This is a genomic window from Caballeronia sp. AZ1_KS37 (assembly GCF_023631165.1).
GTDB classification, from domain to species: Bacteria; Pseudomonadota; Gammaproteobacteria; order Burkholderiales; family Burkholderiaceae; genus Caballeronia; species Caballeronia zhejiangensis.
The window spans coordinates 341,685-399,355 of the sequence record NZ_JALQDP010000043.1; the positions used below are offsets into that span (position 1 = coordinate 341,685).

The window sequence follows — 57,671 nt, forward strand, 5'->3', positions numbered from 1 at the left end:
TGCCGGCAAGCGCGTTAAGTGCTATTTCCTGATCGAGCGAGACAGCGCCGCGCTGCACGAGCACCACATGCACGCGCTCATCGTTCTGGATGAGAACGAGTACCGCCGGGCGCCGACGAACGCGGTCCAACGACGCGATACGCGCCGCAGCAGAGTACAGCTTGCCGCCCTTGCGCTGAGCAGACTCGAGTTCGCAGAACCCGACGATGGTCTCGTCATTCGCCTTGTATTCAATGTAGTGCGTCGCACCGGACTCCTCGACGTAGTGTCGGCGTTCGGCGCGAGCGCCCTTGGCGGAATAAGCGCGCCAATCCAGCCCGAATACGAGCTTCGCGCCCTTTTCTCCCGGTATGGATTCGAAGTGCATACGGATGCTTACCTCGCGCTCACATCGACGGGACGACGGTTGCTGTCAGCATGATCACCTGGAACGTGCGGCCCTTATTCCAGGCACCTGACAGACCACCGATGCCGTTGTTATTGCTTCCGTCATAGCGATTGCTCACCGCGCCATAGAGCACAACGGTCTGTCCATCCGAGAGTGCAATGGTCTGGTCATCCTTGTTGCCGAGAATGTCGGGCAACTGGATCTGCTGCAGCGTGTCGCCAGAACCGGTGCTGATGGTCGTGAAGGGACCGTTCAGCTTCGAGCTATCGCTCCAGTACGAGAGAATGATTTGGTTGTGGTCGTTGACCGACGGCAGGATGTTCACGAAGTCACCGACCGTGACAGATCCTGGCTGCAGACCCGGCACGCCGGCGGTTCCGCCGGTGAGCGAGCCAATACTTGGCGTCGTTGCCGCAAGGTAGCCCTTCGTCTCGAATGAACCGATAGAAACCGGCAGACCGTTTAGCGTCAGCTTCGTCTGCGTGTTGTCCTGAACCGTCTTGCCGAAGGTGTTGAGGCCGCTGATGATCGCGTTGGTACCTTCCATGGGCGAACCCGGCTTCAAGACGGAGAGGCCAACGGTGCCGCCAATTGCAGTCGCCAACGAAGTAGGCGAAGCGACCGTGACGGAATAGCGTTTCAGTCCGTCCGAGATGCGATTGAAAACGATGTCCGCGCTGACGCCGGCTTGCGACGAATTGCTCAGGTCGACCTGCAGTGTTCGCACGCGCAACGCGACCTGACGCGTCGAGATTGCGTTCTCCCGCGCAAGCAATGCACCCATGCGATCGACGGCTTCTTTGGTGTCGCGAACCATCACCAAGCGGCTGTGCGGATTGACCACCACCTCACCGAGCGGCGACTTCAGCTTTTCCAGCTCGGACTGAATGATTGCAATCTGGTCGAAGGTGCCATCGCGGCCCGTCGAGGTGACCGACGAGAAGGAACCCGTGTTGCCCGACGTGCCGCCTGTCGTTCCACCGGACGATTGGTTGCCCGTGGACGTATCCGTGCCCTTCGACATCGTCGACTTGATCGAGACCTTGCCCGGGATCGCCGCGATCGTGAACGTCTTGGTGACAAACCGGCTGATGGAAATCGTGCTGCCGTCGAACGTCCAGTCGAGGCCGAGGTTCTCGGTCACGCCGCGCAGATACTCACCGACCTTGCAGTTACACGCCTGCGCATAGACCGGCTCGACATTCGACTTCGCGATCGCTTGCGGCTGCATCGGGGCGCTTTGCCCGTTTCCGCCGTTGGTCTTCGGAATCAGCGCGTCGCGCGGAATGAACACATCCGGGCTCAGATGCACCGGGTAACCGGTAGCGGTCGAGACAAGCGTGGCGATCTTCGACAGCGGGAGATTGCCGGGGAAGACAACCGATTTCTCGCGGAAGATCGCGGGCAATGTCGCTTCATAAGCGACTGGCACCAACCGGTCGCCGAGGAACGCGGTCGGCACTTCCTCAACGAGCGACATCGACTCGGGGCCGTTGCCCATCGCGCGCGTCGCTTCCGCATTGGTCGCGTCATAGGCGTGATTCACGTCGGATTGCGAGACCGCGCAGCCGGTCAACGATGCTGCCACAAGAATGGCTATGGCAGATTTGATTTTCGTGAGGCGCATGGCGATTACTCTTGGCAGTTGGCTGCGCGTGCGACGACGCGGATTACGTTATTGGTGTGCTTGCAAACCCGCGTGGGCGTGCGCATGTGATTGGTCGCCTGCATCACTTGCGTGAGCACCGACTTGAAGTCGCCCGAGAACGTCGCGTTGAACTCGAGCGGCAAGTCGTCGTCGATCTTCCAGGCGAGCTGCCAGCCCTGCTGCTGAAGCCAGCGATCGAGCGCATTGCGCAGGTTGATGTCCTGCGGCGTGATCGAGAAAGACAGAACGCCACTAGGCACCGTCGCGCCACTTTGCGACGGTACGACGACCGGGGCGACGTCCATCGAGCCAACCGGCGACGGCGCGCCAACACCGGGAAGCGCGACGGGCGCGGCACCACCGACAACGGCGTTGAGCGCGGCCGGAGATGCAGCTGCAGATGGAGCGACCGAGGCAGAACGAACGACAGGAGCAGCGGGCGACGCCATTGCAATTCGAGCCACTGGGGCTTTCGCGGCGGGTGCCGAAAGGAGTTGCCAGCCGTCCCCGGGCGGCGGTGCGAGGCGCGATTGATCGGGCTCGGCCGCCGCAAGACCCGGCACAGTCGTGAGTGCAAGACACGCGAACAAGCGAGCCACCATGCGCGCGGTGCGATGCGTTTGAAGAGAAAAAGTAGGCGTCATGTCGGTCAATTCGCGCGTTGCAGGCGGCGGTAAATGTTGTTGGCGTAGATGAGCTGCTTGTTCGAGGAAACCGCGTTGTAGGCACCGACCGCTTTCCATGTCGGACCGAACTGCTTGATGTTCGAAGCCAGGATCCATGTCCCCACGTATGCGTTCACGCAGGCGTCGAAAAGGTGTTGACGGGTGATGCCGAAGCGACCCAGTTTAGGAAGCCAGGACGAGTTGATTTGCATCAAGCCAATGTCCTCGCTTCCATCGGTATTGCGATTCGTCACATATGGGCGCATTCCGGACTCCTGCTGTGCGATCGCACGGACCACTTGAACGCTGACGCGGTGGTAACGCGCGGCATCGTCAAGACAATCGGCACGCACATGCAGGGGGAGGCTCGCGCAGAGAAGCGGCAACAAGAGGGATAGTCGGTTCATGACGCGGGCCGATCAAAGAACCGCACATCGTGTTTGCGCAGCACGTTCACGACGTTTCCGTCCGCGTTGACGATGAACTGCTCGGCAGTGCCGTTGAACTTGTAGTAGCGGCCCTTCTGCTCGCCCGAGCCCATGTGCGCCACGTCAGCGACGGTCACCTTGCCGACCGTGTCTGCGAACTTGAAGAACGTGGAGCCGTTTTGGTCGAACACGCTCTGAAGCGCAGCCTTGTTGGCGGCGTCGAATTCATAGACCGTTCCCGCGACGCGGGCGACTTCGACCTTGTCGGTCTCGTTGGAGATCGTGAAGCGCTCCGCGCGGTTGAACGTCACCACGCCCGTCGCGTCGTCCCACTTCGGGCGCAGCGATTTGCCGTCTTGACCAGTTACCTTCAGCTCCGCAGCGGGCCTCACCGAGAACTTGATCTGAATGTGGCTGTCGTCGCCATCGCGGATCGCTAGTGCTCCGAACTTGGCAGCAAGCACGGACCCAGATGCTGCCGGCGCGTCAGCGGCGACCCTCTTCGCGATGTCTGCGATGGGGTCTGCCCCAGAAGCTGCGCTCGACGCGGCAGCCGGAGCAGCAGCGACCTGCGATACCGGCGCGACATAGTTGACAGCCACCGACTGCGGAGCCGAGCGGCGAAGTGTTACATGGTGAGAGTTGAAATCGACGTCGGCATACAGGTCGGAGGTAGCCACGAGGCGATCGAGCGACTGCATCCAGTTCTCGCCATCGCGTGTGCCGAAGCTCGTCGAGGCCGTCAGGTCAATGTCCTTTTGTGCCGATCCCGTCCAGCCCTGCGGCACTAACGCTTTGACCAGTTGCGCGAGCGGCAGCGTGGCGTTCAACGACCGGGTACTTTCGAGGCTGTTGCGCGGTCCGATCAGCGCAAGGCGACCGGAGAAGCCCGAGAAACCGGACGGCGTGTCGCTGCGCGCCTTGTCGCCGATGAAGCGGTTTGCCTTCTTCCAGTATGCGGTGGCGCTCGAGCCGCCCGCCGAGTAGCGGATCACCTCGGGCGTGCCCGGCACGACTATGTACGGTCCCTGGTTATGCCCACCGTCCACGCGCAGCGACTGACCGGCACGTGGCTGGAAGTAGGTGTCGCTGCCATCGTTGAAGACGAGCGCCGGTCGCTCAAGCACATTGCCCGCGATCTCATAGTCAAAGTCGAGCGGGTCTGTGCCAGCGGCCGCCGCGTTCAGCGTGACCGCGGCAAGCGCGAGAGTAAGAAGAGAGAGCGTGTGCTTCATAGACCGCGTTCGATTTGAGAGAGGTGCTTCACGAAGCGCGCGAGGTATTCGCGGCCCGGTGCGGGATTGGCGCTGTGGTAGTACGCAACGGCCTTTACGGCCGAGTGCGTGAGGCGGTAGTTCTCGTTGAGGATGTCTTCGGCGACGCGGATGTTTGTCGCCGGTGCGAGCGCATCCCAAGCACTCTTGAAGCGCTTACTGTGGTATCCCCAGTTCACCTGCATCAGGCCAATGTCGAAGTCCGAACGGCCGTTACTGATGAGATAGCGAATGGCGCGGTAAGCGTCCTCACGCGTGCGAAAGAAGAAGCCGCGACCGGCAACGTTCAGCGTCCACGGCCAAGCACGACCGTTGTAGGCCGACTCATTGAGCGCAATGCCAGCGAGAATCTTTGGGTCGACCGAAGTGTGCATTGCGTCGAACGGCGCCTGCGCGGATGCGCACGACCAGCCGCCACGACGCTCGGTAATGCTCGCTTGGGCGTCATCGGTAAGGGTCGCGGGATGAAGCCAGCCGGCCTTCACGAACAGGCTTTCGACGCTGACAGGTGATCCGTCGATGTTGATCGCGACACTGCCAGCCGCGGTCTCGACCGTTTGGCCCTCAAAGCGGTTAGCCCACGCCAGAAACGGCTTCAGCCCGCATGCGTACACCGGCTCGCCCGGCAACTCGACGATTGCGCGTTTCATGCCGTCGTCGATTACGATGCGCGTCGGGCTGATGATCGAATCAATAGTCGCCGCGTGTGCGCCGAACGCGATCACCGACAGGCATGCAGCCGCCAACGCCTTAGTCATGGTACGGCTCCATGACGATGTCCTGCGTTACCTGCACCAGAAACTTCTGGCCCGGTTCAACAGTGATGGTCGGCGGGATATTCTGGTTGCGCTGCATGACGGTCTGGGCCGTCGCCGCCGCGACCTGCCCCGCCGTGTCGCCATAAGTGGTGACGCCGTTCGGCGTCGCTGTCGTCGCCGTCTGCGAACTGCTGTCGAACGCCTTCAGCAAGATCGCCGTAATGAAGCCCGCGCCGAAGATTTTCAGGAAGTGGTTGTTCACATCACCCGAGAACCCGGCGTAGCCGTTCTGGTCGGCACCTTGCATACCGTTGAGCGGCACGCTCTTGCCGTTGGGCAGGCGCAGACTCGTCGAAGCGACCAGCAAACGCTCCTGCCCGACTTTAACGTCCGCGCTGTACATGCCATTGATGAACGCGCCCTTTGGGATCATCAAGCAGTCACCGCGCAGGCTGTCATACACGTCCTCGTCCACCATCAGCGCCACGCGGCCTGGCTTGTCTGAATTCAGCCCCTCGACCGTCTTGACGTGGATGACGTGCGGCGGCGTCAAGGTGCAACCCGTCGACCGGCCATTGAAGGTTGTCCGTTCGATGCCGCCGCGCGAACCCGCATCGCGCAGAAAGGCGCGGTCGCGATCTTCCGGTGCTTGGCCCTGCTTCGCCAAGGCGATCGCCATCGCGTCGGGGGTGTTGGCTCCCGCAGCGTTCCGAGCAGCTCGTACCTCGTCCAACGAAGGGACGCCAGCGGGCAGTACGCCGGTCGCCGAGTTCGACGAACGCGACGCGCCTGCCTGTTTGAAGATGGAGGACGTATAGATCGCGTCTTGTGCGGCTTGCCGGGAAAGCTCGCGCGTGTCCGTGCCCGAGCCTTTAACTTCTTCTTGGAAATCAGCGCCCGTGAGCATCGGTTTGACGGCGGGCTTCGGAGCCGCTGCTTCAGACGCTGCGCGAGCGGCAGCCTCCGACGCCGCTGCTTCGCGCTGCTGACGGATCATCTGATCGATGTCGTTGTTGTTTGCTGCAGTGGGCGCTTCCGTACTCGACTTAAGCGCAGTCGCTTTCTTAATGCGCGCGTCTTCCTCAGCCTTGTTCGTCGCCTGCAGCTGATAGTAAAAGCCAAGGCCTCCGATGACGACAGCAGCCAGGATGCCGATGCTCATGATCGCATTGCGTGGCGTCTTGCCTTTGACGAGAGCTTCTTGCTCCGCGCTGGGCGTAGCCGAGTCCGGTTTCTTCGCCACGATCAGAACACTCCGAACAGGCGGCGGCGGCCGCGGGTCACTGTGACCTCGTCTTTGCCCGAGCGAAGAACGATCTCGTCGGCCAGACGCTGGAGAACAAGGAAGTCCCCGCGGCGGATAAAGTTCGCAACGACGCGATCGCCATGATCGAGAATGAACGGAACCGGCCACTCCTGGGCTTTGGCTGGCATGCGCATCCAGACCGCATGGCCGTCGTCAAAGACGGTCTCCGGCGTGAACTCGGCGCGGCCATCTACGCTGTAGTCCCAGTTCAGTTTGTCCGGCGCCACACTGATGCTTCCTGAATCGGCACCGCCGCGCGCACCGTTCGCTGTCGCGTCGTCGCGTGCGCTGACGCGGGCCATTGGCGCGCGCGGGTATTGGAAGCGCACGGTCTGATAGAACATGCCGCCCGCCGGCGAGGCGATGAGCGTGAAGTCGTACTCGCGCAGGTTTGTCGTCAGGTGCAGCGTGTTGACGAGGTCAGCCTTGTGCGGCTTGATGAACACGTGATTCATCTTGTCGTCGTCAATCTCCCACTGGACGCTATCTCCCATCGCGGGGTCAGCAATCAGCTTCTCGCCCTTCTCCAGTTCGATCGTCGTGAGCTTCAACGGCGCGGTCAGCACGCGGTAGATCTGGTCGCGGCTGTACGGGAAGACGCCGATGCGCGCATCGCCCGGCATCGTCAAAGGATCAGCACCGCCGTTGAACGGATTAATCGGGCTCATCGGGTCGCCTGCGACCATCGCGGCATTGAAAGCCGAGTCGCTTGCAGCTTTCTTCGCTACAGCGGGTTGAGCAAGGAACGCTGCGCACGCAGCGAGAACGCACATGCCGATGACCGGCCGTTTATGGATAATGGTTGCGGTCATGCTTATGCGGTCCGCTCGAGGCGGAAGAACGGAATGAAGATGCCGAAGGGGTTTGTCGTCAGCGCCTGCTCAGCAGTGGGCGCGACGATTTGATAGCGCAGCGTGAGCGCGTATGACTTCACATCCGGCTTACCCGTGGCGCCAGCTTGCGACGTCGTCGTTGTGAATTCGACGAGTACCGTCGAGTCCTCGAGCAACGCGATGTTTCGCACGTCTACTTCGCGGATCAGTTTCGGGTTTGCCGTGATCTGCTGGAACGGTGTGTCGGCTTTCAGCCAGTCGCGGAACTGACCGGCTGCCGCGCCGATCATCTGCCCCTTGACCGAGTTGATGTTGGCGGTCATGCGCGAAGTCTCGAGGCGGTCCGACAGCACCGGCTCGATCGTGAACCAGCGAACGGCCATGTCCTTGACCGTCGTTCTCACAGCTTGCGAGTCCGGCTTGTACGCGACAAGCTCGGTCACGATCGGGTGACCGCCGGTATCGGCTGAGACGCCCACAACGCGAGTAACCGATGGCGGAGGTTGCCGCGTCCAAACCGCGCCGACGGCAATCACGGCAAGACCGAAGGAGATGAGCATCCAGCGGTTAGCTTCGAGCTTTAGCTTCGTGCTTGTCTCGAAGATAACTTGGCTCGGATCTTCTTCCGCGTACATGCCAGGAGCCGTAGACAGCGCGGCCCGACGCTTGTTTTTAAAAAGACGCATGGCAACCCTTTATCAATGGTCACCATTGGAACAGCACGAGCGTCCTCTGTTTTTGCGAAAGACGGCCAATTTTGCGCGCCATTTGGTCTAGCGCACAATTGACCGCAGAAAAACTGGCGCCTTCCATCTGGCGCCCTATTTCATAATACGAAAAGCGTGCCGAATAAGAGGGGTGTGAATATTCGGCACGTTTTGTAACAGAGGTTTTTACTTTTCGATTCAACGCGTTAGGTAAATGCTCGGACGCAATGGGACGCTCTCCGGAGAGCGTCTCTCATCGTCCACATACGCGCTTAAGCCCTTGTCTTAGCGAACCAAGAACCTCCCGTGCCAGCGCGCGCGTCGAGGGCGGCTGAGGTAAATGCTCATCGCCCTCACGCGGGTTACGGGATGCGGCCGACGCGACGGAAGGCATCCGTTGCTCAAGAATTGCCGATACCACCTCGCGCGCTTGGCTGAACGGGCTCGAACTCTTACGGCCTGCGGCGTCGATCCTTACCATGCCGAACTCCTCGACCGACCAGATGTCGCCCTTAGCCCCGGAGAAAGATCTCCCTGCCAAGGCTCGGACTCGTTCCGTCGCCAGTTCCTCCTTGGCACGCTCATCCCTGTTGAGGGCGGCCGCGTTTTCATGGCAAGGAACGAATAATCAATCGGCCGATGCAGCAACGCTTGTAGATAGGCGAAGGTATTCGAAACCTTAGGCGATTGCAGTTGTTTTCGCGCGTGTCTTACGACGTTCGAGAGGAAGTGTCCGCGCTCCCGCGCCCGCTTCATCAGCGCACAGACTCCGAACGGACTTAGCAGCTGTCCCTCTACTAGCCAGCGAAGGTCAGCCGGCGACGAGACCGAATTTTTGCTTTCGATCTGTGCAAATTCGCCTTGTTGTCTCGTTGAAAAAGATTATATAGGTTCGCTGTTTACGGCTCGCAGCGGTGCAACGTTTGCTTCGCGGCGCTCAGCCTGTTTGATCGCCTGCGGCATCTCCTCACGATAGAGACCGAGAACCGACAATCCGTACGGTGTGAACCCGATCGTGCTGATGGAGGTCATCGAGGCCTCTGTTTGCGAACAATGATGGCTGCGCCCTTCTCGATACACGGTCGCACACTTGATCCGCGTTTGCCTTACGTAACTGAGAACGCCGAAGGGTTGGCGATTCACCGCCGTGAATAATCGGCGCGAAGAAGTGGCTACGCGCAAAATGCGGAAGGGCGTGCGCACCGTACTGATCGATGCAATATGACCACGATAGAGGTAGCCCAGATTGACCTCGGCGGCCATCGAACTAGTGATCGTCGCGCTGGCGAATTAGGACGGCAAGGGGAAACTGCGCAGCGTTGGCATGGGCCGCCGAAAGGCTGAAGAAAGCCTGGCGCCTGCCTGAGGCCGATGCGTGTTCGCTCCTTGCTGCGGCGATGCTTGCACCACGAACCTGAAGGTCGGCGAACTTTTAGTTTTGCAAGTCAACCGAAGTTGTCTGGGTACATCTGCACGAGCACGATCTTTGAAGCTGCAGTTGCACATGCCGTACTGCGTTGCATACGGGGTATTTTGCGACTTTAGCCGCTCACACATCCATTTCGGGAACCGGGCCGCCTTGTTAAGAGGCGAAATATTCAGCATGGCGGTTTCTCGAGTCATGCCGCCTATCGTTGCCTTCGAACGGAGACGGTACCGACTGTGCGTTTGAACCGAAGATTCATGACCGCCACCTGAACGAGCGCTGCGATCTCGCTGGCACCCGTCAGTAGCTCTTCGGCCTCGTCCAGCTTGACCTTGAATTCCAGGACCATTGCACCTTGGTCTCGGCGTACCGCCAGTTCCACTCCCTGTTCGGGCCGTACCTGCAGCAGATTCGCTACGATCTCATCAATTGTCCTTCGACGAGGTGCGCTCAACATTTTGTTTGCCCGTGCAGCCATCTCCCGTTCGCCGATTGCCTTGCGAATCTTAACGAGCGTATCACCGAGGTCGTATGTGATGCGCTTCAATTCGAAAAGTTGCAGCACCTCAAAAGGCAGCTTCGAGATCGCGATCGCTTTCGAAAGACGGGTCCGCTCCCACGTTGGGCACGAGGCCACAGCAGTGACGATCGACGTCCATCGCCCCGCCTCAATTCCTCGCTTGTACTCAGTAGCAAGTGCCAAAGGCGAGATTGGGGAGACGATTCTTTGGGGTCGGCGCACTTGTCTACCGTCGAGACGATCGACAATTTCGGACCACGACAACCCGAGAGGGTCGATCTCCATCGCACGCTGACAAAGCACGTCAGGCCCGTGCTTCCGTAAAAGTCCGACCAAGTGGCGAGCCGTCTCGGGCCACACGCCCGCCGTTTCGAACAGCGCCAAGATCGGCGGCGGCAGTTTCGAAACAGTGATGGCACGACTCAATGCTTCGGCGGTCACTTTCGGCGTAAACCGCGCGAAGGCAGCAACCGCTTGTCGGCGCGTTTTCCACGAAGTACCAAGGCCCGACTGATAGAGACCGGCCAAGGCAAGCGGGTCGCGAGATATGGGAGTTCCAGCAAGTGCAATCATTATTTCCTGTCCCGTTACTGCGACGATTATCTGATGTAATCAGTGCGCGCAAAGGGGTGAAAGGCGCCAGTTTCACGCGTCATTTCACGCGTTTCTTGTCGGACATCACGTCATACTTTTGCATCAAACGATCTTTTGCGCGACCGAATGGCAACGGACGTGTCAGTAGCTTGCTTGCTGGCCGTGGCGAACCGGTCCTCTCAGGCCGTCGCGCTCCCAAACCCGTCCGCGAGGCGCAGCGTGTTGACTCGGAAGGATTCGCGGTGCGCAGATCGTCGGCAGCGCAACGCGCTGTCTACTCGAACGCGACCAACGATCGCACAGCACACACGAAAGACTTAAAGCTCTTTCGAAATATGTGACGCTCATGCCCGCAGCAGCAGGCTTCTCCAATAAAGTAAACTTGCGACGCCGCGTGTTTCCCACTATGCTATCGAAAATTCAACACCTATCGTTTTTTTCTCATCCGAGTGTTGAATACAACAACGGGAGCAGTAGATGACCATGGCCGTCCGGGCACGCCCTGATAAGACCTCGTCGACGATGCAACTTCAAGTCAAGCATGCGCCTAGGCGGATTCCGCTGACCGGGATCAAGGACATCGCTCAGAGCGCCAGCGATATGCTGGTTGATGTTCGGGAGAGCATGCTCGCTCCGCATCCTCGGAAAAATCCGCCGGTGTTCACTACTGCTCAGGTTGGTGACCTTTGCCGCGTCGATCGACAGCGTATGCATTATCTGGCTCGTACCGAGACGGATCTTCCTCAAGGCACTCTGCGGCATAGTCGCAGTCGCGAGTTCACACTCGAGGAAACAAGGGTTTGGATAAACCGAATTGCCCCTTTTGCCAAACGTCCCGTCGGCGTGAAGGCAAAAACGATCGCCATTGGAAATTTCAAAGGTGGCGTTAGTAAGACGACCACGGCAATGACGTTGGCCCAAGGCCTGACGCTTTTCGGCCGGCGAGTACTTCTCGTTGACCTTGACCCACAAGCGTCGTTATCTGCTCTGCACGGAATACTGGCGGACAGCGAGGTTGCAGATGAGCATACCGTTCTTCCTTTGATTTACGGCGAGACAGACAGTCTTGAGTACGCGGTGCAGTCAACGTACTGGGATGGAATCGACTTGATCCCGGCGAGTGCTGCGTTATTCGGAGCGGAATTCTTCCTGCCGTTCAAACAGTCGAAGGAAAAGAACTTCCAATTCTGGAATGTTTTGAATAGTGGTCTTAAGTCGCTGCTTGACAAATACGACGTTGTCATCATCGATACGCCCCCTGCCTTGTCCTATCTGACTATCAATGCTTTTATGGCTGCCGACGGCCTGATTGTGCCGACGCCCCCAAGCGCACTCGACTACGCATCATCAACACAGTTTTGGAGCCTGTTCTCCGATTTGTCGCAAAGCATGCAGGAAGTCGCGCCGCAACTCGACAAGAGCTTCGACTTCATCAATGTGCTACTTGCAAAAGTAGACCAAAGCCAAGCAGCGACACCAATTGTTCGAGATTGGATCAACAAAACCTACGAAAGCCTGGTACTTCCTGTCGAGATACCTACGACTGCCGTAACTCAATCAGCGGCAGCGGAATTTGGCACGGTCTACGACATCTCGAAGTACCAAGGGAGTCTAAAAACGTACCAGCGAGCTAGGGAGGCTTATGACCGTCTTGCTGAAATCGTGGACCAACAGATTGTCACGCTCTGGCTTGCTGAATCGGAGGCCAAATGAGTATCAAGGATCGGCTTGCAGCGAAGGCAGCGGGAATTGGCTCCAATCCGCGCTCGCCGCGGCCTGAGCCCGAAATCCCGAGCAGACCGAAGACTGCACCCGGACAGTTGATGGCCTCTCTTCCTCTACTAGCCGAGAAGGAGAGGGAGCTTGAGGTGCTACGCGCGCGAATAGAAGAGCTGGAAGCCGGTGCTACGGGTGGCTCCAGCGACGAAATTGCGCGTCTAAAAAAAGAGCTTGCCGATGCTCAACAATCTGGGGCGGCGATCGACATTCGTCTACGCGACTTACACGAGGTGCCAGGTCGGCGACGACATATGCCGGCGGAGAAATATGCCGAGCTTCGGGAAAACTTGCGGCACAACAAGCTCATTCATCCAATTGTGGTTCTTCCGCGGCCGGAGGGTGGGTTTGAAATTCTGTCAGGTCATCACCGGACAGACGCGCTGCGAGAACTAGGTCGCGAGTCTGTCCGATGTGTAGTTGTCGACGCGACCACAGAGGAAGCTGACGAAGGTGCGTTCTTTGCGAATCTTATGCAGTCGGATCTTACCGACTATGAGAAGTATGTCGGTCTAAAGCGGTTTCAACAAACACACGCAGACTTGAAACAGGCAGAGATCGCCGGCCGAATTGGGATCAGTCAATCGTACGTGAGCCTCTTGCTTTCATACGATCGCCTACCCAATGCAGCACGCGCAGTTCTTGAAGCGAACGTGGGCATCGTAGGTGCGACCGCGGCGGCTGAACTTGCCAGTCTCTCCGAGCTTGGGAAGAGCGAGCGTGTAGTGGAAGCCGTTCTCCAAGTTTCCGTCGGAAAGCTCGATCAAGCACAAGCAGTACGCTTTGCAAGAGATGGGGACAGAACGAAGGTTGAGAAGCCCTTGGCTACGACGTTCAAAGTGAAGTCGGGCAAAAGCACGTGGTGCGACGTACGTCGCGCAAAGAACGTTATGCGGATTGAGTTCCAGTCCGAGGAAGTCGCGCAGTCAGTTCAAGATGCCATCAAACGAACGCTGGAAGATCTTGCAAGCGTCTCAAGGAGCGAACTGCGGGACGAAAAAAGCTAAGCCACTGATTTTTAAAGATATGAGAGTCTAATTGACCAGAACTTAAAAATTTAGTTTTACCGCACCATAACAAAAGCCCCCGGCGGGAACCGAGGGCTTTTGAAGGTTTGGCTGCGAGAGCCTAACCGCACACTCACCGGCGGGAACCGGAAAGTGGTCACTACGCACAGACCTGAGTGTAGCGAAACGCGATCAGCAGTCAAGCAAATTAAATCCATTTTTTAATGGACCGCTCGACATGTCTATCGCGCAACGCTTCGTTGCTGGCGAGGGTGAAACACACCCCGAAGATTCGGCCGCACTCACTGCTTTTCGCTGCGACTCGACCAATCTGCCCTGGATCATCTTTCGGGCAGCTTTTCGAGCCGCGCACATTGAACAGATTCCGCCGCGCGCTCGCGCCGTCCTCTCCGCCCTCGCGCGGACGGTAGACGCAGCCCAGCCCTTCGCCGCCATCTTCGCGCGCCGTGAGTTGCTCATAGGCCGCGCGCTTCAATCCATGCGGACTTTCTATCGCAGTCTCGACGATCTCGAGGCCGCCGGACTCATCGAACGTCGCCCACAGAACCGCTATGTTGAAGCTGGATTGTTCGGTCGCGCCTACCTGCATCTAACCGAGCATGCCGCGACCCTCCTCGGCCTCATTGAGCCTCCGCGCGCGCACGGAAACGAATCCGCTCAGACGCTCTCTTCAGCCGGAACCGCCTTGGCCCAGGCTGCTTTTTCTGCACCGTCTGCCAATGTGGCAGACGGTGGAATATATAAGGATCTAAACCCTTCTGTTTTTCAAAAGAGACAACCGGGCCAACTGCCTGAGGACCTTCAGCGCCTCCGCGCCCTGGGTTTTTTTGATTTCTTGATCTTCAAACTCATGCGCGAGGCACGTGCGCACGGCAAACGCCTCTCCGATGTGGTTGAAGCGACGTGGGATCACCTGAAGCTCGCAAATGCACCGATCAACTACCTGCGCGCCCTGCTGCGGAATCCGGTCGATTTCGCCCTCCTGGTCCGACGTCGGCACGCCGACCGCTACGCCGAGCAAGCACGGGCGCAACTTCAGGTGGAAGCCCGAGCCGTTGCCCTCCAACATGCCGGCCGCACTTTCATCGGCGCGGACAACGCACGCCAGTTCGTGATTGGAGCCGATGGTGAATCGCTGACGATATACAGTCTCAAGGAGCGCATTGGCCGCCAGGCCGCCGGATGGATGCCGTCGTTTGCGACGGCGCTCGCGTCTGGGAAACTTCGCCCAGCCACCGCGCTCGATGTCGAGCGTTTCGCACAGGCGCGATGCCAGGCGCTCGGCAGAATACAGCGTTGCGCGGCACCGCTGACTCACCCCAAGCCGCCGGTGACGGGTGCGGTGCGGGAGCACATCGCCGGGCTGCGGCAGCTCCTGAAAGCGCGAGGAGCGGGCGCATGACGGTCGCAAGCGACCGTCGCCTGGGCAACCAATGAATTTGCTTCCGTGAACTCGGCGCCCAAAGCCGACGCGCACCATAGCGGGGTGGCGATGTAGGGCCCCATTACAAAAGGAGCTGCCGATCTAATTCACAACGTCTGGGGGTTGCCGCGTTTGCAGCCGCAACGCCCGTTAAGCGCCCACCTTGAGACGGGATGGAGACACCACGACGGAAGATTTCCGCGAGGCCAAGGCGAGAGCGTGCGAGGCGCGGTCGTGGAGCGCAAAACGAGGAGGCGAAGCGACCACAGACACCCTGGTCGAGTACCGACGCACGCACGATGTTAGGAGCAGAGCCCCCGAAAGCGGGCCGAGCCCCGAAACGGACCCTGCTTTCGAAGTACGGGTGGGGGATTTCAGCTCGCAACATTCCCCGGACAGCGACCACGCCCGGATGGCCCGAGCTTTTCGCGTAAGTTGCCACCGGCGCCGCGTCGTGCGTAGCCAGCACGCGACGCGGTCCCCCATCTAGGCGGAAGTCGTTCGAACCGTCAATAGCAGCGTGGACGTCGGCGACGGCGTTGCCGCAACCATTTACGGGGTAGTGGTACCGACTGACGGACGCAGGTCGAACGAACGCCGTCACTCCGGTATGTGTCGGCGTTCGCTGGTCGTTTTCTTCGCTCGAAGACGCGCCGCGGTCGGTTTTACCTTCGGTCGGCGCGGGCACCGAGGGGCCGACCAGGGCGGTGCATGGCGGCACGCTCAGCTGTCTGCGGCGCGGCTTCGACAAACCAGCATGGCCGAGCGATGCTCTCAAGCCTGATAAGTCGTGTTATCGGGAGAGGTCACCGCGAAGCTACGGAGACGACCACCATGGTCTCCCGTGATTTCCAGCCAAGACCTGCCTCAGCGGCCTCACTGCTTTGTCGCCGAATATCGCCATGATTGCCTTAGTGTCGCGTCAGTCAGCGTGGCTGGTTCCTGCAAGCTACTGGCGTCGGTGACACCGACGTCGGCTCACCGCAACATGGTCTGCATCTCAAGCTCGCTCCGAGTGGCGCCTCGTCAGATGCGGGGCCGAGAGACGAGGGCGCGGCCACACAGTCGAGTGGATCGAGTGACGCATCCCGTTGCGCTTCGGGTGCAAGACGCCGCACTACCGACAAGAAGCAGACGGCGTCTCTCGACAGCCCGATTTCCATCGGCGCAGGACCTGCTCGCGGAAAATATCATCGTCGATTCCTAAGCTGGCGGTCGCTTGCCGCGTAACTTCTCTTGTCCGCGCGTGGAACATCGCTGAAGAAGTTGCGCGGCATTTAAGGAATTGATTTAAAGAAATTTTTTGAGATTCTGACGAATTGTTTCACGGCGTCCGGTGCCAGGACGCGCCTGTGGGGCGGCATTTTCAGCGCGTCCCCCGGCGGTCGGTCCCGTTGTCGGCACGCCGTATCGAAGAAGACGGGTTGTGTGAAGTTTGATACATTTCGCGCTGAGAAGATCCTGTGTCCTTGTCGACTTACGTCGGCGATCCAACCACTTCAAGAAATTGAAGCTTGCTAGTAAGCTGAGCTGGCAGTCAGGAGCCGAACGCTGCCGTAGAGGAAGGTGACGCGGGTTACGCAGCGCGACAGAAGCGCTAATCTAATAGCAACGGTCCTTTAATGCGAGCTTGCTATGGAGGGGAAAGATTCACGGCCGACCGCGCCCGGTTACTACTGGTTGCGCTTTGTCGACGAGCGATCGCCGCAACAAACAATAGCGGAAATCTCCGCGGTGCCTGGCGACGGGGTGGTCGATTTCGGTGTGATTCTGATGGGAGACGACACCATCATGGAACTCGATGACGCGTACTTCGATGGCGGCCTCTTCGCTGGACCCATCGAGCCGCCGATGACTGGAGATCGACCTTAACAAGTCGGCGGCTAAGTGACGGCGCGAAGGAGTGACGGCTTTGCGCTCCTCGAGTCACCGAGGAGCCTTTTCGCCGCTGCGGAGGAACGCGGCGGGTTCCGTTACTACAGAACAGCCCGACCCCCGCTCTGCCTTATGTCGCCACCATCGCACCGCGCTGCCGGCCTGCGGCAAACGCGGTCTCGCTCGTAACCGCCATTCCAAGTCAAGGGCCCGCCTTCGCGAGATTCGCCTATCGACATTGGCGATCGAATGCCTGATTGCAGATTATCTGCATCTACGGCGCTGCGCATCGGCCGCTATGCGGAGGCGATCGAAGGACTTCCTGCAGCACTGATGCGGCGTCTTCTTGAGCTGCTGGGCGACGAAGCTGGACCCGCCGGTGAGGAAAGGTACGCCGCGGACGGCCTCGCAATAGAGACTTGCTTGATGACCTTAACGATAGGCATCGCCTTCGCACGTGACCGTCGCCTAGCATATTTAGGAAACCTGATAATGTCTATTATCGGGATAATGTTCCAAAGGGTGAAATCGGCGTTGTTCGAAAACGCGAGAGAGGGGAGGGCCGTGGCGCAAGGCTGGGCGGCGGATGACGACGAAAACGGCGAGCGCGCGGCACGGGCCGCACGACGCCGATCGTCATCACGATCACGACTCGAATCACGACGATTCCCATCGCTCGATCACGAGGCGCCGAGCGCCGCTGTCGCGCGTCGTGCTCAAAGTCGACGAGGCGATTACGTTGAAACGCACCGCCGCGGCCGCTTGGCTCCCGGCCCACTCCCATGCCGTGCTTCCCCGCCGATCAAGCCGACCCGCATGGAACTCGCGGTCGTCAACGCGCTCGCGGAGACCTTCGGCGCTTTTCTATATAAGGACGCGCTTTTCGTACCGGTGCTCGACTGCATCGCCGACGATGGCGCGGTGTCGCTGGTGCAGCGGGTGATGTACAGCGCGCGGCCCGACTCGGATAACCGCGCCGACTTCGACGTGACCGCGCTGACCGCGGAGAACGCGCGACTGACTGAGGTGCTGCGCGACGCGCGCGTGGCGTTCGAGTTTCTGTGCGCGACGTGGGCCGAGGCGTTGCTGGCGGAGACGCATGCGCTGCTCGCTGACCTCGGCGTGCACGTTCGGCCGCCGGATGCGGATCGGACGCCGCCGATGGGCGAGGCTGACGAGGTCGACACCGACGCGGACGCCGACACCGACACCGATACGGACCCAGGCGACGACGATGACGCTGACGAGCCTGATAAAGGCGAGGAGGGCGGTCATGGCTGCGCGACGCGCCTCCCCGGAAAAAGCCACGGCCTCCGGCCAAGCCGCCACCGACGTCGCCGACGTTGCATTCCCGCGCGGCTTCACGATCAAGGATTTCGCGGCGCTGCGCCTACGTGCAGCGCATCGCCCCGGCGATCATCGCGCGCAGCTACTACGACCCGGATGAGGATCCACATGCGGCCACGCCCGCCGCGATGGAGCGGCACTTCACCGGCATGCCCGACACGCTGGTCCAACTCGCGCTCGCGCACGGCTCGGCGGCGCTGGCCGACCACCTGCGCGCGTCGATCAAGCAGCACGGGCAACCCAAGCTCACCGCGGTCACATTCCGTATGGTTGCCGAGGCCGCGCAGTTCGCCGCAGCGGCGCCGCACGCAGATCACGCGATCGGTGCCTGCCTGCGTCTGCGCATCGCGTGCCAGCTGAGAGGGGAGGGCATCGCGCGCTAGGTGACCTGGTCGCGTTCTGCAATCGACGGGGGCCAAGATGGTGGCGCTCGATTCCGCGCATCGGGCGCGGGCGCGCGAGCGTTGGCAAAGGACGCCGCGAACGCATCGTCCCAGTGAGTGTCGCGACGCTTGCCGCCTTGCGCGCGCATTGCGCCGACCCACCTAAAGTTTTCAACGGCGCGGCCGAAGAAAGCAAGAGCGGGCCGCTGCTCGCACCGATGATTGCTCCATGGACTGACGCTTCACCTCAATGCAATCCGTCGCAGACGAAGTGCCTGTCCATGTGGTTCAAAAGGTGTTGGGACACGCGTCTTCGCAGATCCCACCATCTATCTGCAGGCGGAGAAGCAACGCGTTCCGCAGGAAGTCGCCGAGTACGATCCGCGCCGGAGTAGGACTAATGCGTTCAGCCGGTGTCAATCCGGATCATCATCGAGATGTGGGCCGCCGCAACTACCAACAAAATTGCAGAAGATCACGATATTTCTTATGCTTTCATTTAATATGTTGTTGGTCAGCAACCGCCCTCCACCACATGAAAAAACGCTTGGAGCCGGAATTCGAAAAGGCGTCAATTGAACAGAGCTAATGCCGCGTCTTCTCCTTTCAAGGCACGATCAGGCAGTGGACCGAGGAATCAAAGCGAGTGTCTTTGAATGTGAAGAGCAGTATAACTAAGTAGAGTGCGATGCGGATCCGAACGCGGGCAAGCAGCGCATATAGGTAGTGTGACACCTCCGAAAGACCAAGCCGCGAACGCAGCTGACAAGGGCGATCCCGAATAGCGTGGCCTTGCTCAATCGAGACCTTCAACAAGAACGTTTTCCAATGAATCAGCAAATCGATAGCGTCATTCTGCATGCACGCAATGCACCTGCTTCGCCAGCCCGAAGAGTGATTCGCAATAACGTGTTGGATACGATTGACCGGGCGTTCGAGAGTAGTAGTATCGTCTTCCTCGAGGGCGATCCGGTTTCCGGAAAATCGGAGCTTGTCGCGCAGTATATGAGCCGTCACGAGGGTAAGGCGATCGCCGTATTCCTGACTGCTGGAAGTCCGATGTTCTACACCTCTTCGTTCTTTCGGCTCGCGCTTTCCGAGCAAATTCACTACCTTGTCTATCGCGAGGAAGGAACAATAGAGCCGCCAGTAGATGAAGCACTTTTCCACCGGTACATACTGCGATTGCAGTCGTTGGGGCGTCGACAACCCGTGACTTTCGTAATTGACGGCCTTGAGGATTCGGAGAAAGCTGAACGCGCGAGCACCCAAGACATCTTCGCACAACTACCGGCGGTTCAGTCCGAATTCAAATTCCTTATTACAGGAAGCGATCGGCTATTCAACGAACTTAATCTGCAGAAGCGTGGTGCGGTTCGTATTCCCCCATTCGCGTTGAGCGAACCAGAAACAGAGTCGTATTTAGCGGATCTTCAGTTGGCGGGAGAAGATTCCAAAGCGCTGTACGTCTATACCGGCGGAAACATCGGCTCGTTGCATATGTTCCGAGTACTTCTGTCAGAGGGAACCCCGATAGAGGACATTCTCTCAGAAAAGAAGGGCTCTTTGAGCAGATTGCTTGAGCTCGAATGGTCCGGGCTGAAGATCGAACAGGCGGCACGGCGCCTACTCGCGATGGTCGCATACTCTCATGCACCGCTGACGACAACGGCGCTCAGCGAACTGACGGGGGAATCGGCTGAGCTAATAGAGAAAGAACTTGGCCGATTCCGCTTCGTCACTGAAACTGCTGGCGGATGGTCGATTCGGTCCGAGGCGCACCGCCGGCTCATCGGAGAAAAGTTGGCGGACCAAAAGCGGGCAGTGGAGGACAAGCTCATCGAGCGCCTTCTGGAAATGCGAGATGAGCGAGACGGTGTTGTGTCGTTACCATCTCAACTGGTCTCGGCGGGAAAACACGCCGAAGCACTGAAGGTGCTCTCGGGCGAGCATTTCGCGAAGTTGCTCTCTCATGAGAGTTCGCTTCGATCGCTCAAGCGTCACGCGGAGTTCGGTGTTGTCTCCGCTCGTCATGGAGAAGATACCTTCTCCGAGCTCAGATTCTCGTTGATTCAGTCGGCGATCAACGGTACTACGCTGTCTGCGAGCTCGAGCTATGAGATTGAAGCGTTGCTTTCACTTGGGATGGATGATGCAGCTGCCGCATTGGCGCTTACTGCGACCACCTCTGAAGAGCGACTGCGCCAACTCGCGTCCGCTGCAGGATGCTTCGCGAAAAAGGGAAAGCAGATTCCCGAACAGATCATGGCGACGTTGCGTGAATTGGTATCGGACCTTGAAGGTGAACTCTCAGAGCCTGTTTTGATCAGCATTGCTGCCGAGCTTCTATCAGTAGACCTCGATCTTGCACTGCAAATATTCGAACAGGCGGCAGAACCTAGATTGAAGCGAGCAGATACACCGATCAACTCGCAAGGAGACAGGACTGAAACGCTAGTCGAGAACAGTCAAGAGGCGACAGGGAACGCTTCGAAGATCGAAACGGCCGCCAAGATTCGTCCAATACTCGACGCGGCGGAATTTCTGGTAAAGAAGATGAGTGCCGACGAAGTGATTCGGCGCGTTGCGCATTTGGAGGAAAGTCACAAGCTATTCCTTCTCTTGCGGTGGCTCGAAGAGCATCGTCAAGATAGTCGCGCTCACGAGGTAGCCTTGCTAGCGTTAGACATCGTTCTTCGCGACACCTCGCGTAGTCCCAAGCTGAAAGATCTGAGGGAGATCGCGATCGTTGTACCGCATATTGGCGACCAGAGTTCCGCTGACGTCGTGATATCTAGGTTGGAAGCTCAAAGTAGTGAACTCGTATCGCATGGCACGTCGGAAGATGCTGTCCGGCTGCGGATGCTTTTGTTGCGAGGTCGGCAACGATGGAAGCACGACTCCATCGATACTGATCTGATTGATCTTTTTGCACAGGTGCATGGTGTGTCTGATGTTGGAATCAAGACGGCATGCTATGCCTGGATGCTTTACCATCTTGGACATCTGCGCGATCGGGATGCACTCGAAGAACGCACTAGCGTTATCGCCGAAACGACGAGAAATCTGCTCGACGCGGCAAAGCTGTTGCTTGAACACACTGCTGAACACTTCACGGCCTCTGTGGACGCCATCCGCGCAATCTGTATGGCAGCGCCGGATCGTGCTATCGAATTTGTAGGGAAATTCAATACGCGAGCAAGAAGAAATAAAGGCTTCGCGTTGATCGTGCGTTGCCTCGCGATTAATAAGTCGTATAACAAGTATGCGGCTATCGCCTGCGCCGGGATCGAAAATATAACCGACAACGTGGAGCGCGAGAAAGCGATTCTGTTCTTGCTTTCTCGAATTTCACGAGATCAATCAGTTGACCACAACTTGCCTGTTGAACCTCGCCTACTGGTTCTGTGGAAGCAACTTGTCCACGGTAGTCGAAGGGTGCAGGCAATGGTCCTGACTTACAAAATTATCAACACGTCCGCGTCTCTTCGAAAGGTCACAAGTTTGTTAGAGGACGCAAGGGAAATTTGGCGAGATATCCTAGACTCGACTATGCGAGTGAACGTCGGCTATTGGACCGTCAGCGAACTTTCCCGCATTGACCGCACGAAAGCTGAAGAGTGGCTGACGATGGTTCGCGACGAAGCAAAGTCTTCGGGTGCGCCGTCGTTTATCGCTAGCTCGCAACTGTTTCTTATAGCGGGGCTGGCCGGACGCGTTTTCTCGCGTTACGTCGCTGAGTGTCCACACGACTTCGACCCTGCTTTGGATCGACTTGCTGCGATTGTTGCAATGATTCCAGCGGCCGATGAGCGAGCGCATATTTGGGGAGAGGTGGGTGTCGACCTGTTCTTCAAGTCGCAACGGGATCTGAGCCAACGTCTCGTAGAGAGCAAGGTCGAGCCATTGCTTTCTGCAAACTTCGAGAATAATGCGTTGGTTCAACAGGCGTTGGTCTTGAACGTTGCGCCCTTGCTTTACCTGATCTCGGCAGACGGAGCGAATGCCCGGATTGAACGTATTTTGTCGCCTGAGAAGAGGGATGACGCACGGGACTATATTGCGGCAACGATCCTTCGGAAAATGAGTCCCTCGCAATTCTTCCAGGAAAGACATCGAACGGAATTCTCGTTGACCTATCAGGAGGCACAAGCGGTTCTCGCTCAGATCCGTTTTATGACCGAGGATTCGCTGATCTACAACAACGTGGCTCGCTTGTGCAATAGTCTCGCGGCGAAGAAAAATCGAAGCACGATTCGCCGCAATCAGGTCGCGGACATACTGGTCGATCTCGAAAAGGTAGTTAAGGAAAAGCTACCCGATCAAAACAATATTAAACACGAAGGATTTCTGATTGCGTGCCTCGCAGAGATTCTTCGTTGTCGGATACATGAGACAAAACAAAAAGATAACAAGCAGTGGGTCGATCTGCTGGATAGAGCGAACGCCATAACGAACGGTGCAGATCGTGTAATTGTGACCAGCATGGTAGCGTCGTGCGCAAACGGTGGGGGTCCCTTTGCCGACGGGAAGTGGTTCGAGACAGTCAAGCAGGATATCCACAACATCCCCTCTGATAGGGATCGAATCGAGCGATACCAGTGGGCGGTCGAGATCATCGAGCCTTTCGACAAGTCGAAATGCAGATCCTTGCTAAAAGAGGGTATGCGGACGTCAAACCACATTGCAGACGATGGATTGGCCGACAAGCGCCAACGACTCCTCGATCTTGCTCATAACATCGACCCAACCCTCGTCGATGAGATGATTTCGATTCTTGACGACGACGAGGCGACTAGCGGTCCGAAAGCAGTTCTGAAGGAACATCACAAGCTTCTGGACGCGCGTAAAGAATCAGCCACTGACGTCAGTAAGTTGAGCCTGGAAGACCATTCCTTGCCCGAACTCACAGAAATAGCCTTTCGGAATGTGAGCGCGATGAATGCGGGCAGGCTAATACCGCAGCAGCCACAGCTTTTCATGGAACTGGCTAATAAGAGCAAGCACTTCCCCTTTCCGCTCAGCTACCCCGTGTGGGTTTGGATCGTGGAGAGCGCGCTGCGTAAGTCGACACAGCAGAGCGCTCAACGCGTGCTTCCGCAAATCTTTGAAAATGTTTGCAATGCAGCAGAGGTTGCCGTAAGCCTGTTGGTCAGGAGCGGTGGTGGTCTTCGGGCGTCGCTTCTTGAACCGAGTGATTCGATTGTTGGCCCGGGTGCTCATGAGCAGTTGTTCGTCAGACTTCGAGAATGGGTCTCCACAATCACAGACGAACAGATATTCATCAGCGATCCGTATTTTGGACCTGATGATCTAGAGGTGATCAAGACGATCGCCGAAATATCAGCTGACAAACAGATCACAGTGCTCACCGGCAAAGAGGAGGTTCAAAAATTAACAAAAGGTGATGCACCAGAAGAAATCTTCAGGGATGCCTGGGATGCGCTGTGTGAGGGATGTCCACCGCAGACGGATATTTTCGTTGTTGGCTACGGCACTGAGGGCAAACATCCGATACACGATCGATGGATCGTCACGGAGAGCGGAGGACTTCGATTAGGGACTTCCGCAAACTCAATCGGTGGGATGCGAATTTCGGAAATATCGACTATGAACGCCGCCGAAGCGCGAGAGAAGGTTGTGGCGATCAAGCACATTCTTGCTCGTGAAACGCGGCAGTGGGAGGGAGTCAGGCTGCATCGTTCAAGCTTCACGCTCTAGACCGAAGACGATTACGACTAGCCCATGATGTAGCGTCGCAACGGAGGGCGCGGCGCGTATCGGTTCGGTCTGACAGATGTTTCCAAGGACCGAGGGTACTTTCTCCGAGCTCTCATGACCGTTCCTGCATGTCTGCACGTCGATGCGCTACGCTGCGCTCGACGAGCGCATGCTGTATCAGCGAATGTACGAGTCAACGACTTCGATAAATTGATCAATTGTCGTGTCTGCCAATGCGCGAAGCGGCTCGACGTTGGACCTCGGCACCGCGGCCAGTCAGCCGGTGTTGAGGTACGCGATTACGCTACGTTTGCTGATACCGCCGCCGGCGCGATGAAGACCTGAGCCTCGACGAACGCGTACGACGTCGCCAGATATCACCTCGTCAGTCCTACTCATCCGAGGAAGACGTATCGGCGATGAAAGTCCATGTACTCTTCTTGCTCGGGACGCAAAGCTGCAACGCCACTGATCGTGTCGAAGTGCCAAGCGGTCAAAACATCGGTTGTCAGCAGCTTGGCCACCAACAAAGTCCCATCGTTTGAGAAAGAGATGTAACCACGATCGAAAAGATGATCGACGTGTGGCGAAAGCAACAATCCGTTGTTTCCGTCGAGCTTCTCGTTGTCCGTCGATTTACACCATGGCTTGATATGGCTGGCACGTAGATGTTGACGGTCCGTGATCCCAGTGAGGCGACAACCTTTCTCTAGAAGCTCAACTCGAGAGCGAAAGAGCCCCTGTCCACGGCGGGCTCTGACAAGTTGGAGCTTCTCGGTTTCTTCGATATCGACGCGGGCATTGACAACGGCTTCCACCTCGTCACTTTGCGTATCAAGGAGTGCATTTCTCGCAATTTGTCTTGACGAGACATATTCGGCGCCGATGAGCAAACCCAACGCTTGGGTCATCGCGTTGGGCAACTCCGTCAGATAGACCCCCTGATTCCCGTTTCCTGTAGCCTGCAATGGAGAGTAGCGCTCGGGTAGCAAGGGGCGCAGGATCTCCATGTGGTCTGCTGGTCGAATTTTGTTCGTTAACTCCTGATACTCCACCTCTACAAACCAGCCGTCATCAGACCACTGCGCTCCGGCACTTCCAAATTCCGTTGGCTTAGGCGCCGACACGGCGAGGGATTTGACGATTCCAATGGCCTTTATTCGAGTGTCGCTGAACGACATGACCATATCGCCGACCTCTGCATGAGTCATCGTGTCGTAGAAGTAGTTTCGGCTACCATCTTTTTTCTTTTTCGGCGACCATAGATAACCGCCGTCTACTTCATGCTTATACGTTTGATTTTGGTTCACCCACCAACACTTCACGTCGCCAGCCCCTATTTATCAGCCTGATTCGATGTGCTGCAAGCTTGCACTCGCACGAGAGTATAAGGGTGTCCGACACCGGTTTAGCGGTCTAACGCTCATAGCGTGGGTTTGGGTGAAGTAGCCTCACATTAGCTGCAGGTCGTTGTTCTTACCCATGGGTTCCGCATCGTTGGATGCCGGTCCTTTCCTTGAAAGCAAACGAGGTGCGTGACGCCATTTTACTTGACATAACGCCGTCGTGTCGATGTTTGCATTGTCAAAGCAAAATTAAAATGTCGTACCGCCGGCTAAATACGGATGTCGTGTTCTCGATGTGTGATTGGCTCTGTTTTCAACGGTTCGAATCCACGTAGTGTTGAAGGACGGTCTTAATCGGACCGGGGCGTTTCAGCCTGTTCAGCGAGTGCGAGCAGACCGTTGTCCAGGTCCAGCGCCGCACGCCTTCACGTACGCGCCGGTGCTCGGTGTAATCGCGGGATCTTGGCGAAGCCGAAGAGATTGCCGCGATCGTCGCGCAACGCGCCGATGACGACATGCGCCCAGAAGCGCGTACGGTCCTTGCGCAGACGCCGACCTTCGACTTCGAACCTGCTCGTCGCGCGCACGGTGGTCGTCGAGACGTTCCTCGACCGAATAGAAGCACGAGAAGGTACGGCCGATAATGTCATTGGCCGCATAGCCTATGACCTTCTGCACGCCGGCATTCCAGCTCGTGATAACGCCGTCGACATTGAGCATGTAGATGGCGTAATCGGTGATGCTCTGCACGAGAAAGGCTTGCACGTTGGCGCGCGAGGGACGGAATCTGGCAAACGAAATAGCCGGGATACTGAAGTATTGTTTGCTCCTTTTTGAAGTCGATGAACGTTGTTGAAGGAGAGTGTGGGACCCGCCTACCTTCTCTTTTCGCTGTAGTCGAGAAGCGCGAGGCATTGTGTTTCTTCGGCGCATCCAATCGCACCGAGCCGAACCCGGCGCAACGGGTGGTTGTGGCTCCAGACGCGTTCTCGGCGACTCAGGAATTCGGCTGTGCAACGAAGCCCGTTTCATGCGCTGCTTGAGTGGACGCGCCCCCGGTCGGCGGCGGCCTTATTTTTATTGGCAGATTTCTTGGAGAAGCGCGTGCATAACTCTCGCGCCGTTTCAGCTAAGTTCTATAACGTAGGTTGAGTTTGTCGAGCCTCGGAGAAAGTCGGCCGCCGACAACCACCTTCGACTTCGCCGGTGTCGCCGGTAGGTCGCATATGTCAACAGGTCTAGAATCTCGCTCGGCAGCCGGGCCTGGGGCTGTCACAAGTACCGCACGGGCGCCAAGTACTCAATCATTTGGAACAGGCCGTGCAACGATTCACCTTTCCGGTAGAAGGCATCGATTCCGACATCGACGCCGCGCTCCACAATTTCCGCTTCGGCAAGCGAACTGTGCGCGAGGATGGGCACCGTTGCAAACCGGGTCGAGCCGCGCATGGCTCTCGCCACGGCGAAGCCGTCAATGTCCGGCATTTCAATGTCTAGGACGACCACCTGCGGTACCCATGATTCTGTAATGGCAAGAGCTGCCCAACCACCGGGGGCAACAAGTGCGCGACAGCCATAGGCTATCAAGGCCGCAGCAAGCGCCTCTGCCACGGCTGCGTCGTCATCGACAAGCAGCACCGCGACAGGGGGCATGACGGCATCGAAGTCACGAGTGGCCCATACGCCGGATATCGAAGTAACGCTGTGAGGCATGGCGGTAGATGGCAGACGGTCTCCTTTCGTCTACGCAACTGTCGTGCCGATTTCCCGGATCTTGCGGCAACGCAGCGCGCTTCCGGAGCGGCAGGATCCGGCCTGCGTATCATGGCTTGTTCTTCGCGTTGATTAGCCGCTGACGAGGGACCACAATTCCGGCGAACGGAGCGTGCGACGCCTAATATTGAGCTTGTGGCAGCTGCCGTACCGTTCGCTCAGGAATCGCATCATGCAATGGCCCGAGATGCGCTATAAGGGATTCGTCTTTACGCCGGGACTTGCCGAAGACGACGGGATGTATGCCCCCGAGCTCACCATCCGCTCGCCCGATGGCAAACAGCAGACCACCGGCATCCTTGGCGATTTCCCCTGCCCAATAGAGGCGCTGCGGTTTGCCTTTCAGTACGGTATGGCACAGATCGATCATCAGCCGCTGTCCGCGCCGGACTGGACCGTTGAAGAGTGGCACGACCGTCACCCCGCAGGAAGCACCAGGATGCTGCGAGGGAGCCTATCGGCGCGCAGAAGGCGTGGCGCATGAATGGCTATGCCCCCCGTTAATGGCAAGAAACGATCTGTCCAAGCGGCGGGGACGTCGAAAACATTGAGTTGAGGTCGGACTATGCCGCGCGATTCGGTCCGACCAGTGTTCAACGGCTGGGTGACTGCTTCATCGTTCCTGTCGATTGGGAGCCCTGCGCCGCGCGCTTGCGACGGTTCAAGCGACATCCCTTGCGCCCGTCCGCTGACTTCGTCCAGACCGCTCGCCGTTCGGCGTGGCGAGGATTTTGCGCGTGGGTTTCGTGCAAGCAACCGGAGAATTGCCATGACGCTCACCGACATCGAACGATTCCTGGATCAACTCGGCGACGAAGCGCGCGCGATTGCAATGCAGTACTTCCGCACGCGGATCGACGTCGAAACGAAGCCCGATGCGACGCCTGTTACGACTGCGGATCGCGCGATCGAGCAACGGATGCGGGAACTGATTGCATCGCGTTTTCCATCGCATGTGCTCGTAGGCGAGGAAGGGGGCGGGCGCGTCGCCGATGGCGTAAGTTGGATCATCGATCCGATCGATGGCACGAAGAGCTTCGTGACGGGCCTGCCTCTCTTCGGGACGCTCGTCGCGATGGTCGAGAATCGACGGCCGGTGTGCGGCATGATCGAGGTGCCGGCCATGAGCGAGCGATGGATCGGCGGCGTCGGTCATGCGTCGCGTAACGGCGAGCCGTGCACGGTCAGCGCGTGCGCCCATCTGCGCGACGCGCGGCTGTGCTCGACCGATCCTCGGATGTTTTCTGGCGAAGCGGAACGAGCATTCGCGAGGATCGCGCGCGAAGTGCGCGTCACCCGGTTCGGTACGGATTGCTACGGGTATGCAATGCTCGCTTCCGGTCATGTCGACCTCATCGTCGAAGACGGTCTGCAGATCCACGATGTCATGGCAATCGTTCCCGTGATCCAGGGTGCCGGTGGCATCGTTACGACATGGGCAGGCGAGCCTGTCGACGAAAGCTTCGAAGGGAACATCATTGCGGCCGCGACGCGCTCGCTTCACGAGGAGGCGTCTCGCTGGCTCGGCCGACTGCACGTGTGAAGCGGCTCGCCGCGGCACGGCTGAGCTCAAGCCTCAACGGGGTTCGAGTTGCTGGCGCTATAGACCTCTACACGCGCAGCTGGCTCGGCAGACTAGCATAGACCCTCCTTTTTTTCTGGTCCGCTGTTTGCGTCAGTGAGGCTGGGAATTGTTCACACAGCAGACGGAGGCTGACTATGAACGAGACCAGGTGAAGGGCACAGCCGAGAAGGCAAAATGCAAGCTGAATGCGGGCGTCGGCAAGATGAGCGGCGAATCAACAGGTGAAGGGCCAAGTGCAACAGGGGGCGGGAGACGCCCGGAAGCAAATCGGCGACGCCAAGGAAGAGATCAAAAAAGATCAACGGTAAGCAACGCAGTGAGCGCCGGAGTTGGGGCGCTTCGATCGTGGTCGGCCCGGAGCAAGGCATGAACACATCGCACGTGATTGACTTTCAATATCAACGCAACCAAGGTCTGAGACGAACCTACAAAGTGACGTTAAATGTTACAAGGCTGCCGTCGGGCATATACGCCTACGAATCGTGGGTGCACCACGAAGGATCTTTCAAAGGGAAGGGAATTGTGTTACCTCTCGTCTCGACCCACTTCGACGACGCAATATCGGAAGCGCGCCGACGCATCGAGAATGATATCGAGCAACTAATCGGCATCTCAGAGTGAGCGGGGCCACGGGAAAAGCGGCTCTGCCCTGCTGGCGCAGCATTGACCGCGCGCGATCGCCGCATGGAAAGTCCATGGACTTACGGACGCACCGCAACATGGAAGGCGCACACGTCATTATCGGGTTGTTCTCGTCATACGGCGACGCAGATGAAGCGCTTCGAGAGCTCCAGGTACGGGGTCTTCGCTGCGACGACGGTCAACTGTATGCGCGGGCGGGTCACGGTCGCACCGGTGCACATCGCGTCGGACCGCTTCCCGAAATGCGGGCCCGTGATCGGGCCGAGTACGCAGCTCACGGAGAGCACCTTGGGGTCGTGAGCGGTGCGCGGCGGTTTAGCGGGCCGAATTGGCAACTCGCTACGCCCGACTTCGCCGCCGGCCAACTACGAGCTTATCCCCGCGAGCGAACCTTGTTGGTGGCCAAGTTATCCGACACGATGACGCACGATGTCGCGATCGCAGTGATGTGCGACCACGGCGCGCTCGCGGTAAAAGACACCGCTGGTCACTGGCACTTTTCGTTTCACAAGAGGAGCGGAGACCAGGACGTCGGCGCATGAACGCATGACCGCCAACGTGGGGCGAATAGCTTTGTCTCGGGCGATAGCTTCGTCCTTCGATTCGCCTATCGAACCGGTCGCGGCGACTGCACTGCAGAGAAGCTCAAGCTCGCTGAGCGCCGCAGTGCAGTGTTCCGGTGCCTCTTGCCGATGGCCAGCAAAAACGAAGTATCGCGCGAGTCGGCGCGCAGTGTTACAACCGGCGCAGGTTGCACGTCGCTGCCGACGACATGCCGCCAGACGAGTTCGAGGATCTAAAGATAGAAACCGGGTGACGGAGTGTCGAGGACTAGCGAACGACCACGTCCGTCGCTTTGCCAACGCCTGCGTTTATGCTTTGCATTTGACTTTTTCGCTGACGTCCTCGACCTGATCTTCGTTATCGCCGTTCTCCTTTAGTGTTCCGGATCGGATTGATGGTTCGCCTCCATGGTTCTCCAATGACATGAGGTTTTTCCAGGGTGGGTCATGCGGACGGGGATCGCCCAAGCGGGAAGTCGAGAAACGCCCGCGGAAAAAATGCGATGAACTTCTTCGAGCGAGGCGGCAAGAATGCCCGCTGCCAGACCGGACCACAGCGTTCCCTGAAAGACGTCGCGGGTGTAGAACTTCTTGCACTGCGGAGTCATGTTGGCATCCCATCATCGAGCGGGTACAAAGATCGATCGTCGGCCGTGCGTCCAATTCGTTCCCCGACGCCTTCCGGCCTATGGCGGCCTATGGAAACGCATCCGCTTTGTGACAGTATGCGTTAGCAGAAGTTCTTGCTGACGGTCGGCAGTCCACCAAGAGATGCGACATGTTGACGAGTCGCTGCGCCACGAGTGTCGGACTTCGGCTGCGCAATGTCACGGGCCATACACCGCGACTAATGCCTCGTCGAGCGCTTCAAGTCGCTCTTTCTCCAGCAATGTCGGCCACCCAATGACGTTCCTCCGGTCAGGCGTGGCACTTGATAGCGTTAGGCGGGGCAGTGCGGGCCACTGGAGGATTCAGGCACCAACGAATGGGCGAGGAGGCACCACGCTACTGATGCTTGGCTGGGCGCAGCACGGCAAAGAACTGTCAGCCATCTAACCAGCGCAACATATTTTCTTGCGGGGGCTTTGTTCAGATTGAAACCGCAAGACAAGGACTAAGCAAGAAATACGTCCGGGGTGACGTGTGTTGTTGCGTAGTTCTATTCCCTCGTATCTGCTATTCGCCCGCTCCTGTCAGCGGGCTTTGCTTCGTCGCTACTCGCCGATTCACCGCAATCGCCCGCTCAGAACCTCCTGCACTTTGAACATCGCTATCTTGGGGTCCGCGTGTTCAGCTAACCTACGGGCCGTGATAAGAATCTCCTCTTCGAACGGATCGGGAATCACGACCCGTTCGACCTCGCGGATGAATCGAAGCACGTCTATGCAAAGCAACTCCGGATAAGGCCCCGCGCTGTATCGATTTAACTCGGTCATCAAAACAGTCCAGCGGTCGGCCAATTGACTGAGGGTTTCTTGATAGAAGCCGCGCATAATCGAGTCCGTGTAGGGAGCACTCCATATTTACCCGCCGCGCTCCGCCCTGCTACTAGGGCGAATCCCCTTGCGTTGGCGCAACTGCCTATTCTTGGCAAAGAGGAACTGGGACCGCCTCCAACAAATGAGCTCGGCGGGTTTGCCGGAAGGTGGTCTGAAAGATCCCGAGGCGGTTTCAAGCTTGAGCGCAACAGCGGTTTTGCTGGTTATAGCCATGGGATTAAGCTGCGGAGGCGAGTGTGACGGCGAAGGCCTCGAGTGGCCAATGGAAGGCGTGACGTCGTGCGCGGCCACTCGAACGCCGCATGCCAGCCCAACGCCGTGCCCACGACCAGATTCGCGGCAAGCGGCCCGCGGTGCAGAATGTGATTAGGCCCGAGCGAGCAATACCGCTTGATCGTCGCCGTCGACGCAGCCGCGCTGCACGCCTCCATTCCGACGGGTTCGGCGCCCGGCGGCAAGATCAGTCAGAAGCCGTCGTCGATAGCCGACCGCGATGGTGGCGGCAATCATCGCTTCGACGGCATGGCCGCCTTCCCGCAGCACGGCGAGCACGCCCTGCGAGGCCTCGAGTGCGGCACAACCGCCATGCCGCGCGAAGGGTCGAAGGTCGGAAAAGTCATCGCTCGGGAGTCGGGAGTTCAGTTGAACGGCGCGCGGCTTCGTCAGCGCGATATCGGAGATCGCGGTCGCCGAGCAAGCAGAGCGCACCGAGCGCTTCACGTTCGGATGCAACGCCAGCGCCGCATCTGCGACGACGGTCTGCGCGAGGGCCGGTGCGGTCAGTAAACCGATCGACGATTCGTCGGTGTCGCCGCGCAGGTTGTCGGCGAGCCCATGAACGGTTGCGGTGCGAAGTGGTACTGCTGTGGCACTGCGCTTCGTTCTGCTTCGACTTCGCGAACGGGCTTAACGTTCAGACTATTCTTTGGCCGAGTCGCCGTCCTCGCGGCGCCGTCCCGACCGCGGATGAAAAAACCAGCCGTCCGGATCGCCGACACCGTTCCATTGTTTCAGGGCGCTCGCCGCGGAGTCATAGGTCTCATAGTAGAACGTATCGTCATGCCCGAAGGCGTGGATGCCTGCGGCGAGCGCATGCTGCCTGCTGTGATGCGTTAGGATCGCTGCGATTCGGCCATCGTCCAGCAGCTTGAACGGTCGGCGGTATCCCATCTTGAGAAGGTGATGGTCGGTCGGATCGCCGACAAACGCAGGGGTCAGCATGTCGAGCGCTTGGCGCAAATTCTCCTCGGGCGACAGTGGGCGAAAGCCGCCGAAGTGCGGCATACCATCGCCAAAGGTCAGCAGCACCTCGCCCCAGTCCCCTTGGCTGTCGCGATACACGAGGCGTTGCTCAGGCGTGAGCAGTGAAGCGACGTCCTCGACGATGATCCGCTCGATGTCATTTTTCACTGACCGACAGCCCACTTCGTCACGGTCGATCACGCAGACATAGTGATCAACGGTAATAAGATCATAGCGGGCGTTCATGGCGGTCATGCCAGTGCGGCCCGCCGCCGTTGCGCGGGTGGAGGTAAGCTGACGGGCCGTAGAAGCTGCCCCGCTTGCGCACGTCGGGCTCGGACGCATGGTCGATCGTCCGGCTGCGCATTTGCAACGCTTCCTCCGTCTGCTTGATATTGCCAGGCCTCGTACTGTTTAGCGCCCCGAGGGCGCGAGAGACACGCCGCGATGGAGCCGCCATGCGGTGAGCGCGACAGCAAAAGCACTACGGCCGCGGCTGACTTCGGATGCAGCGTGACGCCCGGCCGCTGGAACGTAGCCAGATCGCGCGTCTCACCATTGTCCAGCGTCATGCGAGTCGGAACGTTGGTTTGCTTGCGCACGTTGTCGGCCAACGGGACCAACTTCTTTTCCGAGAACATCATTTTGTCCATCAAAGGCCTCAGGATTCGAGCTCGCCTGCAAACGTTGCACCGCGAATCAGGCATGAAGGCGTTTAATCCGAAAGACATCGACATAGCGCGCGAATGGCGCGGTCGTCGACACGCTCGCTTAGCTCGATCGCGTTCGAAGTGGACGATTCCGACCCGGCGATAGGAGCTATTCGCGAGTCCGCTGGCTACGTCCTGAAAAATATATCACAATATGAGCTAACGGCGCTGACGATGCGGAGGACCCGTGAGCAGCTATCAGCGAATTCTGTTGTGCTATGACGCCACGGCCGTGGGGCGTCGCACGCTTCGTCTTGGCGCTCATCTCGCCCGCGATCTTCACGGGGAAACGCATCTGCTAGCGGTCGTCGATGACACGGAGTGGACGCGCGGCGTTCCCGTCATTCCTGCAGTGTCGTTTGAACTTCAAGAGCGAACCGCCAAGGACTTGCTGCATGAAGGCGTGGACGAGCTGGCGGATCTCGGCGTCGTGGCGCAGCGCCATCTGGCGGTCGGGAATCCGATGATGGAAATTTCCGCTTTCGCGAAAGCGCTCGACATCGATCTAATCGTCATCGGACATCACCGGAGCGGTCGGTTCTACCGTTGGTGGACCGGTCAAGACGAGAGCCGGTTGCTCGATCAAGTGTCCTGCAGCGTACTTGTGATTATGGAGCCGCAGGAGCTGAAGACGCATTAGAAAGGCCCGCGCCGTTCGTCCGAACTCAAACGCTCGTGCAAAGGAGTATGACGAAGATAGTCAAATTTCGTTCGAAGGCCACGCCCGATGTCCTCATGTTGCGCGACCTCGCAGGCTTTGGGCGTGATTGATAAGCGTATCGGTCTCGAGACGTCATACTGCCGAGCGAGTTTGACACCGCGAATGATCGCTTTGAGAAGGTCCTGAAGGAAGACGAATGCATCGCTTACGAGCATGGTGCAATTTATCATCCGCTGTCGCATGCTGCCGCGCGGACCGGGTTGGGTCTCCAATCGCGGGCGCTTCCGTTCCTCGATATGTTGCGGGAGGCTGGGCGCAATGACGCGGACATCATCTGCAGCGCCGGAAAATCGAGACTAGTGGCGCCTCGTGCGGAGTAAACCAACCGCATCTTTGGTGCCGCCTGGCGCCAAAGCGTCATCGAAAGTGACCAACACTAAGAAATGATCGGCACAGCTTCAATCAGCGCAAAGCCGATCAGCGCGCCCAGCACCGCGCCGACTATCCGCGGATGCCAGCGCTCAAGGTGCAGCCTCGCGAACAGCGCTCCGACGAAGATGATCCCCAGCAGCGAGAAGACGGCGATGACATATCCGATCTCGAAGTCGTTGTTGATCAACATGGCTCCTCCCGCGTCGTGCTATTGTGAAATATATATCATAATGTGATGTATGCAAGCGACGAAGGGAGCGGTTTTTGCTCAATCATCGTTGACGTACGGCGATGAATGAGGAGGCTGCATGAGCGCGATAGGAAAAAGCAGATGGGCGATCGCTGAAGGCTATCTGCCGCGGTATAGCAATGGCGACGGTGCGGATCTGCAGAGCCACGAGGCGGCGTGCATCCTCAACGCGGGTGAGGAAGACGCGCATATCGAAGTTACGATCTTCTTCAAGGATCGCGCACCCGCCGGGCCATATCGCATCACCGTGCCAGCCAGGCGGACGTGGCATATGCGCTTCAATGATCTCTGCGAACCCGAGAGAATACCAACTGGGACTGAGTACGCGAGCTACTTCGAATCGGATGTACCTGTGGTCATTCAGCACGCTCGCCTCGATTCGCGGCAATCGGAGCTGGCTTTGTTGACCACGGTCGCATTTGGCAGCGACTGACACTTGACGGCGCGGAACGTTGAACGCCAATGCACGGTTCTTGGTCTACAGGTTGGTGGGGACTCGAGATGAAGACTTCCTGGTTCCTTTGCTCCTCGAATTAAACTCGCTCGACTTGCCGGGCGCTCCTGGACGTTCGTCACTGCTGCAAGCCTCGTGTTTGGTTGGGCAGCATCAGGCCCGCTGTTTCACTTCAGCGATACTTGGCAACTGGTGATCAATACGTCGACCACGATTGTTTCGTTTCTCATGGTATTTCTGATTCAGAATGCTCAGAACCGAGACACGGCGGCCATGCAGATCAAGCTCGATGAGATCATCCGAGCGATAGATACCGCGCACAACGCGTTGCTCGATCAACTGGATCAGAAAGAACTCGCTGATTTTCGGAAGCATTACGAGAGACTTGCAAAAGAAGCGCGCAGCGACTTGCGGTTGTCGAGCAGCGGCGCAAAAATCCTGAACCGTGTCGAGCACTAAACCAAGCGTGCGCAAGGACGCAGTGCCCAAGGCAAAGCGAGCGTCCACAATGCATCATTGATCGACATGTTGCATTCTCTCGTCGAATCGCCTTCTGTGGGAGTTTAACGATGCGCTTAGCCGCCGCCTCGTTGCAACGTCGGCCCGCATAAGCCGAGCGCCGTATTGACGAGGGCAAGATGACTAAGCGCCTGCGGGAAATTACCGGCGAGTTCATGGCGCTGGGCATTGTACTGTTCGGACATCAGCCCAACATCGTTTGCCGTGGCGAGCACGCGTTCGAACTGCTGCCGCGCTTCTTCTGTGCGTCCCTGAAGGTTCAGGCAATCGGCCATCCAGCATGAGCATGCGAGGAAAGCGCCTTCGTTAGCGTTCCCGGCTTGCCGCTCGTTGCGTCGAATCAAGCCGTCCTCGCAGAGGTCGCGGCGGATGCGTGCAATCGTCGAGGCCATGCGCGGATCATCGGCGCGCAGGAAGCCGACCAGCGGCAACAACAAGAGGCTCGCGTCCAACGCGTCGCTGCCGTAGTACTGCGTGAAGCTGCCGAGCCCTTCGTTCCAGCCTTCGCGAAGCACTTCTTCACGAATGTGTTCGCGCAACGAAGCCATGCGTTCCACGAGTGGCGAAAGGGCGCTCTCCGCTGTGCAATGCTTTACGAATCGATCGAGCGCCACCCAGACCATTACGCGCGAATAGGTGTAGTGACGGGGTTCACCGCGCGATTCCCAGATGCCCGCGCCGGGCAAGTGCCATATCTTTTCGAGATGTTCGACAATGTGCGTCTCAATAACTTCTTCCTGGTCGGACGATTCGAGGCCCCCGCGTCGCGCGACATCGAGGCAATCGATCACTTCCCCCAACACGTCGAGCTGATGCTGATGTGCCGCTGCATTACCGACTCGCACGGGCTTCGCATAACGATGACCCGGTAGCCAGTCGACGTTCCATTCGCGTAAATGACGTCCGCCGTCCACACGGTACATGATTCGGCTGCGCTCCGGCGAGCACGCGATGGCGCGCAGCAGCCAGTCGCGCCACGCGCCGGCTTCTTCGTAGTAGCCGGCGTTGAGCAGCGCAACCATCGCAAAACTGGTGTCGCGCAGCCACGCGTAGCGGTAGTCCCAATTGAGCCTTCCGCCGGGCGCTTCAGGTAGGGATGTCGTCGGTGCTGCGACGATCGCGCCGGTGCGGCGATGGATAAGCGCCTTGAGAGTCAGAAGCGAACGACGGGTCTGCACCGGCCAGGCCGTGCGGTTGTCGTCGAACGTGCTAATCCAGTCTCGCCAGAAACGTTGCGTCGAACGCAGCGCGATGTCGACGTCGAACGCTTGGGGTAGCGGTTCGTGCGCATGGCCATAGCTCATCGCGAACGTCACGGATTCGCCCGCTGCGACGGTGAACGTGGCGAGAATCGCTCCATCGTGAACCGTCATCTCGACGTTCGCGCGAAGCACGACGCGGTCAGTCCCAATACGCACCTGCATTGCGCCGTCCACGCATTCGATCAGCGGCTTGAGTTCGCCGTAGCTGAAGCGCAGCCGCAAATCCGAGCGCATCTCGACGAGGCCGCGCAAGCCTGTCACGATGCGCACGACCGAACTCGGGCCGTCGCCGACGGGCATAAAGTCGGTCACGCGTACCGCGCCTTCGCCGACCTCGAAGTCACTTTCGATGATCAGCGTGTCGGGCTGGTAACGACGCGCGTTGCGTTCGATGTGCATGACCGGTGTCAGCGTCCAGCAGCCGTTGTCCGACGTGCCGAGAAGTGCGGCGAAGCACGCGTCGTCGTCGAAGCGCGGCCAGCACAGCCAGTCGATAGAGCCGTTGCGGCTGAGCAGCGCGGCGGTCTGGCCGTCGCCTAAGAGCGCATAGTCGTCGATGGGCCGGCTCATTTGGCTCAGCTCCGTTTTTTAGAGACGAAGCGCAGCAGGCCCACCGCGCCAAGGCCCGCGAGTCCCCAGAAAACCGAGCGATGGCGGTCGGTGAACATCTCCCAGCTATGACTCCGCGCTTCATCATCGAACCGGCCATGCGCACCATAGTCGCCGGGCACGGGATCGAAAAGATTGCCTGCGGCATTGCCTTCAGGCGGCTCCTCGGTGAGTTGGCCTGCATAGCCCGCGCGTGCTAGATACCGGTCGATGAGCGCGGGCGCGATGCGATTGGCGAGAATCGCCTTCACGGTTGAGAAGCCAAGCCACACCTCGCGCCGGCGATGCGTCGCCGCGAAGAAGATTGCGCGCGCGGCGACCTCCGGCTGGAAGATCGGCGCGACTGGCCGGGCGCGTTTGCCGGTCTTGTTCATCGCCCAGTCGAACTGCGGCGTGTTCATCGCCGGAAGCTCGACTACTGTCAGGTGAACGTCAAGCTTGTCGTGGATGATCTCGGAGCGCAGCGAATCCGTGAAGCCGCGAATGGCGAACTTCGCACCGCAATACACCGATTGCAGCGGCACGGAGCGGTACGCCAGCGCTGAGCCGACATTGACGATCGTTCCGCGATTGCGTGTGCGCATGCGCGAGAGCGCCGCCATCATGCCGTGGACCTGACCGAGATATGTGACGCGTGTGCCGCGCTCGATTTCTTCGGCTGTGAGCGCGGAGACGGGCGCAAACGCGGTCGCCATCGCGACGTTGACCCACACATCGATCGGGCCGAGCGTGTCCTCTACTTGCGATGCCGCCGCATCGACGGCGCGCGCATCGGCGACGTCAGTGGGTATGGCGAGCGCACGCACGCCGAAGCGCGCCTCGATCTGCGCGGTGGCTCGCGCGAGTCGTTCAGCATCGCGCGACAACAGTGCGACGTCATAGCCGTGGCGGGCGAACTCGTCGGCCGCCGCACGCCCGACACCTGCGCCCGCGCCGGTGATGACGACGATTTTCCGTGTCTCACACATCAAAGATCTCCCCGCGCGGCGAGCGCCTCGATCCGGTCGGCGGTGCGCAGCGCAATCGCCTGGATGGTCAGCGACGGGTTCACGCCGCCGACGGTCGGAAAGACGGAGCCATCGCAGATCCACAAGTTGTCGATGTCCCAGCTTCGGCAATCGGCATTGACCACGCTCGTTGCGGGGTCGCCGCCCATGCGCGCGGTGCCGTTGAGGTGGCAGGTGTCGTCGGTTTCGCGCCAGACATCGCGCGCGCCGGCCGCTTCGAGTGCGAGGCTCATGAAATCAAGCGAATGCGCCACGAGCCGCTTGTCGTTATCGCACAGCGAATAGGTCACGCGCGCGACGGGCAGGCCGTACTGATCCTTCTCGTCGGCGAGCGTCACGCGGTTGCGCTCCTGCGGCATTGTCTCGCCCACTATCTTTAACCCCGCCTGATGGTTGTACTTCTGCATCTCGTCGAGTAGCTGCTGGCCCCAGAGACCTCGCCCGTTCTGCGTCGATGCCCACGCCACCGGCAGCGGTCCCTGGCTCATGTAGCAATAGCCGCCGAAGAAGTCCTTGCCCTTGTCCTCGTAATTCCAGTGCTCGGTCAGCGCAAGCGAGGGCGGCCCCTTGTACCAGCGCACTTCTTCATCCATCGTGCCCCACGCGGCCTGATTGGTCTGCACCATCAGGTTCTTGCCGACGAGACCGGAACGGTTGGCGAGGCCATCGGGATGACGGTCCGTTGCCGAGTTGAGCAACAAGCGCGGCGTTTCGATCGCGTATCCCGCGACCACGACGTTGCGTGCGCGCTGAAACTGCCAGCGTCCTTCGCGGAAATATTCGACGCCGGTCGCGCGCCCGTTGTCGCCCATGACGATGCGGCCGACCATCGCGAGATCGCGAATCTCCGCGCCGGCGCGCACCGCGCGCGGTATCCACGTGACGAGCGCGCTTTGCTTCGCGTTCGTCGCGCAACCCGACACGCAAAATCCGCGATAGACGCACGGATGCGCCTCGCCGCGCGGCGCGGAGACCGTGGCGAGCGGCGTCGGCGCCCAGTCGATGCCGAGCGCTTCGCAGCCGCGCGCCAGCACGAGCGCCGCCGCGTTCAGCTCATGCGCGCGATACGGATAGCGCGGCCGCTTCGGTCCCCACGGGTAGCTTACCGGCCCGGCGATCTTCAGCGCCTCCTCGACTTCGCCGTAATAACGCCACATCTCGCGCCAGTCGATCGGCCAGTCCGCGCCGTAGCCGAGCAGCGTGCGCGACTTGAACCATTGCGGCCGGAAGCGCAGCGAGACCATCGCGAAGTGCACGGTGCTGCCGCCCACGGACTTGCCGCTGTTGTTGTTGCCGAGCTTGAGCGGATTATCGCCGTCGCAAATGCGCTCGTCGGTCCAGAAGAGCTTGCCCTGATGCGTCTCGTCCGATGCGAACTCTTCGAGCGGACGCCACCACGCGCCGGCATCGAACGCGACGACCTTAAACCCTTTCTCCGCAAGACGGCAGGCAAGGGTGCCGCCGCCCGCGCCCGTGCCGACGATCGCGAAGTCCACCGCTTCGTTCTGCGGATACGCGCGCATCGGAATCCATGCGCCGGGACGGAACACGTCGGGCGCGCGGCCGTTCTTGCCGCGCGGGACGTGTTGCGCGTCGTTGGGCGAATCAGCGGACACGGCGATTCTCCTTCCGCGCGGCTTCCACGTGGCTGGGTTTCGCTTCGGCGGCTTCCCATGGATCGCGCCGGTCGGCGACCATGCGCACGTAGCCGCGCGGATTGGCCGGGCCGCCGAAGCCGATCTCGCTCCATACGTGCGGGTGCGCGTAGTACATGCCACAGATGTCGTGCAGCACGCGCTCCGCGAAGAAGAGCGTGGGGGGCATGCCTTTCCATTCGGCGTGGTCGAGCTTGCCTTGCTGCATGTCGACGAGAAGCGCATGGCGCGCGGCATCGTCGATGCTCCCGAACGGCAGTTCGTGACGCGCGCGGCTTTCGGCGTCCAGCGCGCGAAGGCCGATGCGCCACGCATCGCGCATGGGCGGCAGGCGCGCATCGCGATAGCCGTCGCCGGTGTTCTTCGCGAGGCGCGCATCGACGAGCGCGGCGACGGGCACGACCGGGCGCTGCCTGTCCTGCGGCACGATGCACGCGCACAGCGCGCAGAGCGCGCGCCATTCGACGGCATCGAAAAACTGCGGACCGTCCGGCGTCGCCAGGCGTTCGTCGATGACATGGCGCGTGACTTCATCCCATGAGGGCGTGTCGCGCTTGCTCATCACGTCGTAGCCGGGATAGCGGGGCAAGTGCTTCATTTCTTCTCGGCCTCCCGAAGACGCAGCGCGGCGAGCCCCGCGAGTGCGAGCGCCGAAAAGCTCGGCGGTGCGGGCAGCGGCGGTCCGTTAAACAGATTCTGGCTCCAGTTGCGCCAGCCGCCACGCGCGCGCGCAACGCCGCGTGCATGAAAGCCGACACCGATGAACCCGAGCGCCGTCGTCACCCGTAGCCACAGCCGCGTGAACCAGTGCTCGCGCGGACGCGCGAGGGCGACATCGACGAGCAGCCCTGCTGCGACCGGCGGAATGATGATGGGCGCGTACATGGCCGGGTTCTGAAATGCGCCGCGAAAGTGCAGCAGCGCAACTTCGCCGAGCGTGCCGAGCAGTCCGGCGCTCGTGACGAGCGCGAGCGCCTGTCCCGCCGGCATGCCGAAAAGACTCGGCGCGTGCGCGGGTTCGTCGCGCAGCCGTTCGGATACCGCGCCGAGCGCGCCGGAGAGCAGCAACGCCATCGGCGCGCCGATTGGCGCCGCGTAAAAGAGGTTGTGCCAACTCCAGCCGCCGGGGCGCTTCGTGATGTTGTACAGATGGAACCCTGTGCCAGCGACGCCCGCGAGCGCCGCACTCACATAGACCGCATTGCGCACAGGATGACGCGCCGGCTCGTGATCGGCGCTGCCGTGAAGGCCGGCCAATAACGATAGTGTCGAGACCGCCAGCGGCGTGTACATGGCGGGATTATCGAAGGAGCCGCGATAGTGCTCCATCGCGCTATCGGCCAGCACAGAGAGCGCAAGCAGCGCTGAGCTACGATTGAACGTTCGCGCCGTATCGATATGCGTCTGTACTGGCGTGCGATGGGCCTTGGGTCCTCCAAGACTCACGAGCGCGAACCCGGCCGCGGCGATCCCGCAGCCGATGGCAATGTCGATCGTTCTGGTTTGCGTCATGTTCTTCGATTCGTTTTGTTCAATCGTTGGCCGAAGTTCTTAGACGGCATACTGGTGCGCATCCGCATGTTTGAAGTCGAGTCCGCAACCGGGCCTTGACCAATCCGGCGAGATCGCGCCGTTGCGGGCGCGCGGTGCGCCATCGAAGAGCATCGACTCGATGCGCACGTGATCGTGGAACCATTCTTGATGCCGAAGACGCGGCGCGGCGCAGGCCACGTGTAAATGCAGCGCGGGCGCACAGTGCGCCGACAGCGGCACATGGAAAGCGTCGCACAGCGTCGCTGCGCGAAGGAAGCCGGTGATGCCTGCGCAGCGCGTGACATCGGCCTGTAGCACATCGACGGCTTCGTTTGCGAGCAGCGTGCGAAAGTCGTCGATCGTGAAGCCGTACTCGCCCGCCGCCAGTTCGATATGCGCGGGCAACGCGTCGCGCAACGATGCAAGGCCAGCGATATCGTCGGACGACACCGGCTCCTCGAACCACTCGACACCGTATTGCGCGAATCGTTGCGCGTAGACTAGCGCCTGCTTGCGATCGAGCGCGCCGTTGGCATCGACGAAAAGGCCGGCATCATCGCCAATGGCCTCGCGCGCAACGGCCACGCGATGCGGATCGCGCGATGGCTGGGTGCCGATCTTGATCTTGACCCAGCGGCATCCGTCTTCATGCACCCAGCTCGAGAGTTGATCGCGGATTTCGTCGTCGGTATAGGTAGTGAAGCCGCCGCTGCCGTAGAGCGGCACGCGGCTGCGTACGGCGCCGAGCAGACGGGCAAGCGGTATGTCGAGCAGGCGCGCCTTTACGTCCCACAGCGCGCAGTCGAGCGCCGATATCGCGCACGCGGCGATCCCCGAGCGGCCGATGTTGCGCACGCGCTGCTGCATATGTAACCAAAGGGCGTCGATGTTCCATGCGTCTTCGCCAACGAGCGTCGGGGCGAGCGCCGATTCAATGAAGTTCGCTGTCGTCGCGTCGTTGTAGGTATAGCCGATACCCGTCTTGCCTGCTGCGGTAAGTTCCACAACGACGAGTGTCGTCGATGACCAGGAAAGCGTCCCATCGGCTTCCGGTCTGTCCGTCGGAATGGTGTAGGCGCGCGCCCGGATCGCCTCGACCGGCGCCTCGCGTCTTGTGAGGTGCATGACACAAGTCCCCTTTACTTGTTCTTATGCGCTGGTAACACTGCGCCCAGAACCTGTTTCGCAGTGTCGACGATGATGTTGCCTTCGTCTGGGTCACCTTCGAATAGCGTCGTGGCGAAAGCTTTCGCCTGTTCAAGCGTGATGTGCGGCGGCAGCGGCGGGACATTCGGATCGGCCTTCACCTCGATCACCACGGGGCGATCCGAGCCCAGTGCTTCGTCCCACACTGCGCCCATGCGCTCGGCGTCCTCGACGTATATGCCTCGCAATCCGATTAGCTCGGCGAAGCGGTGGTATGGCACAGATGGGATGTCTTGCGACGCCTCGAACTTCGGGTCGCCGTTCATGACGCGCTGTTCCCACGTAACCTGGTTCAGGTCGTCATTGTGTAGCACCATGCAAATCCAGCGCGGATCCGACCATTGCTTCCAGTACTTCGCGACCGTGATCAACTCGGCCATGTTGTTCATCTGCATTGCCCCGTCGCCTACCAGCGCGATCACAGGCCGCCCAGGATGTGCGAATTTCGCGGAGATCGCATACGGCACGGCTGCACCCATGGAAGCAAGGCCCCCGGAGAGCGAGCACATCATGCCGCGCTTGACTTTTAAATCGCGCGCGTACCAGTTTGCACACGATCCGGAGTCACTGGTCACGATGGCGTTAGGCGGTACGCGAGGGGACAATTCCCATATCGTGCGTTGCGGGTTCACGCCGGTGGTCCCCGACGCGAGCGCGCGCTTCTCAAGCTTGCTCCACCAGTCAGTCATCCAGCCTTCGATGTCCGTACGCCACGTACGCTCCTTCTTCTGTTCGAGCAATGGCAAAAGCGCGCGCAATGTCTCCGCGCTGTCCCCGACGAGATTGACCTCCATCGGATAACGAATGGACAGCATGTCCGGCTGGATGTCGATCTGTATGCCGCGTGCGGCGCCTTCCTTCGGCAAAAATTCGGAATACGGAAAACCCGAGCCGATCATCAGCAACGTGTCGCATCCAGACATCAGCTTGTAGCTGGGCTCAGTGCCAAGCAGACCGATCGAACCTGTGACATTCGGCAGATCGTCGGGGAGGGCGGCTTTGCCCAAAAGCGCTTTTGCGACCCCGGCCCCGAGTTTTTCCGCCACCGCGATCACTTCATCGGTCGCCTTCAACGCGCCCGCGCCGACGAGAATGGCCACCTTCTTGCCCGCGTTGAGGACCTCCGCGGCGCGATGGAGATCGTCGGCATAGGGCACAGTTTTCGGCGCGCGATAACCGACGCCTGAGTGCAAGGTCCCGTGCTTGCGCGGCGGCGGTTCGTATTTAAGCTCCTGCAAATCGTTCGGGAACACGAGCGCAGCGACTTTCCGGTCACCCAGCGCAGTCCGGATAGCCCTGTCGACGAGATGACGAACCTGGGCGGGCACACTTGCCTGTTGCACGAAAGCGCCCGCGACATCCTTGAACATTGACTGAAGATCGACTTCTTGTTGATAGTGGCCGCCGAGCGATGCGCGTGCTTGCTGGCCGGCGATAGCAAGCACGGGCATGTGATCGAGCCGAGCGTCGTAGAGCCCAGCGAGAAGGTGTGCTGCGCCAGGTCCGGATGTCGCCAGACACACCCCGAGTTCGCCGGTGAACTTTGCGTGCGCCGACGCCATGAATGCGGCCATCTCCTCGTGCCGCGTCTGTATGAATTCGATCTTGCCCTTCGCGCGATTCAACGCGCCCAGGAGGCCGTTGATGCCATCGCCCGGATAGCCAAAAATGCGACGCACGCCCCATGCGTGCAGACGGTCGACCACGAAATCGCCGACGGTGATAGACATGGTTTTCTCCGTAGTTGCAGCGAAGATGCTTGTGACGTTGGCTAAAGCAGGTATGTCACAATGTGATGCAATGAACGTGCCGCATAGCGGACGGTCACGGAACTTGGCGCATCGAGGCTAACCGTCAGGCCTCTGCAAGCAGGCATCGCAGCTCACTCATTTGGTCCAGATGTAAGCAGTAATTCGATAGACACATCGTTTGCCTTGCGACTGAGATGCACCTGTATATGACGCGATCTTTGTCCTCCAGCTTGCCTCCAACGAGCCGTGCGCGCTCCCAGCGCGTTACAACACAGAGTCCCGTGAGCGGCGCCTTAGAGAGCTCGGCGACTCCTCGACCGTCGCCCGGCGGATTCTGGGGCGCCGCTCACCTGGACGGGTAAGGAACATAGAAGCGGGTGATCACGGGCGAATGCGTTATCTCTTCGGAGTACCGCAGGAAAGTTCCCAGCATAGCGAATATGCGAGAGGCGCTCAGCATCGTCACCGGTGCACGGCTCCTTACACCTTCATGTCGATTAGCCATCACCTCTCCCTCCGCTATCTTTCGAAAATTATCGAACCCGCGCGAAGCGCCTATTAGCGATCGGTTCGCGCGCTCCGCAGCAAACTTTGCAAGCATTTGAAAAAAGATCACGTTGTGATACATATCATTCAAGGCAAATTCGTGGGGCGTGCGCAGAGTGTGTTGCGCGAACGAACATTGGAATAGCAGTTGCTCCCTTTCAACGAGCCGAGCCACCCTAATCGGTAGCTCAATCGGCGCAACAAGAAGGCGAAGAGCATTCCAGCGATTTCGGTCTAAAGATCCAGGAGACAGCGTGGTGCGCCGTGTTCTCTTGTCGGTTGTACAAGTCGGAGCCTTGCTTCCTGCCGCGCTCTATCATCTCGGCGCGTTGGCCGCCGAAGCGCCTTCGCGCGAGGCGGACTTGCTCGCGGCTGCGTCGACGCCGCTCGCGTATTTTCTGCGCAGCAGGGGGCCTGCTGCACAGCCAGTCCTCTATCTTGGATGGACGCTTGCGACCATATGCGCGCTAGTTTGCGTGATCATCGCCGGAATGCTTCTCATCGGCATGTTTCGACGTAGGAAGCCGCAGGACGCGCGAGCGCTCGTCTCCGAAGGGGGGGTGCGCTTAGTCTACGTCGGCTCGGTGCTCTCCACCATCGCGCTCTTTGGCATCGCCGTCTATATGCTCTCTGTGCTCGCGGAGGTCGCCGACCCTTCGAAAACGCCGGGTTTGACCGTGACGGTCACCGCCTACGACTGGTGGTGGAAAGTTGACTATGTGGACGGCGAGAGCCGCTTCTCAACTGCCAACGAGTTGCACATTCCGTCTGGCGTGCCCGTGCTCGTCTTGCTGAAAAGCGCTGACGTGATTCACGCTTTCTGGGTGCCCGAACTAGCGGGTAAGACACAGACGATTCCTGGCACCGCGAACCGGCAGTGGATCCACGCGGACCACCCTGGCATTTTCCGGGGCCAATGCACGCAGTATTGCGGCGTACAGCATGCGCACATGGCGTTTGAGGTGTACGCGCAGACGCAGGCTGATTATGACCGGTGGTACACCGCGCAGATGGGGGCAGCACCCGCGCCGTCGACCGCCCAAGCGATTCGAGGAAGGAAGCTCTTCGAAGAACGCTGCGCGGGATGCCATACGGTTCGTGGAAGCAAGGCGACCGGGGTTCAGGCGCCGGACCTCACCCACGTGTTGTCGCGTCGGCTGCTTGCAGCGGGAAGCGTCGTCAATACACCCGAGAACCTGATCGACTGGATTGAGCACGCTCAGGAAATCAAGCCCGGCACGCTAATGCCCGACATGCAGCTCTCGCCCGCTGAAGCGGGCGACTTGTCGGCCTACCTCGCCACTCTCAAGTAAGGAATAGACGATGGCCGCCATCGGTGATCGAAGCGCTGCACAGGCCCATCGGGTCGCGTTCCGACGCGAGCCTGAGTTTGGCAGCGTGCCCCGGGGGTCGGAGGCGGAGAAGCGCCTGCGTGAAATCTGGGAAGGAGATTCGGGTTGGCGCGGTTTCATTACAACCGTCGATCACAAAAAGGTCGGCTTGCGCTACATCGTGACAGCGTTCCTGTTTCTTTTGCTGGGCGGAGTTGAAGCGCTGATTATGCGTTTGCAGCTCGCGCAGCCGAACCAATCGCTTGTGACGCCTGGCCAGTTCGCCGAGCTTTTCACGATGCACGGCGTCACGATGATTTTCTTGTATGCGCTTCCGGTGCTCAGCGGCTTCTCGAATTTCCTTTGGCCGCTCATGTTGGGCTCCCGCGACATGGCGTTTCCCCGTCTGAACGCGCTTTCGTATTGGGTTTTTCTCTTTGCCGGCATCTTCCTTTATGGCAGCTTTCCATTCGGGCAGGCCCCGAATGCCGGTTGGTTCAACTATGTGCCACTTTCATCCCTGGAATACAGCCGTGGAATAAATATCGATGTCTACTCACTCGGTATGGTGCTGCTCGGCATCTCGACGACCGTTGGGGCAGTGAATTTTGTAGTCACGCTTTTTCGCATGCGCGCGGTCGGCATGTCGGTGGACCGGCTGCCGATTATCGTCTGGGGCACGCTGACCATTTCGTTTGCGAATCTCTTTGCAGTGCCGTCGGTGAGTTTGGCGTTTCTGCTGCTGTGGATGGACCGCAATATTGGTACGCATTTCTTCGACGTGGCGAGCGACGGACGGCCGCTGCTCTGGCAGCACTTGTTCTGGATGTTCGCCCATCCGTGGGTCTACGTCGTCGTGCTGCCGGCGATGGGTATTGTCTCGGATGCCCTGCCGACGTTCTGTCGTCGTCCCCTCGTCGCTTATGCAGCGGTGGCTATGGCGACTGTCAGTACCATGGTCGTTGGTTTTGAAGTGTGGATCCATCACATGTTCGCAACCGGGATCACGCCTTTGGCGCTGGCCTTCTTTGGCGCGGCAAGTTTGCTCATCTCGATTCCAAGCGCGGTCGCCGTGTTTGCATGGGTCGCGACGATCTGGACCGGACGACCCGTCTTCGCCGTACCGTTCCTCTACTTCGCGAGTTTTGTGCTGATGTTCGTCGTCGGCGGCGTTTCCGGCGTGATGACCGCCGCTGTGCCGCTCGACTGGCAGCTGACTGATACCTACTTTGTTGTTGCGCATCTACATTATGTGCTGCTAGGGATCAACGTTTTTCCCGTCTTCGGCGGAATCACCTACTGGTTTCCGAAATTCACCGGACGGATGATGAGTGAACGATGGGGCGAGATCGCGTTCTGGATCATCCTCGTGGGGTTCAATCTTGGTTTCTTCCCGATGCACATCTCGGGATTGCTCGGCATGCCTCGGCGCATCTACACCTATCCTGAAGGCATGGGGTGGGATACGTCGAATTTGATCACGACGATCGGTTCCTTTATTTTTGCGTTAGGCGTTCTGCTCTTTGTGGTGAACGCGCTTGTCTCGGCACGCCGCGGATGTGAAGCGCCGAAGAACCCATGGGACGCGCCTGGGCTCGAATGGTCGACCGAGTCGCCTCCGGCGCCGTACAACTTTGCGGTCTTGCCGGTGATCGAATCGCGGCATCCGATGTGGGAGGATCGCCTGCAGCCGAAGGGCCGGCAGTCGAGTCTTTCATCAGGATACTTGCTTCATCGAGGGCGCGAGGCGCTTGGTGTCCACCCTTTCAGTGGCAGCCCCGATGTCATTCTCAAGATGCCCGAGGATGCCTGGTCGCCATTCTTTCTCGGACTCTTTGGCGCACTTGTTTTCGTCGGCGTGTTGCTGCGCTCGCCGTCTTTTTTCGTTGTGGCGCTCGCGGCGGCAGGGGCAACGCTCATCGCATGGCTGTGGCCGCGGCGCACGCTCGCACAGCGCGAGCCTCCCGGACCAGCGCAGACCGTTCCCGTGAACACCGGCACAAGCAAGGACGCTCTGCCCGTCGGGAGCGCAGGCGAGCACTCGGGGGGATGGTGGGGCGTGCTGGCACTCGTCGCGACGGAAGCGAGTCTTTTCGGTTATTTGATCTTTTGCTACTTCTACTCACAGTCTCAGACGACTCTCCCGTGGCCGCCGGAAGGCATGCCGAAAATCGGCACAGGTGCGCTGAGCACCGGCACACTCATCCTGAGCAGCGTGTTTGCGTGGCTCTCCGAGCGAACACTTAAGAGAAGTAAGCGATGGCAAGCATTCGGGTGGATGTTGGTCGCTATTGCGCTGGGCGTCGCGTTCGCTGGGATGCAGTGGAAGGAGTGGCACGACCATCCGTATGGCATTACAGCTCATCTCTACGGCTCCCTCTACTTCACTATCACGGGCTTTCATATGGCCCACGTCGCCGTCGGGCTGGTCATTCTGGTTCTGCTCGCGATCTGGATCGCGTTGGGTTATTTCGACGCCGAACGCAACGCACCGATGCGCATCGGCGGACTCTATTGGCACTTCGTCGACGTCGTCTGGCTATTCATCTTTACATCGTTGTATGTGACGCCGTTCTGGATGCGAGGCCACTGATGCAAACGCCCGTTCCCGCGGAGAAGTCTGCGCTCACCCGAAGCGAGAAGCGCCGTGTTGGCCTTTGCGCGAGTGCTGGATTTTTCTTCGCGCCCGGCGCTTGGCTGCTTCAAGTGATGGTCTCCGAGACGATCTCCGCCCAAGCCTGCTCGGCTGGATCGATCCCGCGTGTCACACCGGTCTTTCCAAATCTCGATGGATGGTTGTATGGAACGTCAATCGCTGCCTTCGCCGTCGCGGCTATATGCGCCGCACTCGCCGTGTACGGTTATGTGCTCCTAGGTCGCAAGCAAAAGCAGGTCAAAGAAGAGCGTTCGGATGTAGCGTCATCCGCGGAGCTGTCGCGCGCTGAGGAAGAGGTGAGTCGTAAACGCTTCGTTGCACTATGCAGCGCGCTGATCGGATGCGGATTCGTCCTCGGGCTGATGTTCACGGTCCTTGCCGAAGTGTTTTTTCAATCTTGTAGCCAGTGGCATTGACATGAACGCGATTAGTACTCGAGATTGGCTTGTCAATGCGCTGATGATTGTAGCGTTAAGCGCATGTGGCGAACGGTCGACGGATCGCTTAGCGGATAACATCACCGGCCAGACACCGTTGACGACCGATCCGAAGCTGATTGCTCGGGGTGAATATCTTGCAAAAGCTGGCGACTGCAGTGCATGCCACGACGCCGCGGATCACACGCCGCTTGGCGGCGGCATGCCGGTCAACTCGCCGTTTGGTCCGATCTATGCAAGCAACATCACACCGGACCCCGTGTTTGGTATTGGCCGTTATACCTTGCTGGACTTCGCCGACGCTCTGCGCATCGGTAAGCGCCGCGACGGCAAACGGCTTTACCCGGCAATGCCGTATCCGTCGCTCGCGAACATGACGGACGAGGACGTGACCGCATTGTACGCATATTTGATGCACGGCGTCGCGCCGGCCGCCAAGCGTGCGCCCGACACGCACTTGCCGTTTCCGTTCAATCAACGTTGGGGCATGCTGTTCTGGAGTCTCGCGTTCGGCAATCAAGACCGGTACCAAGCGAACTCCAAACAAACCGCGCAGTGGAACCGAGGCGCGTATCTTGTACAAGGACTTGGACACTGCGGTGCATGTCACACGCCGCGAGGCCCCGCTTACAACGAGCTCGGCTATAGCGAAACGTCACCATGGTATCTGACCGGTGGGGTCAACGATCACTGGCTTGCGCCTAACTTGACCGGTGACCCAGGTAGTGGTCTTGGGCGATGGTCGGCAAACGACATCGTCAATTTCTTGCGAACCGGCCACGGCGCGGGTGCGATCGCGTTCGGCGCTATGGCCCCCGTGGTTGAGGATAGCACGCAGCATCTGTCCGAACCTGATCTCCAGGCGATGGCCGTCTACCTCAAGTCGCTTCCCCCTCAACAGACCTACGGGAGTTTCGCTAACAACCCGCACGCTCAGGTGCAAACCGCGCGAAGCATTCGAACCGGCGAAGTCGAGCGCCCTGGCGCCGGTGTTTATCTATCCTTCTGCGCGCGGTGCCATCAGGTCGACGGGCGAGGTCAGCCCGGAAAAATTGCAGCGCTCGCTGGCAATCCGCTTGTCCTGGCCGAAGATCCGACCTCGGTGATGCGCATCGTCATAGAAGGTAGTAAGGGTCCCAACACCAAGACGGGACCCGCGCCTCAGAAGATGCCCGGATTTAACGGCAAGCTGACGTCCTCTGAGATCGCTCAGGTGGTGAGCTTCGTTCGCGGCGCATGGGGCAATCACGCCGCGCCTGTCTCGGACCAAGAAGTAGAGCGGCTGCGATCGGCCATCCACAAGTAAAGGGCGCCTGAAGTGCCTCAAAAAAACGTCGCAACAACATTGTTATGCGGAAGGCGTTTAGGCGCCTCAACATTCGCGTGACGGCGTGCTTGAAGGAGAGCCAATGAGACTGGTCGCCGCAGGTTGCAGACGGCATTTGAATCTCACAGTGGTCTTTAACGACACATGTAACGTTCCTGGTCCAGTTATGCGGCGCGCGGCTAGCCCCCTCGAGGGGATGCATAACTTCTGCTTCTCTGCAGCTGGAGGCCGACCGGTCGCGTCCCGTTATCCTTCTACTTTCGGAACTGGCCGCCAGGCACGAAAAGATGCGAACGTCGCTTAGCGGTGTTTTTTAGGGATAAGAGCAGCACGTCTATCTATTGGCACAATTGCAGAACGTAGTCATGCTATGCATTCCGCTCTTGTTACGCGGAAAACCTAGGCAAGCCGAAGGGCAGGTCCTGCTCCAATGCAAGAACGCTACGATGTTCCAGGGCAACGCACCGCGAGCAACCGCGCGCAAGGCAAATATATCACGGTGTGATATAAAGGAGGAAGCGCGCGTATTGCATGCCTACGTCAGACACTTGAAAAGATGCCCATACGACAACATTCGTTGCCGAGTTCGAACTTGTGGCCAGGCCTACGCTGGTCCGACGCAGTGAGGTGAGTATGTCGATCTTCATTCTCCCGAAATTGCGCGCGACCGTTCGCGATGCCATTTCCCGCCTCCGTTTTAAGTACTCGCACAGCGGAACGGCAGCTAGGTGGCCGATTGTCGGAAGACCGCGCGATTCGCGCTGCAACCAGCTGGAACAGCAAGCACGTTTTCGGATGCTCCTGGAAATGAGTTGCGCACAGGTCATGCATACTCCGGTGACGACCGTTCACGGAGATGCAACCGCTGGAGAGGCGCTCGCATTACTTGACAAAACCGGATTCAAGCTGCTCCCGGTGATCGATCGCGAACGGCGGCTTTTGGGCGTTGTTGCGCGGGATGACCTTCGGCCGGCTAGACAGGAACTTCAGTTCGCTTCACGGGCGGCCGGAAGGCACGGCGGCGAGTTGATAGACGAAGAGGTGACTGTTCACGCGGTCATGCAATCGGACGTGAGTACTATCGATGCTGACACACCGATCTCGAAGGTCCTTCCGCGCTTCATGGCGAACGGACATCATCATTTCCCTGTCGTACGGAACGGCGCTGAGTTGGTTGGAATGTTGACTCAGTCCGATCTGCTCATGGCTGTCTGCGGCGACCGATGAAAGATCTGAAAGCCAATGCCTGCACGGCGAATCTCGGGAATGACCGGAAGCAAGGAGAGGGTTCATGTTGGACTCAGGGTCTTCGTCGCGTTCAAGCAGGAACACCGGTCGCGAACGCCGCCAGCATCTGAAGGTCGATCCTTTCTGTCGCCGATGACTACCGTCCCGGTGGGGAAGCTATCAGTACACGCTCGCCCGACATCTTCGCCAGAACACTGCGACAGGACAATACCGTCCTCATTGCGTTCCCCGCCGTGGAAGAATGCGTCGCTCGACCGCTCTGCTCGTGATGCATTGGGGCGGGTTGAACACGGGTTAGGAACTTAGCACTTATCTCGGTCTGTCACCTCGTCCCCGAGCGCGTGGTCCCGATAAAGCCATGCGCCATCCGTCCCTGATTGCCGCAGTTTGGAAGTCGATGGCCTTGCGGCCCTGCGGGCGACAGCCTGAGCGTCGTTCCTCGGCTGGTGTGGGCAGAATTTGCGATAAAAAACAAATTATGGTTCGATAGGTTATGGTGACCGGCTGCCAGGGCTGGTTGCGCCCGAAAGAGAGCGTTCGTATAGGAACAACGCCCGTACCGGAGAAATGCATGAGCCTCGCCGACTTTATTGAAGCTGATTTATCCGGTCTGATCGACGACTGGACCCGCTACGCGCTTGTGCTCAGCCAAGAGGAGAGCCAACTGACGGAAGCGCAACTGCGTGATTCGGCGGCCGACATCCTGAGGGCGATCACGACGGACATGCGTGAGACGCAGAGCGCCGGGCAGCAGGAAACTAAATCGCGCGGCGACAAGGAGGAGCCGGATTCCGCCTTTAACCGGGTCGCGCGACTGCATGCGGAGGATCGCCTGTCGCACGGCTTCAGCATCGACGACGTGGTTGCCGAGTTCCGTTCCCTGCGCGCCACAGTGCTGCGCCGCTGGCAGGAAACGTCGCCCACCGGTGCCGAGGCGTTTCAAGAGATGATCCGGTTCAACGAGGCGATCGACCAAGTGCTTGCCGAATCGGTGCGGCACTACGCACACCGCACTGAGCGCATCCGCGACTTATTCGCCGGCGTCCTCGCCCATGACCTGCGCTCGCCACTGGGCGCAATACTGAATGCCGGCGAAGTACTCTTACACGACGAGGGTCTCTCTGTGGGCGGCGCAAGGGCAGTGGCATTTGTTCAGCGTGGCGCGATGCGGATGAAACATATGATCGATGATCTGCTCATCTTCACACGCACGCGGCTGGGCGACGCGCTTCCGGTAAGTTTCACACCGCAGGATATGGAGCGGATCTGTCGCGATGCGGCGGACGAAGTGCGCGCGTCCTACCCCAATGCCCGTATCGAGCTGCGTCTGGCCGGCGAACTCCGCGGCAGGTGGGACGGTAGCCGACTCAGCGAGTTGCTGGCGAACCTGCTGACTAACGCTGTGCGCTACGGAACAGGTCCTATCGTCGTAGAAGCCACCGGTCATGACGGCCAGGTGACCCTAGTCGTATCCAACGAAGGCAATCCGATCCCGGAACGCGCGCTGCCCACGCTGTTCGATCCGCTGACCCGGGCTGGCCCGGCCGACCGGCGTGGTACGGCGGCAGGCATGGGCCTGGGCCTTTACATCTGCCGCTGCATTGCCATCGCGCACCAGGGAACAATAGGGGTCGCTTCTTCAGAAAACGGCACTTCCTTCACCGTCTGCCTGCCGTGCTCGCCAGCATGATACGACCGACGACATGTTCCATGGGCGCGTCCAGCTCGTCCAGTTACATTCCGCTTGTACATAGGTCCGTAAGGGTCATGTCGTGCTATCCGAGATCGCTAATTTCTACCGCGCGCTGTCTGCTATGCTCGCTTTCGAGCGCCGTAGCGACATCCCACAAAACTGAAGGAAGGGCAGCAACGGGTCCGGGAAGGAGCCAATGGTGTTCGCGGGACAGCCGCTGTTCGAGGACTGCTACGACTCACCGATAGCATGGTGCCGATGCAGATGTGCTTTCAGGCCGCGCTGTTGCGGTAAGTCTTCATGTCGAGACATTCGGCAAATCGATAATGGGCCGCGGCGTCGCGGTGATTACTGATTGATTGCAGCACGGACACGGAAATTCAACGCGCTACTGAACCGCAAGCTGCTCAAGGGTTAAAGCTAGCTGGTATCTGATCCCCGTGGCTATCTCGCCGACGATAGCCCATCGTTCGTACGCAAACGTTCAGCTTACGACAGCATGTATGGACGCCGACATGCTCAAGCGCCAGTTCATCGGCCACCGGTATCGGAACCGACTTTTGATGCCGAGCACTTCGCTCGCCAACGGAGACCATGCGAGTATCGCGGGGTATTTGGCAGCTTCGATGGCTCGCGTTTGGTAGGTATCGCTGGCCTTGGACGCGAGGACCGTCGGCAGCTGAGCCACAAGGCTTTCCTTTGGGGCGTTATGTCGAACCGGACATGAGGCGTCAGGGCGTCAGCAAGATGCTGATCAGCGAAATCCTCAGTTTTGCGAAGCGCGTGCCGGGCATTATTCAAGTGAATCTGACCGTCAAGGCGGCCAACACGGCGGGCCGCAAGCCTTCACGCGTCGCTCGGGTTTCAGCAGTTTGGGCTGGAGCCGAAATCTTGATTAGATGCCGGTGCTTTCCCGGCTGGCAATGGCATACGCCAGCGTTCTCGATCGATATGCAAGGACAAAAAGCGACGCCGCTCTATAGCGATCTGGCGTCCGCGGAGGGCACGCCCGTACCGCGTGCAACGTACCGCGCTACCGCGGCGGCTCCTTTTCGTGCGCCTGGCACATCGAGCACCACCAGCGACAGTTTCGTCGGCGTCAGCGATCCGAATTACGGGCATTTGAAAATCGGCTCGCTCGATTTGTCCGCTGCGCAGCGTGCCGCCGCCCTGACGCTGCATAACGACGGCTTGGCCCCGATGAACGCGCAGGTGCGCGTGAAGTTCAGCGGGCAGCAAGGAAGGCGGGCCCGTTTGGTGATCACCTTTTGCATAGGTCGAGAAGATAGGCGCGTAGGGCTTTGCATTCCAATTCGTCGGTCCCAATTCGTCTTCATCCTCGATGCGCTTTAAAAAAAGCCTCAGCCGGGAATTTTCCGAGCACCCGCGAGGTATACCGAGCAAGCGCGCTTCAGCGCGCAATCTTCCCACGCATCCTGCACTTTCCAACGAGACCCGCAGGCGCGCGTTACCGCGTCGCTGACCGAGGCGTCTTCAATAGTCTGTCGCAAGCGCGTCGCACGCTTGCGCCCCGTGATTTACTCCAAGAGGTGATGGAAATGAAAGTAACCTTTCTTCTAGCAATCACGGCCGCGAGCATGCTCGCGGTCGGTCCCGCCGGTGCTCAGGACATGGCGCCGACGGACGGCACGACGATGCAGCAAAGAGCCCAAGGCGGCCAGGCCGCGCCGGGCGACACATCCTATGGCGGTATGGATTCCGCCAGCATGACTGGCAATACGTCGCGAAACATGTCGCCCGCAGGCCCGAACGGGCATTGCACGCCGGGCCTCAGTTGCGACATCTACCGCGGGCAATAAATCGGTATGCGTCGTGTGATCAACACGCATAACACGCGCCATGCGTCGCGCATCAAATGGGAAAATGATGAAGACCCTCTTTGCAGTTGCAACGCTGCTTTCGACGGCACTGATCGCGGCGGCAGCCTAAGGCCAGACAAGTGCACCGCTCACGCGAGCACAGGTTCGGTCCGAACTGGCGGAACTGGCGGGCGCCGGATACAGGCCTACATCTGACGATCCGAATTACCCAAGCGACATTCAGAGCGCCGAAGCTCGATTGTCCGCACAACCCGGCAGAAGCGAGGCCAATAGCGGCCACGGTGGTTCATTCTCTGGTGCGCAACAGGCCGGCGGTCCGGCAGCCGTGGGCGCGACACAGAAGGATATCTTCTTCGGGCAGTGATCGATTTCGCCGTACTCGCCGCATTCCACGGAGTCCGATTGCGCGCATCAGGACGGCCGTGGTGCCGCGTGTAGGTTGCTGGCGCGAATGCTGCGCCTCTCGCCAGCGACCACAGCGGCGACGGACTCCCGCGAACGCACTTAAGTGACAACGACGGACGATGCTTCTAGTTGCATGATTGGTCGACAACGATGCTTCGTGTAAGGGCGGACTCACACGTTCGAGCATATCGACTGTCCTTTCGGCTTACGGGCTTTCATCTCGCTTCCACACGGCTGTCGACGCACCATATCCAAAGCTCGACCGCGTGGGCGTGCGCGTCGAAGTGAGCGGCACGCAGTCTGGCCCGCTGATGGGCATCGCCGCGACCAGCAAGTCGGTGCGCTTCGCGATCCATTTTGTTTCATCAGGTGCGCGACGGCCGCATCGCGAAGACGTGGCATCTCGAAGACTGGCTGAGCGTGTTTCGCCAACTCGGCGAGATGCCGCGCAGTGCCGGGCGCTGAGCCTTCGGGCGCAGCAGTGTGTTCGCGGCAGAGGTCGACGAGCCGCGGGTCGTGCCGTTCGCGCGTGCACCAGGTCATGCTGAGCCGGGGGCATCGCTTTCGAAGGAATCGAAGCACAGCCATTCTCGCACGCGCGCCGAGCCGATCTGCACGGCGGCCGCAAATGCGCCTGGCGTACGGTGCGGTGCATGAGAACGGTGCATGGCGAGGAAGCGCGAAGGGGGAACGGAGGACGCTTGCCTCAGTTGCGCCAGGAAGCGCCATTCGCATGAGACATCGTCGAGTGAGCCAGGCGTCGGTTCCACCCGGCGATCCGTCATTCGATCCACAGTGCGAAAGGCCTTACTTGTTGACCAGGCCACTTGAGAGCCAACAGTCCTCACGGTGTCTTGAGCAGCTTCTTGGCCAACTTGGGGGGACGGGATTCGGGAAATGCGTATTAGGTGCAGCGTCAAAAGCACTCGCGAAAAAATTTCGTTGCAATGGGCTACGACGCAAACAACCTAGAATAGCCCCGGATCGGACTCTGTCAGAAAGCCATCGATATGGCTCAAGCGTGAGTGCGATTCTCGTCGCGCTCACGTCCACAACCTACGGTTGTGGACGGTATCATCATGCCCTTTTGCGCGACGACTTCAAGGCCAGGGCTACCGACATCGAGTGTGGGCGTCGTCTTCAAGTTGCCATCGCCGACATGCCGCGGCCGGACAATCTTACTTTTATCGTGACTTCCTAAATGACGTTGAAAACACTGATTCGACCGTCGATGAAGAGACATGCCGTCGCGCTCGTTGCGCTCTCTGGTTGGCTAGGCGTTGCGGTAACGGCCCCGCTTAGCCTATCGCCAGAAGCCCGGGCGACGAAATTTGTGGTGGCTGTCGCCACAAGTGATTTGCGCAGCGCACGCGCAGGCGGCAGGCACG

Annotated in this window: 48 protein-coding genes and 2 pseudogenes (2 of these 50 cut by a window edge); 23 read left to right on the plus strand and 27 right to left on the minus strand. The window is 59.4% G+C overall.

Annotation, left to right across the window (positions count from 1 at the left end; all coding sequences use genetic code 11):
* The 11 genes from NCS00_RS30745 to NCS00_RS30795 form a co-directional block, all read right to left on the minus strand.
* On the minus strand, positions 1–367 hold the beginning of the coding sequence (locus NCS00_RS30745; protein WP_250441994.1) for a type IV pilus inner membrane component PilO. 914 nt of this gene lie to the left of the window's left edge; only the first 367 of its 1,281 coding nucleotides appear in the window; its start codon is at positions 365–367; its stop codon lies beyond the left edge, outside the window.
* Between the two features lie 19 nt (positions 368–386).
* Complete coding sequence (locus NCS00_RS30750) at positions 387–2,015, minus strand: hypothetical protein (protein WP_061138292.1); 1,629 nt, start codon at positions 2,013–2,015, stop codon at positions 387–389.
* Between the two features lie 5 nt (positions 2,016–2,020).
* A complete protein-coding gene (locus NCS00_RS30755; RefSeq protein WP_250442083.1) occupies positions 2,021–2,680 on the minus strand; it encodes a toxin co-regulated pilus biosynthesis Q family protein in 660 nt (219 codons plus the stop codon).
* Positions 2,681–2,685: 5 nt separating this feature from the next.
* A complete protein-coding gene (locus NCS00_RS30760) occupies positions 2,686–3,108 on the minus strand; it encodes a lytic transglycosylase domain-containing protein (protein WP_061138294.1) in 423 nt (140 codons plus the stop codon).
* Positions 3,105–4,364 (minus strand): TrbG/VirB9 family P-type conjugative transfer protein, encoded by a 1,260-nt coding sequence (locus tag NCS00_RS30765; protein WP_250441995.1) that lies wholly within the window; start codon positions 4,362–4,364, stop codon positions 3,105–3,107. The genes NCS00_RS30760 and NCS00_RS30765 overlap by 4 nt, the downstream gene beginning before the upstream one ends.
* Positions 4,361–5,161, minus strand: coding sequence for a transglycosylase SLT domain-containing protein (locus NCS00_RS30770; RefSeq protein WP_250441996.1), 801 nt, complete (start codon positions 5,159–5,161; stop codon positions 4,361–4,363). The genes NCS00_RS30765 and NCS00_RS30770 overlap by 4 nt, the downstream gene beginning before the upstream one ends.
* On the minus strand, positions 5,154–6,404 hold the full coding sequence (locus tag NCS00_RS33595) for a TraB/TrbI/VirB10 family type IV secretion system protein (RefSeq protein WP_250441997.1): 1,251 nt from the start codon (positions 6,402–6,404) through the stop codon (positions 5,154–5,156). The genes NCS00_RS30770 and NCS00_RS33595 overlap by 8 nt, the downstream gene beginning before the upstream one ends.
* Before the next feature lie 2 nt (positions 6,405–6,406).
* Positions 6,407–7,279, minus strand: a complete 873-nt coding sequence (locus tag NCS00_RS30780; protein WP_250441999.1) for a TrbG/VirB9 family P-type conjugative transfer protein — start codon at positions 7,277–7,279, stop codon at positions 6,407–6,409.
* Between the two features lie 2 nt (positions 7,280–7,281).
* A complete protein-coding gene (locus tag NCS00_RS30785; protein WP_250442000.1) occupies positions 7,282–7,986 on the minus strand; it encodes a VirB8 family type IV secretion system protein in 705 nt (234 codons plus the stop codon).
* A 903-nt stretch (positions 7,987–8,889) separates the two neighbouring features.
* Positions 8,890–9,270 (minus strand): hypothetical protein, encoded by a 381-nt coding sequence (locus NCS00_RS30790; protein ID WP_250442001.1) that lies wholly within the window; start codon positions 9,268–9,270, stop codon positions 8,890–8,892.
* 365 nt (positions 9,271–9,635) lie between these two features.
* A complete protein-coding gene (locus tag NCS00_RS30795; protein WP_250442002.1) occupies positions 9,636–10,526 on the minus strand; it encodes a hypothetical protein in 891 nt (296 codons plus the stop codon).
* A 498-nt stretch (positions 10,527–11,024) separates the two neighbouring features.
* On the opposite strand from NCS00_RS30795, the gene NCS00_RS30800 reads away from it, so the two are divergent.
* The 4 genes from NCS00_RS30800 (at position 11,025) to NCS00_RS30815 (ending at position 16,646) form a co-directional block, all read left to right on the plus strand.
* Positions 11,025–12,260: a ParA family protein gene (locus NCS00_RS30800; protein ID WP_250442003.1), complete on the plus strand. Its 1,236-nt coding sequence runs from the start codon at positions 11,025–11,027 to the stop codon at positions 12,258–12,260.
* Positions 12,257–13,330, plus strand: a complete 1,074-nt coding sequence (locus tag NCS00_RS30805) for a ParB/RepB/Spo0J family partition protein (protein WP_250442004.1) — start codon at positions 12,257–12,259, stop codon at positions 13,328–13,330. The genes NCS00_RS30800 and NCS00_RS30805 overlap by 4 nt, the downstream gene beginning before the upstream one ends.
* Before the next feature lie 238 nt (positions 13,331–13,568).
* Positions 13,569–14,753: a Replication protein O gene (locus NCS00_RS30810; RefSeq protein ID WP_250442005.1), complete on the plus strand. Its 1,185-nt coding sequence runs from the start codon at positions 13,569–13,571 to the stop codon at positions 14,751–14,753.
* 1,656 nt (positions 14,754–16,409) lie between these two features.
* Complete coding sequence (locus NCS00_RS30815) at positions 16,410–16,646, plus strand: hypothetical protein (protein WP_250442006.1); 237 nt, start codon at positions 16,410–16,412, stop codon at positions 16,644–16,646.
* A gap of 867 nt (positions 16,647–17,513) precedes the next feature.
* On the opposite strand, the gene NCS00_RS30820 is transcribed toward NCS00_RS30815, so the two are convergent.
* Complete coding sequence (locus NCS00_RS30820; RefSeq protein ID WP_250442007.1) at positions 17,514–17,924, minus strand: hypothetical protein; 411 nt, start codon at positions 17,922–17,924, stop codon at positions 17,514–17,516.
* A 119-nt stretch (positions 17,925–18,043) separates the two neighbouring features.
* Between NCS00_RS30820 and NCS00_RS30825 the strand changes: the two genes are divergently transcribed.
* The 3 genes from NCS00_RS30825 (at position 18,044) to NCS00_RS30835 (ending at position 24,100) form a co-directional block, all read left to right on the plus strand.
* Positions 18,044–18,379: a hypothetical protein gene (locus NCS00_RS30825; protein ID WP_250442009.1), complete on the plus strand. Its 336-nt coding sequence runs from the start codon at positions 18,044–18,046 to the stop codon at positions 18,377–18,379.
* Positions 18,346–18,774 carry a phage integrase family protein gene (locus NCS00_RS30830; protein ID WP_250442010.1) on the plus strand — a complete coding sequence of 143 codons (429 nt, stop codon included), beginning with the start codon at positions 18,346–18,348 and terminating at the stop codon, positions 18,772–18,774. Before NCS00_RS30825 ends, NCS00_RS30830 begins: the two co-directional genes overlap by 34 nt.
* Positions 18,775–19,165: 391 nt before the next feature.
* The gene (locus tag NCS00_RS30835) at positions 19,166–24,100 is read left to right on the plus strand and encodes a hypothetical protein (RefSeq protein ID WP_250442011.1); all 4,935 of its coding nucleotides are present in this window, start codon (positions 19,166–19,168) and stop codon (positions 24,098–24,100) included.
* A gap of 395 nt (positions 24,101–24,495) precedes the next feature.
* Here NCS00_RS30835 and NCS00_RS33600 read toward each other — a convergent pair whose 3' ends face one another.
* The 3 genes from NCS00_RS33600 to NCS00_RS30850 all read right to left on the minus strand — a co-directional run bounded on the left by NCS00_RS33600 (position 24,496) and on the right by NCS00_RS30850 (position 27,099).
* A complete protein-coding gene (locus NCS00_RS33600) occupies positions 24,496–25,410 on the minus strand; it encodes an HNH endonuclease (protein WP_250442013.1) in 915 nt (304 codons plus the stop codon).
* A 414-nt stretch (positions 25,411–25,824) separates the two neighbouring features.
* Entirely contained in the window at positions 25,825–26,211 is a 387-nt protein-coding gene (locus NCS00_RS30845; RefSeq protein WP_075583606.1) for a PAS domain S-box protein, read from the minus strand.
* A gap of 507 nt (positions 26,212–26,718) precedes the next feature.
* The gene (locus NCS00_RS30850) at positions 26,719–27,099 is read right to left on the minus strand and encodes a response regulator (protein ID WP_051078938.1); all 381 of its coding nucleotides are present in this window, start codon (positions 27,097–27,099) and stop codon (positions 26,719–26,721) included.
* A gap of 292 nt (positions 27,100–27,391) precedes the next feature.
* Between NCS00_RS30850 and NCS00_RS30855 the strand changes: the two genes are divergently transcribed.
* From NCS00_RS30855 to NCS00_RS30870, 3 genes are all read left to right on the plus strand, one after another.
* Entirely contained in the window at positions 27,392–27,703 is a 312-nt protein-coding gene (locus NCS00_RS30855; protein ID WP_008345226.1) for a hypothetical protein, read from the plus strand.
* A 285-nt stretch (positions 27,704–27,988) separates the two neighbouring features.
* Positions 27,989–28,762: a histidinol-phosphatase gene (gene hisN / locus NCS00_RS30860; RefSeq protein WP_008345225.1), complete on the plus strand. Its 774-nt coding sequence runs from the start codon at positions 27,989–27,991 to the stop codon at positions 28,760–28,762.
* 408 nt (positions 28,763–29,170) lie between these two features.
* Positions 29,171–29,425 (plus strand): hypothetical protein, encoded by a 255-nt coding sequence (locus NCS00_RS30870; protein ID WP_250442014.1) that lies wholly within the window; start codon positions 29,171–29,173, stop codon positions 29,423–29,425.
* Between the two features lie 958 nt (positions 29,426–30,383).
* On the opposite strand, the gene NCS00_RS30875 is transcribed toward NCS00_RS30870, so the two are convergent.
* From NCS00_RS30875 to NCS00_RS30890, 4 genes are all read right to left on the minus strand, one after another.
* Entirely contained in the window at positions 30,384–30,617 is a 234-nt protein-coding gene (locus tag NCS00_RS30875; RefSeq protein WP_144403645.1) for a hypothetical protein, read from the minus strand.
* Between the two features lie 618 nt (positions 30,618–31,235).
* Positions 31,236–31,502, minus strand: a complete 267-nt coding sequence (locus NCS00_RS30880) for a hypothetical protein (protein WP_008345222.1) — start codon at positions 31,500–31,502, stop codon at positions 31,236–31,238.
* A gap of 372 nt (positions 31,503–31,874) precedes the next feature.
* Positions 31,875–32,240 (minus strand): hypothetical protein, encoded by a 366-nt coding sequence (locus tag NCS00_RS33755; protein ID WP_008345221.1) that lies wholly within the window; start codon positions 32,238–32,240, stop codon positions 31,875–31,877.
* A gap of 186 nt (positions 32,241–32,426) precedes the next feature.
* The gene (locus NCS00_RS30890; protein ID WP_008345220.1) at positions 32,427–33,005 is read right to left on the minus strand and encodes a hypothetical protein; all 579 of its coding nucleotides are present in this window, start codon (positions 33,003–33,005) and stop codon (positions 32,427–32,429) included.
* A gap of 642 nt (positions 33,006–33,647) precedes the next feature.
* On the opposite strand from NCS00_RS30890, the gene NCS00_RS30895 reads away from it, so the two are divergent.
* Positions 33,648–34,100, plus strand: coding sequence for a universal stress protein (locus tag NCS00_RS30895; RefSeq protein ID WP_008345219.1), 453 nt, complete (start codon positions 33,648–33,650; stop codon positions 34,098–34,100).
* Positions 34,101–34,557: 457 nt separating this feature from the next.
* Here NCS00_RS30895 and NCS00_RS30900 read toward each other — a convergent pair whose 3' ends face one another.
* Entirely contained in the window at positions 34,558–34,743 is a 186-nt protein-coding gene (locus NCS00_RS30900) for a hypothetical protein (RefSeq protein WP_008345214.1), read from the minus strand.
* A gap of 118 nt (positions 34,744–34,861) precedes the next feature.
* Here NCS00_RS30900 and NCS00_RS30905 point away from each other — a divergent pair, with 118 nt between their 5' ends.
* Entirely contained in the window at positions 34,862–35,236 is a 375-nt protein-coding gene (locus tag NCS00_RS30905; RefSeq protein WP_250442015.1) for a sensory rhodopsin transducer, read from the plus strand.
* A gap of 68 nt (positions 35,237–35,304) precedes the next feature.
* Positions 35,305–35,716: pseudogene (locus tag NCS00_RS30910) on the plus strand (low affinity iron permease family protein).
* A 116-nt stretch (positions 35,717–35,832) separates the two neighbouring features.
* Here NCS00_RS30910 and NCS00_RS30915 read toward each other — a convergent pair.
* Genes NCS00_RS30915 through NCS00_RS30945 form a run of 7 tightly spaced genes read right to left on the minus strand, consistent with a single transcriptional unit; the run spans position 35,833 to position 44,778 of the window.
* The gene (locus NCS00_RS30915; protein WP_250442017.1) at positions 35,833–37,608 is read right to left on the minus strand and encodes a glycoside hydrolase family 15 protein; all 1,776 of its coding nucleotides are present in this window, start codon (positions 37,606–37,608) and stop codon (positions 35,833–35,835) included.
* 5 nt (positions 37,609–37,613) lie between these two features.
* Positions 37,614–38,615 carry an SDR family oxidoreductase gene (locus NCS00_RS30920; RefSeq protein WP_008345207.1) on the minus strand — a complete coding sequence of 334 codons (1,002 nt, stop codon included), beginning with the start codon at positions 38,613–38,615 and terminating at the stop codon, positions 37,614–37,616.
* Positions 38,615–40,270, minus strand: coding sequence for a GMC family oxidoreductase (locus NCS00_RS30925; protein WP_008345205.1), 1,656 nt, complete (start codon positions 40,268–40,270; stop codon positions 38,615–38,617). Before NCS00_RS30925 ends, NCS00_RS30920 begins: the two co-directional genes overlap by 1 nt.
* On the minus strand, positions 40,260–40,907 hold the full coding sequence (locus tag NCS00_RS30930) for a gluconate 2-dehydrogenase subunit 3 family protein (protein WP_250442018.1): 648 nt from the start codon (positions 40,905–40,907) through the stop codon (positions 40,260–40,262). Before NCS00_RS30930 ends, NCS00_RS30925 begins: the two co-directional genes overlap by 11 nt.
* On the minus strand, positions 40,904–41,821 hold the full coding sequence (locus NCS00_RS30935; RefSeq protein ID WP_008345201.1) for a hypothetical protein: 918 nt from the start codon (positions 41,819–41,821) through the stop codon (positions 40,904–40,906). Before NCS00_RS30935 ends, NCS00_RS30930 begins: the two co-directional genes overlap by 4 nt.
* A 39-nt stretch (positions 41,822–41,860) precedes the next feature.
* The gene (locus tag NCS00_RS30940; protein ID WP_250442019.1) at positions 41,861–42,967 is read right to left on the minus strand and encodes an enolase C-terminal domain-like protein; all 1,107 of its coding nucleotides are present in this window, start codon (positions 42,965–42,967) and stop codon (positions 41,861–41,863) included.
* 14 nt (positions 42,968–42,981) lie between these two features.
* Entirely contained in the window at positions 42,982–44,778 is a 1,797-nt protein-coding gene (locus NCS00_RS30945) for a thiamine pyrophosphate-requiring protein (RefSeq protein WP_250442020.1), read from the minus strand.
* Positions 44,779–45,602: 824 nt separating this feature from the next.
* Between NCS00_RS30945 and coxB the strand changes: the two genes are divergently transcribed.
* The 10 genes and pseudogenes from coxB to NCS00_RS30995 all read left to right on the plus strand — a co-directional run.
* Positions 45,603–46,658: a cytochrome c oxidase subunit II gene (gene coxB / locus NCS00_RS30950; RefSeq protein ID WP_250442084.1), complete on the plus strand. Its 1,056-nt coding sequence runs from the start codon at positions 45,603–45,605 to the stop codon at positions 46,656–46,658.
* A 10-nt stretch (positions 46,659–46,668) separates the two neighbouring features.
* Positions 46,669–49,269, plus strand: coding sequence for a cytochrome c oxidase subunit I (gene ctaD / locus NCS00_RS30955; RefSeq protein WP_250442023.1), 2,601 nt, complete (start codon positions 46,669–46,671; stop codon positions 49,267–49,269).
* Positions 49,269–49,748 (plus strand): hypothetical protein, encoded by a 480-nt coding sequence (locus NCS00_RS30960; RefSeq protein WP_250442025.1) that lies wholly within the window; start codon positions 49,269–49,271, stop codon positions 49,746–49,748. Before ctaD ends, NCS00_RS30960 begins: the two co-directional genes overlap by 1 nt.
* 1 nt (position 49,749) lies before the next feature.
* A complete protein-coding gene (locus NCS00_RS30965) occupies positions 49,750–51,075 on the plus strand; it encodes a cytochrome c (RefSeq protein WP_502801612.1) in 1,326 nt (441 codons plus the stop codon).
* A gap of 654 nt (positions 51,076–51,729) precedes the next feature.
* Positions 51,730–52,323, plus strand: coding sequence for a CBS domain-containing protein (locus NCS00_RS30970; protein WP_235366195.1), 594 nt, complete (start codon positions 51,730–51,732; stop codon positions 52,321–52,323).
* Between the two features lie 592 nt (positions 52,324–52,915).
* On the plus strand, positions 52,916–54,034 hold the full coding sequence (locus NCS00_RS30975) for a sensor histidine kinase (protein ID WP_250442026.1): 1,119 nt from the start codon (positions 52,916–52,918) through the stop codon (positions 54,032–54,034).
* Between the two features lie 750 nt (positions 54,035–54,784).
* The gene (locus NCS00_RS30980; RefSeq protein WP_250442027.1) at positions 54,785–55,390 is read left to right on the plus strand and encodes a hypothetical protein; all 606 of its coding nucleotides are present in this window, start codon (positions 54,785–54,787) and stop codon (positions 55,388–55,390) included.
* Between the two features lie 206 nt (positions 55,391–55,596).
* Positions 55,597–55,857: a hypothetical protein gene (locus NCS00_RS30985; RefSeq protein WP_152563240.1), complete on the plus strand. Its 261-nt coding sequence runs from the start codon at positions 55,597–55,599 to the stop codon at positions 55,855–55,857.
* A gap of 148 nt (positions 55,858–56,005) precedes the next feature.
* A pseudogene (locus tag NCS00_RS30990) lies at positions 56,006–56,242 on the plus strand (DUF4148 domain-containing protein); the annotation flags it as partial.
* A 1,242-nt stretch (positions 56,243–57,484) separates the two neighbouring features.
* A protein-coding gene (locus tag NCS00_RS30995) for a hypothetical protein (RefSeq protein ID WP_250442028.1) crosses the window boundary here: on the plus strand, positions 57,485–57,671 show its beginning. It continues 320 nt past the right edge of the window; 187 of the gene's 507 nt are visible here — the first part of the coding sequence; its start codon is at positions 57,485–57,487; its stop codon lies off the right edge, out of view.

Coding starts and splice junctions, on each gene's coding strand:
- NCS00_RS30750 (WP_061138292.1), bottom strand. CDS start 2,015: ATGCGCCTCACGAAAATCAAATCTGCCATAGCCATTCTTGTGGCAGCA.
- NCS00_RS30755 (WP_250442083.1), bottom strand. CDS start 2,680: ATGACGCCTACTTTTTCTCTTCAAACGCATCGCACCGCGCGCATGGTG.
- NCS00_RS30760 (WP_061138294.1), bottom strand. CDS start 3,108: ATGAACCGACTATCCCTCTTGTTGCCGCTTCTCTGCGCGAGCCTCCCC.
- NCS00_RS30765 (WP_250441995.1), bottom strand. CDS start 4,364: ATGAAGCACACGCTCTCTCTTCTTACTCTCGCGCTTGCCGCGGTCACG.
- NCS00_RS30770 (WP_250441996.1), bottom strand. CDS start 5,161: ATGACTAAGGCGTTGGCGGCTGCATGCCTGTCGGTGATCGCGTTCGGC.
- NCS00_RS30780 (WP_250441999.1), bottom strand. CDS start 7,279: ATGACCGCAACCATTATCCATAAACGGCCGGTCATCGGCATGTGCGTT.
- NCS00_RS30785 (WP_250442000.1), bottom strand. CDS start 7,986: ATGCGTCTTTTTAAAAACAAGCGTCGGGCCGCGCTGTCTACGGCTCCT.
- NCS00_RS30790 (WP_250442001.1), bottom strand. CDS start 9,270: ATGGCCGCCGAGGTCAATCTGGGCTACCTCTATCGTGGTCATATTGCA.
- NCS00_RS30795 (WP_250442002.1), bottom strand. CDS start 10,526: ATGATTGCACTTGCTGGAACTCCCATATCTCGCGACCCGCTTGCCTTG.
- NCS00_RS30800 (WP_250442003.1), top strand. CDS start 11,025: ATGACCATGGCCGTCCGGGCACGCCCTGATAAGACCTCGTCGACGATG.
- NCS00_RS30805 (WP_250442004.1), top strand. CDS start 12,257: ATGAGTATCAAGGATCGGCTTGCAGCGAAGGCAGCGGGAATTGGCTCC.
- NCS00_RS30810 (WP_250442005.1), top strand. CDS start 13,569: ATGTCTATCGCGCAACGCTTCGTTGCTGGCGAGGGTGAAACACACCCC.
- NCS00_RS30815 (WP_250442006.1), top strand. CDS start 16,410: ATGGAGGGGAAAGATTCACGGCCGACCGCGCCCGGTTACTACTGGTTG.
- NCS00_RS30820 (WP_250442007.1), bottom strand. CDS start 17,924: ATGACCGCCCTCCTCGCCTTTATCAGGCTCGTCAGCGTCATCGTCGTC.
- NCS00_RS30850 (WP_051078938.1), bottom strand. CDS start 27,099: ATGCCCCCTGTCGCGGTGCTGCTTGTCGATGACGACGCAGCCGTGGCA.
- NCS00_RS30855 (WP_008345226.1), top strand. CDS start 27,392: ATGCAATGGCCCGAGATGCGCTATAAGGGATTCGTCTTTACGCCGGGA.
- hisN (WP_008345225.1), top strand. CDS start 27,989: ATGACGCTCACCGACATCGAACGATTCCTGGATCAACTCGGCGACGAA.
- NCS00_RS30870 (WP_250442014.1), top strand. CDS start 29,171: ATGAACACATCGCACGTGATTGACTTTCAATATCAACGCAACCAAGGT.
- NCS00_RS30875 (WP_144403645.1), bottom strand. CDS start 30,617: ATGACTCCGCAGTGCAAGAAGTTCTACACCCGCGACGTCTTTCAGGGA.
- NCS00_RS30880 (WP_008345222.1), bottom strand. CDS start 31,502: ATGCGCGGCTTCTATCAAGAAACCCTCAGTCAATTGGCCGACCGCTGG.
- NCS00_RS30890 (WP_008345220.1), bottom strand. CDS start 33,005: ATGACCGCCATGAACGCCCGCTATGATCTTATTACCGTTGATCACTAT.
- NCS00_RS30900 (WP_008345214.1), bottom strand. CDS start 34,743: ATGTTGATCAACAACGACTTCGAGATCGGATATGTCATCGCCGTCTTC.
- NCS00_RS30905 (WP_250442015.1), top strand. CDS start 34,862: ATGAGCGCGATAGGAAAAAGCAGATGGGCGATCGCTGAAGGCTATCTG.
- NCS00_RS30915 (WP_250442017.1), bottom strand. CDS start 37,608: ATGAGCCGGCCCATCGACGACTATGCGCTCTTAGGCGACGGCCAGACC.
- NCS00_RS30920 (WP_008345207.1), bottom strand. CDS start 38,615: ATGTGTGAGACACGGAAAATCGTCGTCATCACCGGCGCGGGCGCAGGT.
- NCS00_RS30930 (WP_250442018.1), bottom strand. CDS start 40,907: ATGAAGCACTTGCCCCGCTATCCCGGCTACGACGTGATGAGCAAGCGC.
- NCS00_RS30935 (WP_008345201.1), bottom strand. CDS start 41,821: ATGACGCAAACCAGAACGATCGACATTGCCATCGGCTGCGGGATCGCC.
- NCS00_RS30940 (WP_250442019.1), bottom strand. CDS start 42,967: ATGCACCTCACAAGACGCGAGGCGCCGGTCGAGGCGATCCGGGCGCGC.
- NCS00_RS30945 (WP_250442020.1), bottom strand. CDS start 44,778: ATGTCTATCACCGTCGGCGATTTCGTGGTCGACCGTCTGCACGCATGG.
- ctaD (WP_250442023.1), top strand. CDS start 46,669: ATGGCCGCCATCGGTGATCGAAGCGCTGCACAGGCCCATCGGGTCGCG.
- NCS00_RS30960 (WP_250442025.1), top strand. CDS start 49,269: ATGCAAACGCCCGTTCCCGCGGAGAAGTCTGCGCTCACCCGAAGCGAG.
- NCS00_RS30965 (WP_502801612.1), top strand. CDS start 49,750: ATGAACGCGATTAGTACTCGAGATTGGCTTGTCAATGCGCTGATGATT.
- NCS00_RS30970 (WP_235366195.1), top strand. CDS start 51,730: ATGTCGATCTTCATTCTCCCGAAATTGCGCGCGACCGTTCGCGATGCC.
- NCS00_RS30975 (WP_250442026.1), top strand. CDS start 52,916: ATGAGCCTCGCCGACTTTATTGAAGCTGATTTATCCGGTCTGATCGAC.
- NCS00_RS30980 (WP_250442027.1), top strand. CDS start 54,785: ATGCTGATCAGCGAAATCCTCAGTTTTGCGAAGCGCGTGCCGGGCATT.
- NCS00_RS30985 (WP_152563240.1), top strand. CDS start 55,597: ATGAAAGTAACCTTTCTTCTAGCAATCACGGCCGCGAGCATGCTCGCG.